General features: G+C 72.7%; 53 protein-coding genes (1 of these 53 only partly in view). 13 read left to right on the top strand and 40 right to left on the bottom strand.

What is annotated here, in order from left to right; all coding sequences use genetic code 11:
- Positions 1-601, top strand: the 3' portion of a protein-coding gene (locus tag ACIA5A_RS11640; protein ID WP_181570927.1) for an AIM24 family protein. Its footprint begins 122 nt before the window's first position; only the last 601 of its 723 coding nucleotides appear in the window; its start codon lies off the left edge, out of view; the stop codon is at positions 599-601.
- Positions 602-644: 43 nt separating this feature from the next.
- Here ACIA5A_RS11640 and pheA read toward each other — a convergent pair whose 3' ends face one another.
- From pheA to ACIA5A_RS11620, 4 genes are all read right to left on the bottom strand, one after another.
- Complete coding sequence (gene pheA, locus ACIA5A_RS11635; RefSeq protein ID WP_396759765.1) at positions 645-1,601, bottom strand: prephenate dehydratase; 957 nt, start codon at positions 1,599-1,601, stop codon at positions 645-647.
- 10 nt (positions 1,602-1,611) lie between these two features.
- Positions 1,612-2,130, bottom strand: coding sequence for a hypothetical protein (locus tag ACIA5A_RS11630; RefSeq protein ID WP_396759762.1), 519 nt, complete (start codon positions 2,128-2,130; stop codon positions 1,612-1,614).
- Positions 2,131-2,240: 110 nt separating this feature from the next.
- Positions 2,241-2,696 carry a hypothetical protein gene (locus ACIA5A_RS11625; protein ID WP_396759759.1) on the bottom strand — a complete coding sequence of 152 codons (456 nt, stop codon included), beginning with the start codon at positions 2,694-2,696 and terminating at the stop codon, positions 2,241-2,243.
- Between the two features lie 233 nt (positions 2,697-2,929).
- Positions 2,930-3,667, bottom strand: coding sequence for a hypothetical protein (locus tag ACIA5A_RS11620; protein ID WP_396759756.1), 738 nt, complete (start codon positions 3,665-3,667; stop codon positions 2,930-2,932).
- Positions 3,668-3,829: 162 nt separating this feature from the next.
- Here ACIA5A_RS11620 and ACIA5A_RS11615 point away from each other — a divergent pair, with 162 nt between their 5' ends.
- On the top strand, positions 3,830-5,044 hold the full coding sequence (locus ACIA5A_RS11615; protein WP_396759753.1) for an arginine deiminase: 1,215 nt from the start codon (positions 3,830-3,832) through the stop codon (positions 5,042-5,044).
- A 71-nt stretch (positions 5,045-5,115) separates the two neighbouring features.
- Here the strand turns inward: ACIA5A_RS11615 and ACIA5A_RS11610 are convergent, their stop codons facing one another.
- The 13 genes from ACIA5A_RS11610 to ACIA5A_RS11550 all read right to left on the bottom strand — a co-directional run bounded on the left by ACIA5A_RS11610 (position 5,116) and on the right by ACIA5A_RS11550 (position 18,219).
- Positions 5,116-5,997 carry a DUF5926 family protein gene (locus ACIA5A_RS11610; RefSeq protein WP_396759750.1) on the bottom strand — a complete coding sequence of 294 codons (882 nt, stop codon included), beginning with the start codon at positions 5,995-5,997 and terminating at the stop codon, positions 5,116-5,118.
- 61 nt (positions 5,998-6,058) lie between these two features.
- Positions 6,059-6,475: an ATP-binding protein gene (locus ACIA5A_RS11605; RefSeq protein ID WP_396760154.1), complete on the bottom strand. Its 417-nt coding sequence runs from the start codon at positions 6,473-6,475 to the stop codon at positions 6,059-6,061.
- Positions 6,476-6,538: 63 nt separating this feature from the next.
- On the bottom strand, positions 6,539-7,993 hold the full coding sequence (locus ACIA5A_RS11600) for an ATP-binding protein (protein ID WP_396759747.1): 1,455 nt from the start codon (positions 7,991-7,993) through the stop codon (positions 6,539-6,541).
- A gap of 76 nt (positions 7,994-8,069) precedes the next feature.
- Complete coding sequence (locus ACIA5A_RS11595; RefSeq protein ID WP_396759744.1) at positions 8,070-8,849, bottom strand: glycerophosphodiester phosphodiesterase; 780 nt, start codon at positions 8,847-8,849, stop codon at positions 8,070-8,072.
- A gap of 14 nt (positions 8,850-8,863) precedes the next feature.
- The gene (locus ACIA5A_RS11590; RefSeq protein ID WP_396759742.1) at positions 8,864-9,199 is read right to left on the bottom strand and encodes a rhodanese-like domain-containing protein; all 336 of its coding nucleotides are present in this window, start codon (positions 9,197-9,199) and stop codon (positions 8,864-8,866) included.
- Between the two features lie 26 nt (positions 9,200-9,225).
- Entirely contained in the window at positions 9,226-10,161 is a 936-nt protein-coding gene (locus ACIA5A_RS11585) for an LCP family protein (RefSeq protein ID WP_396760151.1), read from the bottom strand.
- A gap of 166 nt (positions 10,162-10,327) precedes the next feature.
- Entirely contained in the window at positions 10,328-11,545 is a 1,218-nt protein-coding gene (locus ACIA5A_RS11580) for an LCP family protein (RefSeq protein ID WP_396759739.1), read from the bottom strand.
- A 163-nt stretch (positions 11,546-11,708) separates the two neighbouring features.
- On the bottom strand, positions 11,709-12,950 hold the full coding sequence (locus ACIA5A_RS11575) for an LCP family protein (RefSeq protein ID WP_396759736.1): 1,242 nt from the start codon (positions 12,948-12,950) through the stop codon (positions 11,709-11,711).
- 74 nt (positions 12,951-13,024) lie between these two features.
- On the bottom strand, positions 13,025-14,005 hold the full coding sequence (locus ACIA5A_RS11570; protein ID WP_396759734.1) for an NAD-dependent epimerase/dehydratase family protein: 981 nt from the start codon (positions 14,003-14,005) through the stop codon (positions 13,025-13,027).
- Positions 14,006-14,074: 69 nt separating this feature from the next.
- Positions 14,075-15,748: a cation acetate symporter gene (locus ACIA5A_RS11565; RefSeq protein WP_396759731.1), complete on the bottom strand. Its 1,674-nt coding sequence runs from the start codon at positions 15,746-15,748 to the stop codon at positions 14,075-14,077.
- Positions 15,726-16,094, bottom strand: a complete 369-nt coding sequence (locus ACIA5A_RS11560) for a DUF485 domain-containing protein (protein ID WP_396759729.1) — start codon at positions 16,092-16,094, stop codon at positions 15,726-15,728. Before ACIA5A_RS11560 ends, ACIA5A_RS11565 begins: the two co-directional genes overlap by 23 nt.
- Before the next feature lie 203 nt (positions 16,095-16,297).
- Positions 16,298-17,413 carry an FAD-dependent monooxygenase gene (locus ACIA5A_RS11555; RefSeq protein WP_396759727.1) on the bottom strand — a complete coding sequence of 372 codons (1,116 nt, stop codon included), beginning with the start codon at positions 17,411-17,413 and terminating at the stop codon, positions 16,298-16,300.
- A 62-nt stretch (positions 17,414-17,475) separates the two neighbouring features.
- Complete coding sequence (locus tag ACIA5A_RS11550; protein ID WP_396759724.1) at positions 17,476-18,219, bottom strand: flavin reductase family protein; 744 nt, start codon at positions 18,217-18,219, stop codon at positions 17,476-17,478.
- Positions 18,220-18,497: 278 nt separating this feature from the next.
- On the opposite strand from ACIA5A_RS11550, the gene ACIA5A_RS11545 reads away from it, so the two are divergent.
- The 4 genes from ACIA5A_RS11545 to ACIA5A_RS11530 all read left to right on the top strand — a co-directional run bounded on the left by ACIA5A_RS11545 (position 18,498) and on the right by ACIA5A_RS11530 (position 20,369).
- A complete protein-coding gene (locus tag ACIA5A_RS11545) occupies positions 18,498-19,283 on the top strand; it encodes a Scr1 family TA system antitoxin-like transcriptional regulator (protein WP_396759721.1) in 786 nt (261 codons plus the stop codon).
- Positions 19,280-19,468 carry a DUF397 domain-containing protein gene (locus tag ACIA5A_RS11540; RefSeq protein WP_396759718.1) on the top strand — a complete coding sequence of 63 codons (189 nt, stop codon included), beginning with the start codon at positions 19,280-19,282 and terminating at the stop codon, positions 19,466-19,468. The genes ACIA5A_RS11545 and ACIA5A_RS11540 overlap by 4 nt, the downstream gene beginning before the upstream one ends.
- A gap of 19 nt (positions 19,469-19,487) precedes the next feature.
- Positions 19,488-19,745 carry a hypothetical protein gene (locus ACIA5A_RS11535; RefSeq protein WP_396759715.1) on the top strand — a complete coding sequence of 86 codons (258 nt, stop codon included), beginning with the start codon at positions 19,488-19,490 and terminating at the stop codon, positions 19,743-19,745.
- 141 nt (positions 19,746-19,886) lie between these two features.
- Positions 19,887-20,369 carry a GNAT family N-acetyltransferase gene (locus tag ACIA5A_RS11530; RefSeq protein WP_396759712.1) on the top strand — a complete coding sequence of 161 codons (483 nt, stop codon included), beginning with the start codon at positions 19,887-19,889 and terminating at the stop codon, positions 20,367-20,369.
- Here ACIA5A_RS11530 and ACIA5A_RS11525 read toward each other — a convergent pair.
- The 5 genes from ACIA5A_RS11525 to ACIA5A_RS11505 form a co-directional block, all read right to left on the bottom strand.
- Complete coding sequence (locus ACIA5A_RS11525; protein WP_396759709.1) at positions 20,366-20,854, bottom strand: SRPBCC family protein; 489 nt, start codon at positions 20,852-20,854, stop codon at positions 20,366-20,368. The genes ACIA5A_RS11530 and ACIA5A_RS11525 overlap by 4 nt on opposite strands.
- Complete coding sequence (locus ACIA5A_RS11520) at positions 20,854-22,548, bottom strand: ABC transporter permease (RefSeq protein ID WP_396759706.1); 1,695 nt, start codon at positions 22,546-22,548, stop codon at positions 20,854-20,856. The genes ACIA5A_RS11525 and ACIA5A_RS11520 overlap by 1 nt, the downstream gene beginning before the upstream one ends.
- Complete coding sequence (locus ACIA5A_RS11515; protein WP_396759703.1) at positions 22,533-23,297, bottom strand: ABC transporter ATP-binding protein; 765 nt, start codon at positions 23,295-23,297, stop codon at positions 22,533-22,535. The genes ACIA5A_RS11520 and ACIA5A_RS11515 overlap by 16 nt, the downstream gene beginning before the upstream one ends.
- An 80-nt stretch (positions 23,298-23,377) precedes the next feature.
- Positions 23,378-25,018, bottom strand: coding sequence for a cation acetate symporter (locus ACIA5A_RS11510; protein WP_396759700.1), 1,641 nt, complete (start codon positions 25,016-25,018; stop codon positions 23,378-23,380).
- Positions 25,018-25,452: a hypothetical protein gene (locus ACIA5A_RS11505; RefSeq protein ID WP_396759697.1), complete on the bottom strand. Its 435-nt coding sequence runs from the start codon at positions 25,450-25,452 to the stop codon at positions 25,018-25,020. Before ACIA5A_RS11505 ends, ACIA5A_RS11510 begins: the two co-directional genes overlap by 1 nt.
- Positions 25,453-25,621: 169 nt before the next feature.
- On the opposite strand from ACIA5A_RS11505, the gene ACIA5A_RS11500 reads away from it, so the two are divergent.
- Positions 25,622-26,173, top strand: coding sequence for a Uma2 family endonuclease (locus ACIA5A_RS11500; protein ID WP_396759694.1), 552 nt, complete (start codon positions 25,622-25,624; stop codon positions 26,171-26,173).
- A gap of 80 nt (positions 26,174-26,253) precedes the next feature.
- Here the strand turns inward: ACIA5A_RS11500 and ACIA5A_RS11495 are convergent, their stop codons facing one another.
- The 5 genes from ACIA5A_RS11495 to ACIA5A_RS11475 all read right to left on the bottom strand — a co-directional run bounded on the left by ACIA5A_RS11495 (position 26,254) and on the right by ACIA5A_RS11475 (position 33,128).
- Positions 26,254-28,335 carry a carboxypeptidase regulatory-like domain-containing protein gene (locus tag ACIA5A_RS11495; RefSeq protein ID WP_396759691.1) on the bottom strand — a complete coding sequence of 694 codons (2,082 nt, stop codon included), beginning with the start codon at positions 28,333-28,335 and terminating at the stop codon, positions 26,254-26,256.
- Positions 28,336-28,482: 147 nt separating this feature from the next.
- Positions 28,483-29,250 (bottom strand): LytR/AlgR family response regulator transcription factor, encoded by a 768-nt coding sequence (locus tag ACIA5A_RS11490; protein WP_396759688.1) that lies wholly within the window; start codon positions 29,248-29,250, stop codon positions 28,483-28,485.
- On the bottom strand, positions 29,247-30,470 hold the full coding sequence (locus ACIA5A_RS11485) for a sensor histidine kinase (RefSeq protein WP_396759685.1): 1,224 nt from the start codon (positions 30,468-30,470) through the stop codon (positions 29,247-29,249). Before ACIA5A_RS11485 ends, ACIA5A_RS11490 begins: the two co-directional genes overlap by 4 nt.
- Positions 30,471-30,480: 10 nt before the next feature.
- Complete coding sequence (locus tag ACIA5A_RS11480; RefSeq protein ID WP_396759682.1) at positions 30,481-31,986, bottom strand: sugar transferase; 1,506 nt, start codon at positions 31,984-31,986, stop codon at positions 30,481-30,483.
- Between the two features lie 281 nt (positions 31,987-32,267).
- Positions 32,268-33,128, bottom strand: coding sequence for an Fpg/Nei family DNA glycosylase (locus ACIA5A_RS11475; RefSeq protein ID WP_396759679.1), 861 nt, complete (start codon positions 33,126-33,128; stop codon positions 32,268-32,270).
- 24 nt (positions 33,129-33,152) lie between these two features.
- Here ACIA5A_RS11475 and ACIA5A_RS11470 point away from each other — a divergent pair, with 24 nt between their 5' ends.
- Entirely contained in the window at positions 33,153-34,427 is a 1,275-nt protein-coding gene (locus ACIA5A_RS11470; RefSeq protein WP_396759676.1) for a glycosyltransferase family 4 protein, read from the top strand.
- Positions 34,428-34,930: 503 nt separating this feature from the next.
- On the opposite strand, the gene ACIA5A_RS11465 is transcribed toward ACIA5A_RS11470, so the two are convergent.
- From ACIA5A_RS11465 to ACIA5A_RS11450, 4 genes are all read right to left on the bottom strand, one after another.
- Positions 34,931-35,653 carry a CDP-alcohol phosphatidyltransferase family protein gene (locus ACIA5A_RS11465; protein ID WP_396759673.1) on the bottom strand — a complete coding sequence of 241 codons (723 nt, stop codon included), beginning with the start codon at positions 35,651-35,653 and terminating at the stop codon, positions 34,931-34,933.
- Positions 35,628-36,695 carry an iron-containing alcohol dehydrogenase family protein gene (locus ACIA5A_RS11460; protein WP_396759670.1) on the bottom strand — a complete coding sequence of 356 codons (1,068 nt, stop codon included), beginning with the start codon at positions 36,693-36,695 and terminating at the stop codon, positions 35,628-35,630. The genes ACIA5A_RS11465 and ACIA5A_RS11460 overlap by 26 nt, the downstream gene beginning before the upstream one ends.
- Positions 36,683-37,414: a sugar phosphate nucleotidyltransferase gene (locus ACIA5A_RS11455; protein ID WP_396759667.1), complete on the bottom strand. Its 732-nt coding sequence runs from the start codon at positions 37,412-37,414 to the stop codon at positions 36,683-36,685. The genes ACIA5A_RS11460 and ACIA5A_RS11455 overlap by 13 nt, the downstream gene beginning before the upstream one ends.
- Before the next feature lie 85 nt (positions 37,415-37,499).
- The gene (locus tag ACIA5A_RS11450) at positions 37,500-37,949 is read right to left on the bottom strand and encodes an NUDIX domain-containing protein (RefSeq protein WP_396759664.1); all 450 of its coding nucleotides are present in this window, start codon (positions 37,947-37,949) and stop codon (positions 37,500-37,502) included.
- A gap of 112 nt (positions 37,950-38,061) precedes the next feature.
- Between ACIA5A_RS11450 and ACIA5A_RS11445 the strand changes: the two genes are divergently transcribed.
- Entirely contained in the window at positions 38,062-38,454 is a 393-nt protein-coding gene (locus ACIA5A_RS11445) for a cyclic nucleotide-binding/CBS domain-containing protein (RefSeq protein WP_269694617.1), read from the top strand.
- Between the two features lie 68 nt (positions 38,455-38,522).
- On the opposite strand, the gene ACIA5A_RS11440 is transcribed toward ACIA5A_RS11445, so the two are convergent.
- The 9 genes from ACIA5A_RS11440 to ACIA5A_RS11400 all read right to left on the bottom strand — a co-directional run bounded on the left by ACIA5A_RS11440 (position 38,523) and on the right by ACIA5A_RS11400 (position 51,946).
- The gene (locus ACIA5A_RS11440; protein WP_396759661.1) at positions 38,523-41,609 is read right to left on the bottom strand and encodes a malectin domain-containing carbohydrate-binding protein; all 3,087 of its coding nucleotides are present in this window, start codon (positions 41,607-41,609) and stop codon (positions 38,523-38,525) included.
- Between the two features lie 187 nt (positions 41,610-41,796).
- Entirely contained in the window at positions 41,797-42,843 is a 1,047-nt protein-coding gene (locus ACIA5A_RS11435) for a glycoside hydrolase family 26 protein (protein ID WP_396759658.1), read from the bottom strand.
- 146 nt (positions 42,844-42,989) lie between these two features.
- Positions 42,990-43,922, bottom strand: coding sequence for a sulfotransferase family protein (locus ACIA5A_RS11430; RefSeq protein ID WP_396759655.1), 933 nt, complete (start codon positions 43,920-43,922; stop codon positions 42,990-42,992).
- A 28-nt stretch (positions 43,923-43,950) separates the two neighbouring features.
- Positions 43,951-45,543, bottom strand: a complete 1,593-nt coding sequence (locus ACIA5A_RS11425; RefSeq protein WP_396759652.1) for a polysaccharide biosynthesis C-terminal domain-containing protein — start codon at positions 45,541-45,543, stop codon at positions 43,951-43,953.
- A complete protein-coding gene (locus ACIA5A_RS11420; RefSeq protein ID WP_396759649.1) occupies positions 45,531-46,394 on the bottom strand; it encodes a sulfotransferase domain-containing protein in 864 nt (287 codons plus the stop codon). Before ACIA5A_RS11420 ends, ACIA5A_RS11425 begins: the two co-directional genes overlap by 13 nt.
- 17 nt (positions 46,395-46,411) lie before the next feature.
- A complete protein-coding gene (locus tag ACIA5A_RS11415) occupies positions 46,412-47,617 on the bottom strand; it encodes a hypothetical protein (RefSeq protein WP_396759647.1) in 1,206 nt (401 codons plus the stop codon).
- Positions 47,617-49,107 (bottom strand): O-antigen ligase family protein, encoded by a 1,491-nt coding sequence (locus ACIA5A_RS11410; protein ID WP_396759644.1) that lies wholly within the window; start codon positions 49,105-49,107, stop codon positions 47,617-47,619. The genes ACIA5A_RS11415 and ACIA5A_RS11410 overlap by 1 nt, the downstream gene beginning before the upstream one ends.
- Positions 49,104-50,111 carry a DUF3048 domain-containing protein gene (locus ACIA5A_RS11405; protein WP_396759641.1) on the bottom strand — a complete coding sequence of 336 codons (1,008 nt, stop codon included), beginning with the start codon at positions 50,109-50,111 and terminating at the stop codon, positions 49,104-49,106. Before ACIA5A_RS11405 ends, ACIA5A_RS11410 begins: the two co-directional genes overlap by 4 nt.
- Entirely contained in the window at positions 50,108-51,946 is a 1,839-nt protein-coding gene (locus tag ACIA5A_RS11400) for a Wzz/FepE/Etk N-terminal domain-containing protein (protein WP_396759638.1), read from the bottom strand. The genes ACIA5A_RS11405 and ACIA5A_RS11400 overlap by 4 nt, the downstream gene beginning before the upstream one ends.
- Positions 51,947-52,447: 501 nt before the next feature.
- On the opposite strand from ACIA5A_RS11400, the gene ACIA5A_RS11395 reads away from it, so the two are divergent.
- The 4 genes from ACIA5A_RS11395 to ACIA5A_RS11380 are packed head-to-tail and all read left to right on the top strand — an operon-like array spanning position 52,448 to position 55,405.
- A complete protein-coding gene (locus ACIA5A_RS11395; protein ID WP_181570879.1) occupies positions 52,448-52,924 on the top strand; it encodes a UDP-N-acetylglucosamine--LPS N-acetylglucosamine transferase in 477 nt (158 codons plus the stop codon).
- A complete protein-coding gene (locus ACIA5A_RS11390; protein ID WP_396759634.1) occupies positions 52,924-53,502 on the top strand; it encodes a glycosyltransferase in 579 nt (192 codons plus the stop codon). Before ACIA5A_RS11395 ends, ACIA5A_RS11390 begins: the two co-directional genes overlap by 1 nt.
- Positions 53,499-54,494 (top strand): sulfotransferase family protein, encoded by a 996-nt coding sequence (locus tag ACIA5A_RS11385; RefSeq protein ID WP_396759631.1) that lies wholly within the window; start codon positions 53,499-53,501, stop codon positions 54,492-54,494. The genes ACIA5A_RS11390 and ACIA5A_RS11385 overlap by 4 nt, the downstream gene beginning before the upstream one ends.
- Positions 54,491-55,405, top strand: coding sequence for a glycosyltransferase family 2 protein (locus tag ACIA5A_RS11380; RefSeq protein WP_091061636.1), 915 nt, complete (start codon positions 54,491-54,493; stop codon positions 55,403-55,405). Before ACIA5A_RS11385 ends, ACIA5A_RS11380 begins: the two co-directional genes overlap by 4 nt.
- Positions 55,406-55,520: the final 115 nt, after the last annotated feature.

Raw genomic sequence — 55,520 nt, 5'->3', positions numbered from 1 at the left:
GTCGATGGTCGCCTACCAGGGCCAGGTGCAGTTCCAGGCCCTCGGCTCGGGTGGCATCGGCAAGTTCATCAAGCAGCGGCTCACCGGCGAGGGCGTCCCGCTGATGAAGCTCTCCGGGCGCGGGGACGTCTTCCTCGCCGAGGCCGCCAAGGACGTGCACGTCATCGACCTGGAGCCCGGCGACGCCCTGTCCATCAACGGCTCCAGCGTGCTGGCGTTCGACGCCAGCCTCCAGTACGACATCAAGATGGTCAGCGGCATGGGCATGGCGTCCTCCGCCGGCCTGTTCAACTGCGTCTTCACCGGGCACGGCCGGATCGCGGTCACCACCAAGGGCACCCCGGTGGTGCTGAACGTGGACGCGCCGACCTACGTCGACCCGCAGGCGGCGGTCTGCTGGTCGGCCAACCTGCAGACCGGCTACCACCGGGCCGAACAGCTCGGCCTCGGCACGCTGCTCGGGCGCAGCACCGGTGAGGCGTTCACGATGAGCTTCGCCGGCCAGGGCTTCGTCGTGGTCCAGCCCTCCGAGGAGCCGCCGGTGGCCGGCAGCGGCGCCCAGCAGCAGCAGGGCGGCCTGCTCGGCGGTCTGCTCCAGTGACCGCCCGGGTCGGGTGCGCCGCTGGGGGGTGCACCCGACCCGGTCAGCTCAGCTCGCCGGCGCGCAGCCGGGCCAGCCAGGCCGCCGCGTCGGCCCAGTCGGCGTCGGAGAGGCCGGCCGGCGCGGGCGTCGGCCGGTCACCCGCCGCCGTGCTCCAGCGGTGCCGGGGGTACGACCCGAGGAAGCGCACGTCGGCGCAGACCCGGCGCAGCCCGCGCAGCGCCTCGCCGAGGCGTACGTCGGCGACGTGCCCGGTGCAGTCCAGGAAGAACACGTAGCGCCCGAGCGCCTCGCCGGTCGGGCGGGACTCGATCCGGGTCAGGTTCACCCCGCGCACGGCCAACTCCATGAGCACCGACAGCAGTGCGCCCACCCGGTCGTGCGCGATGTAGACCGCGAGCGAGGTGAGGTCGTCGCCGGTCGACGGCGGGGGCGGCCCGGGGCGGGACACCAGCGCGAACCGGGTCACCGCGTCGGGATGGTCGGCGATCTTGTCCGCGAAGACGGTCAGCCGGTGCCGGGTGGCACCTATCGGGGCGCAGACGGCGGCGTCGTACTCACCGTTGGCCGCGCCGGCCGCGGCGGCGCCGTTGGAGAGCACGTCGACCACTGTGGCGTCGGGCAGGTGGTCGCGGAGCCAGCCGCGGCACTGGGTGGACGCCTGCGGGTGGGCGGCCACGCTGCGCACCGAGCCCAACGTGACGCCGGCGCGGCCGGCGAGCACGAACTCCACCGGCAGGACCACCTCCCGCGTGATCACCAGCGGGTCGCCCTCGGCCAGCTCGTCCAGGGTCACCCCGACCGCGCCGCCGATCGAGTTCTCCAGCGGCACCAGCGCGGCGTCGGCGTCCCCGGCCCGTACCGCGTCGAGCGCCTCGCCCACGCTGCGGGCCGGTGTGCGGTCACCCCGTTCGGCGGCGGGCACGGTGCGCAGCGCCTGTTCGGCGAAGGTGCCCTCGGGGCCGAGGTAGACGAAGCGGGTGGGCGGTGTTCCCGGCATGGCGACCAGCCTACGCACCCGGGACACCGTCGCAGGCCAGGGTGCGGATGCCCGCCGGCGCGGTGGCGCGCACCTCGACGCCGCAGACGTCCGTACCGGCGGTCACCAGGGTGAGCTTGTCGCGGCCCCGGGTGACCGCCTGGAGTTCCTCGTGCCCGGCGACCGCGAGCACGGTGTAGTGCCAGCCCTCGGCGCAGAGCGGCCCGGTCCGCACGGTGACCCGTACGGTGCGCGGGAGTACGCCGGCGGAGCCCCGCAGCAGCGCGACGATCCGGGTCCCGGACGGTGCGCCGCGGCAGGGGGTGGCGGCCGGGTCGGGCGCCGGGGCGGTCGGCGCGGGCGGCACGGCGGGCGCGCTCGGGGTGGCGGTGGCCGGCGCGGTCGGGGTCGCGTTCGAGGGCGTGGCCGACGCCGAGGCGCGCGGGGCGCCGGTGGTGGCGGGCGGTTCGCGCAGCTCGGGCGGCCGGCCGCAGGCGGTGAGCGCGAGCAGCGCGAACAGCGTCGCCGTCAGGGGCGTGGTGCGGGGCACGATGCAGTCCTCGACATCGACGGGCGTCGTCACGGCCCGGGGGCCGAGCCCATCGTAGGAGGCTCACCCGCCGGGGTGAAGCCGGGTGCGCGGACCGTTGCTCCGCCGGGTCAGAGCACGGAGAAGAACGTGAGCGAGCCGGCCACCGCGGCGCCGCTGAGCACCGGGGTGGAAATCGCGTCCACGGTGGTCCCGGCATCGGCGCCGGGGCCCTGGACCCGCAGCAGCCCGCGGGCGAGCCGGCCGGAGAGGAGCGCCAGCAGCGGGGGGATCTTGTCGGTCTCCTGCTCGGTCAGCTCGCTCGGGCTGGCGGTGAAGTCGACCAGGCGCAGGCCGCCCTCCAGCAGCGGCAGGCCGATCACGTCGTCCGGAGCGCCGAGGCAGAGCAGGTCGCAGCCGGATGAGGAGATGGCCACCACCGTGGTGTCGGCGTCGATCAACAGGCACGGCTCGGCGGCCCGGGAGACCGTCCCGGACCACTGCGCGAAGTTGTCGGACTCCTGCTCGGTGGGGGTCGCCGTCGAGGACGGGAACACTTCCGAGAGTGAGAGCTCGACGTGGGCCACCGCGCCTCCTATGTACACCGACGGTCCGTCCACGCTAGCCGGTCGGCACGGCGACCTTCCGGCCGCGCTGCGCTTCCCGGTCTCCGTCGCCGCCCGAGGGGCCGAGCGGCTCGGTGACCGGGGGACATGCGTCGGTGCGGCGGTAGCCCCGGGGGGTCGGGCGGCCGGCGACGACGCGGACCGACGAACCGGTCGGGGGCGGTGCCGCGGACCGCGTGGCGTCGTCGGAGACGTTACCGCCGGGCGGCCCGCTTGTCAGCGGCCGTTCGGCCCTCGTCATACCACCGGTAGTCGGCAGATGGACGGTACGTGCCGTTCAGCCACGTCGACGGCGCCTGGGCGACCCGGGACAGCTTCTCGGCGGTGGCCGGGGTGATCCGGTTGCCGGCGGCCACCAGCAGGCGGTCCAGCTCCCGGTGGGTGGCCATGAGGCAGTCCTTGGGCAGGCCGTAGACGCTGATGACGCCGGAGCCGACGAAGGTCAGCACCGGCGTCACCGGGATCGGCAGCCCGACCGCGTCGGAGAGCGCCTTGCTGGCCCGCTTGGCGTCGCGGCGCGCCTCGGCCACATAGGGCGGACGCTTGCCGTTGATCTGCACGACGTCGCCCGCGACGAGCACCCGGGCCCGGCCGTGGTCGGCGATGGTGACCGCGAAGAGACCGCTCGGCCCGATCGCGAGGAACCCGGCCCGGTCCTCGTCGCCGTGGTCGAACAGCGCGTCGGCCGGGTCCGTCCGGGGCCACTCGATGACGTGCCAGGCGGGACCGAGGTGGTCGAGTTGCCCCAGGGCGCGGGCCCCGGCGGCCTCCAGCCGGCGGGCACCCCGCTCGGCTCGACGTCGGCGGGCCCACTCCAGTGGAGTCGGCCGGGCCGGTTCGAGCACCGACGTGGCCTCGACCCGTGGCGGCGGCACCGCGCGGGGCGGCAGTGCCCGGCTCGGTACGGCTCGACGAGCGGGAAAGACAGTCATCGCGACCTCCGGCAAAAGGTCTCTCGAAGTTATGTCTCCACTACCCTACGTTGCACACCCGGGGTCTAAGCAAGTTGGACCGCCGGAATGAGTGTGGATGAATGCCATATTCATTCACACTTCTTTTCCGGATGGTGCGGAAGCCTGCCCTAGGCTGCGGGGGTGACGCACTACGTGGACAGCGAAGTCGCCCGACTCGGCACGGTGCTGCTGCACCGCCCGGGGCCGGAACTCGCCCGCCTCACCCCACGCAACAACGACTCCCTCCTCTTCGACGCTATCCCATGGGTGGGACGGGCGCAGGAGGAGCACGACGCGTTCGCGGCCGCGCTGCGCTCGCGCGGCGTGGAGGTGCTCTACCTGGCCGACCTGCTGGCCGAGACGCTCGCCGTGCCGGACGCCCGCGGCGAGCTGACCGAACAGGTGCTGCGCTCGCCCCGCCTCGGCGACACGCTGCGCGCCCGGGTCGCCGACCACCTGGCGTACCTCGATCCGGCCGCCCTGGCCGACGTGTTCATGGCCGGGCTCGCGCACGAGGAGCTGCGGATCGGCGCGGAGCGGCCGGGCGGCCTGGTCTGGACGTTGATGGACCGACACGACTTCGTCATCGACCCGCTACCCAATCTTCTCTTCACCCGCGACTCGTCGGTGTGGATCGGCGACCGGGTCGGCGTGACCAGCCTCGCCATGCCGGCCCGGCGGCGGGAGACCACGCTCACCGACGCGATCTACCGCTACCACCCGCGCTTCGTCGGCACCGAGTTCGTCTACCACCCCGGGCTGGAGCACCTCGAGGGCGGCGACGTGCTGCTGCTCGCGCCGGGCGTGCTCGCCGTCGGCGTCGGGGAGCGCACCACCCCGGCCGGCGCCGAGCGGCTGGCCCGGCAGGTCTTCGCCGCCGGGCTGGCGCACACCATCCTGGTGGTGCCGATCGCCCAGGAACGCGCCACCATGCACCTGGACACGGTCTGCACCATGGTCGACGTGGACGCCGTGCTGATGTATCCGAACATCGCCAGTGAGCTGTCCGCGTACACCGTCGTGGCCGGCCCCGACGGCGAGCCGAGGGTCGACGGGCCGGCCCCCTTCCTGCGGGCCGCCGCCGACGCGATGGACCTCGACCAGCTCAGGGTGATCGACACCGGCCTGGACCCGGTCACCGCCGAACGCGAGCAGTGGGACGACGGCAACAACACGCTCGCCCTCGCGCCGCGCCTCTGCGTGGGCTACGAACGCAACGTGGAGACCAACGCGCAGTTGGAGCGGGCCGGCATCGAGGTGATCGCCATCGCCGGCTCCGAGCTGGGCTCCGGCCGGGGCGGCCCCCGCTGCATGTCCTGCCCCCTGGTCCGGGAGAAAGGCGGGGCCCCCTCTTAACGCCTCCGGTAGAGAAGGGGCCCCCTCTCACGCCAAGGCGTTAACAGGGGGCCCCGCCTTACACCCGGGGCTCAGCGCAGGGTGAGCTGGCGGCCGAGCAGGCCCTGGCGGGCACGCCGGCCGGCCGCGTCCAGCGGCTCCCGCTCGCCCAGCGCCTCGGCGTAGCGCTTGGCGAACTCGGCCACCGGGCCCTCCCACTCGGCGGCCGGCGTGTCCTCCGGCAGGTCCCAGACCGGCGTCAGGCGGCCGTGCGCCCGGAACATGCCGGCGAACTTCGTGCCGTCGCCCAGGGTCAGCTCCCCGGCCGCGCCCAGCCGGGACAGGGCGTCCAGCGCGGCGTCCTCGTCGTCCGGCAGCACCCACCGCACGTGGGCCTTCTCCGGCACCTGGCACCAGTACGCCGCCCGCGCCGCGTCCAGCTTCACCGTCGGGTAGATCGCCGCGTTGGCGCGCTCCAGCGACGCCTGCACGGTCGGGTCGTCGCCGGCGCCCGGGTCGAGCCAGAACTCGAACCCGTCGTGCATGCTGATCTCCAGCGGGCCGTCCACCAGGATGTCCTGGAGGCGGGGGCCGGGGCCGGGCAGCGGCGGCACGCTCACCTGCCTGCCCGGCTCGGTACGCAGCGCGCAGAGCAGCGCGTCGGCCAGGTCCCGGGAGACGTCGCCGGACTGCTGGTGCCGTTGCAGGCCGATCAGGACCCGCCCGTCCGGCTTGGCGACCGCCGGAGCGGCCATCGGCAGCACGGTGGCCAGGACGACCGGTCGGTCGCCGTACTCCTCGACCAGCTCCGGGGTCAACCGCAGCGGCGCGGACGCGGCCGGCACCAGCTCGCGCAGGGCGATCCACTCCGGCTCGTCGGCCAGGCCCTCGAACGGTCGGGGCACGAAGACGTCGCGCACCTTCTCCCGCTTCGGGGTGGCTTCGGCCCGCTGGTTCTTTCGACGCTTGCTCACGGCGAGACAGCCTAGAGGCCCGGCGGGGCCGCCGGGGGCAGGACCCGCCTGCCCACCCGGCTCAGCCGGCGGCGACCAGGTCCGGCCGGTGCGACGGGGCGGGGTCGAACTCCGCCCAGACGCTCTGGCCGAGGCCGTCCCGCTCGACGCCCCACCGGGTCGAGAGCCCGGCGACGATGTGCAGCCCGCGCCCGTCGACCGCGTCCGGTGAGGCGACCCGCATCCGCGGGCCGGCGCCGGCGCCACCGTCGGTGACCCGGAGTTGGACGGTCGGCCCACGGTCGCCGGCGCGGAGCCGCCAGGCCACCCGGACCACGCCGCCGGGCAGCGCCTCGGCGTGCCGGACCGCGTTGCCGACCAGCTCGGCGAGGACCGCCACCAGGTCGGCGAGCAGGGCCGGGGTCACGACGCCGGTCAGCTCGTCGGCGAGCCGGTGCCGCGCCACGCGCGCGCCGGTCGCGTGGTGGGGCACCACCACGCACCACGAACGTTCGGCCGGTCGCGTCGACACGTCGTCCCTCCACCCCCGTGGACACCCGGGTCAGCCCCGGGGCAGCCGCACCTCCGCGACCGTACCCCCGCCGGTCCTCGGTCGCAGGGATACCCATCCATTCTGCTGTTCAACGATCTGCCGGACGAGATAGAGACCCAACCCGGCGCCGGGATAGCGCCGACGGTCGCCGGACTCGCCCTGCCAGAACCGGTCGAAGGCCCGTTCCACGTGCTCCGGCCGGATGCCGATGCCCCGGTCGGCGACCCGGAACGAGACGGTGCGCTCGTTCGCGTCGGCGCCGATCTCGATGGGCGTGTCCGGCAGCGAGTACTTCCCGGCGTTGGTGCCCAGCTCGGTCAGCACGGTGGCCAGGCTGTGCCGGTCGCCGAGCGCCTTGGGCAGGTCGGTCGGCAGGTCGAGCACGATCCGGTGCCGGAGGTCGGCCGGCAGGTCGAGCACGGCCGCGCGCAGCGCGTCGACCAGGTCGAACGGGGCGGCCGGCTCCCCGCCGGGCCGGCTCTCGGTGGCGGCGGTGAGCAGCCTGTCGACCAACCGGGCCAGCTCGTTGGCGCGCTGCCCGATGATCCGGGCGGCCTGCCGGCGGTCGCCGTCGCTGAGCGACTCCCAGTGGTCGGTGAGGGTGTCCGCGTACCCCTTGATGACGGTGACCGGCGTGCGCAGCTCGTGGCTGGTCACTGCGACGAAGAGATCCCGGTCGTGGTCGCGGCGCTGCTGGTCGGTGATGTCGCGGAAGGTCACCACCCGCAGCGCGGTCGGGCCGGGCAGTTCGCCCGAGGTGATCCGCAGCCAGCGTCCGTCCGGCAGCCGGTGATCCAGCACCTGCCCGGACGGGGGCAGCGGGAACGGCAGCGGCCGGCTCAGCGCCTCATCGGTCGTCCGGCCGGTCACCTGGGCGGCGGCCGGGTTCCACAGCCGGACCCGGTGGTCGCGGTCCACCACGGCCAGGCCGTCGGCGAGCGCCGCCACGACCGGGCCGTCGCCGTGCACCGGCAGGCCGGTCTGGTCGCCGTACATGTGGGCGATGCAGGCGGCCACGTAGCCGACGACGGCGCGCTGCGAGGCGTCCAGCGGATCACCGGCCGGGTAGAGGGCGTGCAGGCTGCCGACGGTGAGCCCGGCGATCTCGGCGCGCGCCACGATCATCCGGCGCAGCCCTCGGCCGGCGACCTCGTCGGCGAGCGCGCCGGGGATCGCGTCGACCCGGACCTCCCGCACCGGCGGGCCGGCCAGCAGGCAGACGGTGGCCGGGTCGGTGGCCGGCAGCGGCCGGCCGGTCACGAACTCGGCGCTGCCGGTCGCCGCGATCACCCGCCCGCCGGCCGGGGTGAACTCGACGAAGACCAGGCCGGCCGCGCCGACCGCCGGCTCGACCTCGCGGAGCAGGCGGTTGAGCACGGAGAGGCCGGACTCCCCGGAGTTGATCATCTTGATCACGCTGGTGTGGCCGGCGATGAGGGAGGGGTAGTCGGTTCGCTCCGGCATGTCCCGAGTGTGCCGCGCCGTCCGCCCCGGTGACACCCCCGGCCGGTCGACCGTCCACCCGACGGATCGACGGGACTCACCGGCCCAACCGGCTCAACATGCGGGCGGGCCGGTCCGTGATGACCCCGTCCACCCCCGCGGCCAGCACGAGTTCCATGTCCTCGGGTTCGTTCACCGTCCAGACGTAGACCGCGTGGCCGGCGGCCCGCAGCGCGGGCACCAGCCGCGGGCGGGCCCGGACCAGGTCCACTCCCGGGCCGGCGATCCGGCAGCCGAACGGCAGCCGGCCCAGCTTCAGCCAGCGCGGCAGCACCTCCAGCAGCAGCACCGTGGGCAGCGCCGGCGCGAGTTCGTGGATCCGGCGTACGGCCAGCGGCGAGAAGGACATCACGGTCACCCGGACCGGGTCGTCCGGGCCGGGCTCCGCGAGGCCGTACCGGCGCAGCAGGTCCACCAGTCGGCGCTCGACGTCGCCCCGGTAACGCGACGGGTGCTTCGTCTCGATCAGCAGCCGGACCGGCCGCCCGGCGGCACGTACCGCGTCGAGCAGCCGTTCCAGCGTGAGCAGCCGGGTGTGCGACTCGTCGAGCCGGGACGCGCCGGCGACCGGGTGCCAGGAGCCGAAGTCGAGCGTCTCCAACTCGGCGAGCGTCCGCGCGCTGACCAGGCCGTGACCGTTGCTGGTGCGGTCCAGCCGACGGTCGTGCACGCACACCAGGTGCCCGTCGCGGGTCAGCCGGACGTCGCACTCCAGCCCGTCCGCGCCCTCGTCCAGGGCGCGCAGGTAGGCGGCGAGGGTGTGCTCCGGCAGGTCGTGGGACGAGCCGCGGTGGGCGAAGACCAGCGGATCGGTCATGGCCGGCGCGTGCCTCAGACGACCCGACCCGGTTGCCCGTCGTCGGTCACCACGGGCCGGCCGGCGGCGGCCCAGTCGCCCATCCCGCCCTCGACGTTGCGGACCTGGTCCCACCCGTTGCGCAGCAGGTAGCCGACCACCTGGCCGGAGCGCCCGCCGGAGCGGCAGATCACCGCGACCTCCCGGTCGTCGGGGATCTCGGCGAGCCGCGCCGGCAGCTCGGTCATCGGCAGGTGGTGGGCGGCCGGCGCGTGGCCGGCGGCCCACTCGTCGTCCTCCCGGACGTCGAGCAGGTAGACGTCGTCGGACACGGCCGACGCGGGCACGCTGGGAAGGTGGGCTCCGAACACGGGGAAAGCCTAGTCGCCCGTCCGGCTCAGAGCCGGTTGACCCAGCGGGGATTGGCGTCGGCCCACTCCGGCACCCGGGCGTCGCGCACGGCGGTGAAGAGGTCGTCGCCGCCGGTGTCCAGCACCACGTAGGAGACCTGGTCGATGGTCTGCGGGTAGGAGGGCAGCCGCACGCCGCGCAGGGCGTCCGCCGGCAGCGCGCGCAGCGCGAAGACCAGTTCGTCCAGGGGTACGCCATTGGTGTCGACGGTCAACGCCCCGCCGGCCGCGCGCAGCACCCGGTCCAACTTCACCGGGTCGCCGCGCAGGTGGGTCTCCCCGGCCCGGTCCAGCACCGCCCGCAGCATCTGCTGCTGGTGCCGCTGCCGGTCGTAGTCGCCGTTCGGCAGGTCGTAGCGCTGCCGCACGTAGTCGAGCGTGCGGGCCCCGTCCATCTGCTGGCAGCCGGCGTCGAACTGGGTCTTCGTGTGGATCGAGCGGACCGGCGTGTCCACGCACATCCGGATGCCGCCGAGCTGGTCGATCACCTGGGTGAAGCCGGAGAAGTCGACGAGCGCGGCCCCGTCGAAGCGGACCCCGGTGAGCCGGGTGAGCGTGGCGCTGAGCAGCCGGGTGCCGCCCGATCCGCCGCCGCCGTGCTCGTACGCGGCGTTGACCTTGTCCTGACCGCCCGGGAAGCCGGGCGCCGCCGGGATGGCCACCAGCAGGTCACGCGGTACGGAGATCAGGTACGCCTGCCGCATCCCGGCCGGCACGTGCACGATGAGGATGGTGTCCGAGCGCTGGTCGTCGGGGTTCGCGCCGGGTCGGTGGTCGGAGCCGATCAGCAGGTAGTTGAGCGGCTGATCCAGGTTCGTCCGCTTCGTCCGGGCGGTCGGGTCGAGCAGTTGCTCCTTGGTCACCGTGCGGTCGTACCGGTGGGTGAGCCAGTGCAACCCGGCGACGCCGAGCGTGGCGAGCAGGACCAGGGCGAGCCCGGCGCCGAGCAGGAACCGGGGCCAGCGGGCAGGTCGACCCCGCCCGCGTCGGTTCCGTGCTGGCCTGGACGTGACGATCCCCCCGTGGCGTCGACATGAGACCCGCTCACGTCAGGCTACGGGGGGACCGGCCGGCCGGTGCCGGCTTCCGCTATTTCCGGGTGGAGAGGACGCTCGGGTTGTTGACGACGAACTCGGCGAGCTTGTCGTCCTTGACCGCCTGGAACATCTCCATGCTGAGCTGGTTGAGTGCCTCGCGGTTGTTCCCGTTGCCGTTGAAGGTGCCGCCGTTGGTGCGCAGCGCGACGAGGTCGTTGCCGGTCACGCCCTTCATGGTGAAGATGAAGTCCTCGATCGACGTGCCGCCGGTGTCCAGGACGAAGGCCTTGCCGGCCGCCTTGATCAGCGCGTTCAGCTTGAGCGGGTTGCTCAGCGTCCCGTTCTGGGACGCCTTCTTCGCCATCGCCTTGATGAGCTGCTGCTGGTTCTGCTGCCGGTCGTAGTCACCGTTGCGGAGGGTCTTGCGCTGCCGGGAGTAGTCCAGCGCCTGCCAGCCCTCCATCTCCTGGCAGCCCTTCTTGTAGGTCACGGGCTTCATGGCCTTGCCGGTCTTCTTCGCGTCCGCGTTCCACATCGGCTTGCCGTCGACCATCGACATGTGCAGCGAGGAGACCTCTTCGGTCACGCAGATGCGCACCGTGCCGATCGCGTCGATGACGTTCTTGAAGCCGCCGAAGTTGATGATCGCGGCGCCGTCGAAGCTGATGCCGGTCATCCCCTTGATGGTCTTGGCCATCATCTGGGCGCCGCCCTCCCAGCCGCCGCCGTTGCGGGCGCCGACCTGGAAGGCTGCGTTGATCTTGTCCGTGCCGCCCTTCCAGCCGGCCTTCTCGGACGGCGGGATGTGCGCCTCGGTGTCCCGGGGGATCGAGATCAGGTAAGCCTGGTCGTGGCTGGCCGGAATGTGCAGGATGATGATCGTGTCCGACCGGACGTCGTCGGCGGCCCAGCGGGCCCGCGCGTCCACGCCGAGCAGCAGCATGTCGATCGGGCCCTCGAGGCTGGCGCCACCCTCGGCGTCCGTCTTGCCCGCGTCGCCGAGCAGGTTCCGCTGGGCGATGTTGCTCGTGGCCTGACCGATCACGGCCTTGCTGCCGACGATCGCCACGCCGCTGGTCACCATCAGGATGGCGCCGAACGCCAGCGTGAGCTTCGCCCAGAGCGGGTCCTTGCGCTTGGTGCGCTTCTTCTTCCCACCGCCCCCGGGGCCACGGCCACCGGGACCGGGCTGTGTGGGGATGACCGGGGGGACCCGCCCGGAGGAACCGGGTGCCGGTGAGTGCGGGCGACGACTGGTCTGGACCGACATTCGTGCTCCAGCTCGGTGATCGGGGGCGGGACCACTTTACGTACCTGTTCCCGTTCTCGCGACCTCCTGAAGCGGGTAATCCCGTCAATCCCGGCCGATGTTCCCGAGATGTGTCCGAACGGGCGATGGAGGGGCCGCCGCTCGGCGGCAGCCCCCGGTGCCGTCAGCCGCCGGCGTTGTCGCCCGAACCCTTCTGGTTGGCCTTGACCCAGTCGGCCATCTTGTCCCCGACGATCGCCTGGTACATCGCCAGCGCCTTCTCCCGGTCGGAGACCACCACCGACTGGCCGTCGACGGTCTGGCCGCCCAGGTTCGGGCTGGTGACGAACGTCAGGTTCTCGCCGCGCAGGCTGCGGAACTGCACTGCCATGTCGGTCAACGAGAATCCCTGGTCGACCGTGACGGCGGCGGTCACCGACTTGAGGAAGTCGTTCAGCTTCTTGGGGTTGGTCAGCGTCCCGGTGCTCGCCGCCTTGTCCATCAACGCCTTCAGGAAGTCCTGCTGGTGGCGCATCCGGGCGAAGTCGCCGTCGGGGAACTGCTTGCGCTGGCGGACCCAGTCCAGCGCCTCGGCGCCGTTCATGTGGTTCACGCCCTTGGTGAACGTCCGGTAGGGCTTGTGGATCGAGGTGACGGTCCGCTCCACCTTGAGGTCGACCCCGCCCAGCGCGTCGGTGACGTCCTTGAAACCGGCGAAGTCAATGGCCATGACGTGGTCGATGCGTACGTCGGTGAAGCACTCCACGGTCTTGACCGCCAGCGGCAGCCCGCCGAACGCGAACGCCGCGTTGATCTTGTTACGGGAGCCGGAGTCGCAGGACGCGCCGGCGCTCTCCGGGATCGGCACGTACAGGTCACGCGGCACGGAGACCAGGTAGGCGCTCTTGTGGTCGGCCGGGATGTGCATGACGATCAGCGTGTCCGCCCGCCACTTGCCGGCGCCGTCGACGGGCGCGTCCGGGTCGCGCGAGTCGCTGCCGACGAGCAGGATGTTGAACGCGCCGTCGACCTGCTTGGCCGGCCGACCCCCGGTGATCTCCGAGAACGGGTCGGTGCGCGCCAGGTCGTCGTTGAGATTGCGGGCGTAGAACCATGCGCCGACGCCGCCGAGCAACGCCAGCACCAGCACCGCCACGCCGGCCACCAGGCCGATCCGACCCCAGCGGGGACGGGGGCGTCGCCCCTGCCCCCCGGAGCCGCCCCCCGGCCCACCGGGACCGCCCGGTCCGCCCGGCCCGCCGGGGCCGCCCGAGCGGGGCGCCTCGTCGTACGACGGGTACCAGCGGGTTTCGGTGGCCCGGGCGCGCGCGGTGCCGTCCCGGCCGGAGCCGGGAACCTGGGCGCGGCCCGCGCCCCGGTTCAGGGGGCGGGAGAGGGGGACGCCGGCAGACGAGGTCGCTGACATGTAACCGAGGGTAGGTCGGTCGGTCCACCGCCGCCCTCAGGCGCGCGCGGCTTCCAGCCGGCTGACAGCCGGGCTCAGTACCCTAGCCGCTCGCGGAAGTACGCGATCGTGCGTCCGAGGCCGTCTTCGGGCGTCACCGTCGGCTCGTATCCGAGCAGTTCACGGGCGAGCGTCAGGTCGGGGCGGCGCATCTCCGGGTCGTCCGAGGCGCGGGTGATGTAGCTCACCTCGGAGCTGCTTCCGGTGAGTGACACGATCGTCTCGGCCAGTTGCCGCATCGACATCTCGTGCTCGGTGCCGCAGTTGATCGGGCCGGTCTGCGTCGAGTCGAGCAGCAGCAGGATGCCCCGCACCAGATCGTCGACGTAGCAGATGGACCGGGTCTGGTTGCCGGTGCCGTGCACGGTGATCGGCTCGCCGCGCAGCGCCTGGGAGATGAAGGTCGGGATGGCGCGGCCGTCGTCCGGGCGCATCCGCGGGCCGTACGTGTTGAAGATCCGCACGATCGCGGTGTCCGTGCCCCGGCTGCGGTGGTAGGCCATGGTGGCCGCTTCGGAGAAGCGCTTCGCCTCGTCGTAGACGCTCCGGATGCCGATCGGGTTGACGTTGCCCCAGTACGTCTCCCGCTGCGGGTGCTCCTTCGGGTCCCCGTACGCCTCGGAGGTGGAGGCCATCAGGAACCGCGCGCCGTCGGCGGTGGCCCGCTCCAGCAGGGCCAGCGTGGCCACCGAGCCGACCCGGAGGATCTCCACCGGGAGCTTCTCGAAGTCGGTCGGGCTGGCCGGGGACGCCATGTGCAGGATCGCGTCGAACCGCTCGGCCATCGCCGGGTGGTCGGTGGGCAGGCCGTCGGAGATGTCCGCCTCGACGAGCGTGAAGGTCGGCTTCTCCAGCAGGTGGGCCACGTTGTCCTTGGACCCGGTGACGAAGTTGTCCAGCACCACCACGGTGCAGCCGCGCTCGACGAGCCGGTCGACCAGGTGGGACGGGACGAAGCCGGCGCCGCCGGTGACGAGGATGCGGTGACCGGCGCCGAACCGGGGAGCGACCTTCATGCCCGCCACCCTATACAGGTGAGGCGGGGCCCCCGCCTGTGGCAGGGCCCCGCCTCCCGACCGTGTCGGTCAGTGCGCGCCCGCGCCGGTGAGCGAGCGCACCTCCAGCTCCGCGTACTTGTCGTCGTCACGCTCCTTGGACAGGATCGTGCCGAGCCAGCCGCACAGGAAGCCGAACGGGATCGAGATGATGCCCGGGTTGGACAGCGGGAACCAGTGCCAGTCGTGGTCCGGGAACATCGCCGTCGGCGCGCCGGAGACGACAGGCGAGAAGAACACCAGCAGCACCGCGGCGAGCAGGCCGCCGTAGATCGACCAGACCGCGCCCGAGGTGTTGAACCGCTTCCAGAACAGGCTGTAGAGGATCGCCGGCAGGTTGCCGGAGGCGGCGACCGCGAAGGCCAACGCGACCAGGAACGCCACGTTGAGGTTCTGCGCGAAGATCGACAGTACGATCGAGACCGCGCCGATCACCAGCGCGGAGATCCGGGCGACGTTCACCTCCTGCCGCTCCGACGTCTCCCCCCGCTTGATGACGTTGGCGTAGAAGTCGTGCGCCAGGCTCGACGACGACGCCAACGTCAACCCGGCGACCACCGCGAGGATCGTGGCGAACGCGACCGCCGCGATGATCGCCAACAGTGTCGCGCCGCCCAGGTTGCCGCCGAAGAAGTCCACGCCGAGCGCCTCGGCGAGCTGCGGCGCGGCCGTGTTGCCCGCCTTGTCCTGGGCGGTGATCGCCTGCCCGCCGACGATCGCCGCCGCGCCGAAGCCCAGGGCCAGGGTGAGCAGGTAGAACGCACCGATGATGCCGATCGCCCAGAGCACGCTCTTGCGGGCCGCGCGCGCGGTCGGCACGGTGTAGAAGCGGATCAGGATGTGCGGCAGGCCGGCCGTGCCGAGCACCAGCGCGATGCCGAGCGAGAGCAGGTCCATCTTGCTGTAGAACGTCTTCAGCGCGTCGCCGGGTGTCTCCACGCCGTAGCGCAGCCCGGGTTCGAGGAAGGCCGCTCCCTTGCCCGAGGCGTCGGCCGCGTCACCGAGCAGCGAGGACAGGTTGAACTTGTACTTCGCGAGCACCAGCAGCGTCATCACCAGCGCGCCGCTCATCAGAAGGAACGCCTTGACGATCTGGACGTACGTGGTGCCCTTCATGCCGCCGACCGTCACGTAGATGATCATCAGGGCGCCGACCAGGATGATGGTGGCGATCTTGGCGGTGTCGGCGTCCATGCCCAGGAACGTGGTGCCCGGCTTGATGCCGAGCAGCAGCGCCACCAGCGCGCCGGCGCCGACCATCTGGGCCAGCAGGTAGAAGATCGACACGGTGATGGTGGAGACCGCAGCCGCGGTCCGGACCGGCCGCTGCCGCATCCGGAACGCCAGGACGTCCGCCATCGTGTACCGGCCGGAGTTGCGCAGCAGTTCGGCGACGAGCAGCAGCGCTACCAGCCAGGCGACCAGGAACCCGATCGAGTAGAGGAAGCCGTCGTACCCGTAGAGGGCGATGATGCCGGCGATGCCCAGGAAGGACGCGGCGGACATGTAGTCGCCGCCGATCGCCATGCCGTTCTGGAAGCCGGAGAACGAGCGCCCACCGGCGTAGAAGTCGGTGGCGGTCTTGGTCTGCCGGCTGGCCCACACGGTGATCGCCAGGGTGATCGCCACGAAGATCAGGAACAGCGTGATGGTGAGGTTCCGGGCGGTGGTGCTGCCCGCCTCAGCCGCGAGGACCGTGTTCATGGGTCACCTCCCCCATCTCGGCGCGGATTCGGTCGGCGACCGGGTCGATCCGCCGGTTGGCGAACCGCGAGTAGAGCCAAGCGATGACGAACGTGGAGACGAACTGGAGCAGGCCGAAGACCAGGGCGACGTTGATGTTGCCGACCAGCTTCGTGCCCATGAATCCCCGCGCGTACGCGGAGAGGATGACGTAGAGCGCGTACCACAGGAAGAACGCGACGGTCATCGGGAAGACGAAGCCGCGCAGCGCGCGCCGCAACCCGGCGAACTCGTCCGACCGCTGGACGGCTAGGTACCGGTCCGCCGTCGACTCGGAGGGTGCGGACGCGGGTGTGTCCGTGGACATCTGTGGATCACCACCTTCGCAGGCGTGGGGAATTTCCGCGCACGCTAGAGAGCGCGCTTCCCACCGCGAAAGGCTCAGCCGGGCACCGGCTGCCCCCTGCGCCCAACGGCGTCCTCACTGCGCCGAGTGACCCACGTCACTCCGCTAACCGGTCGCGCTCTCGGTGGTGCCCATCGGACGGCGGGCACCGACTGCCCGGTTCGTCATGGACGGGCGAACAGCGACGTCAGTCGCAAACCCGTGTTCCGCACCCGGAGACCGAGGTCCGTGGCGGGAACCAGGAAGTGGGAGATGAGTCCGGCTCGACGGTGGAAGGACCGCAGCCGACGGCGATGGGTCGCTTCGTAGGCGGCGAATGCGGCGCCGTGCTGCCCGGGATGCTCGGCGAGCGCGTCGGCAAGGGCCTTCGCGGCGACGATGGCGTTGCTGGAGCCCTCCCCCAGCAGGGAGATGCAGTCGGCCGCGTCCCCGAGCAGGACGACCCGGCCCCGCGCCCAGGACGGCATGACGATCCGGGTGACCGCGTCGAAGTAGACGTCGTCGGCCACGAGCCAGTCGGCGACCGCCTGGTCGGTCACCCATCCTTTGCCCGCGTAGGCGGCCCGCACCAGGCGCTTTGCCGCCTCCCGGTCGTGGTGGTCGTACGGCTCCCCGCTTCGAAAGATGAACGCGGCGAGTGGACTGCCGCCGGCCGGATGGATCGACAGCGAGATCCCGGGCCGGTTGAACAGCAGCACTTCGTGCGGGTCGCCGCCACTGATGCTGGTGCGCATCGTCCCGACGTACATCCCGAACGGGTTGGCGAAGCGTTGTTCCGGCCCGAAGGCCAGGCGCCGCACCGCCGAGTGCAGACCGTCCGCACCGAGGACCAGGTCAAACCGTCGAGGGCTCCCCTGCTCGAAGCGGACATCGACGCCATCGGCGTCCTGGGTGAGCGCGGCGATCGAGTCGCCAACGATGACCTCGGCCTGGTCGCGCGCGGCGTCGAGGAGGGTCCCCGCGAGAACGGACCGGGCGACCTCGACCTCCGACCCGGCGTCAGCCGTCTGCCGGGTGCCGACCACGGCCCGTCGGTGGCCGCCGGCATCCAGGACCACCAACCGGCTCACCCCGGTCGCGGCCTCCTGGAGTCGGGGCCAGAGCTGCATCTGCCGGACCACCGATGCCGCCTCGCCGCGTACGTCGACCGGGTTGCCACTCGATCGGACCCCGGCGGCCTTCTCGACCACGGTGACCTGCCAGCCGGTGCGGGCGAGCCAGTACGCCGCGGTCGCACCGGCGATCCCGGCGCCGGAGAGCAGAACCCTCTTCTGCGTCATGGAGAGATGGTTGCACCGCGCTGCACGGGGCGTACCTGTCGAATCGGCCACCCCGTGCCGGTCTAGTCGGCCAGCTCGCGATAGCGGCCTCGGTGGTGCAGCAGGGGCGGGGCGTCCTCGCGCAGGTCGACCGTTTCGACGGTGGCCTCGACCAGCAGGCCCCAGCCGTACTCCCGGGCCGCGTCGAGCCGGCACCCCGCCCAACCGCCAGCGTCCGTCGGGACCGGCCCGTAGGGCGTCTCGGTCCACGCGTCCTGCGCGAACAGGCCGCCGGGTGACGGGAACAGGCCGGCGAAACGGTCGGCGAGCTGCCGGTGGCGCGGGCCCAGCGGAGCGACCGCGAACCGCCCGGCGTCCTCGACCGCCGCCCACAGCTCCGACTCGGGATCGACCAGGCCGAGCAGCCGGTCCGGCTCCCCTTCCGCCACCAGCGTGGACGAGACCGTCAGCCCGGCCGGGCCGGGCGCGGTCCAGAGCGTCACCGGGGCGGCCAGCCGGCCACGCAGCCGGCGTACCGGCGAGCGCTGCCCGGTCGGCACCGCGAACGGATCGGTGTGATGGATCTCGGCACCCGGCTGCTCATGATTCACGTGAAACATTGTGCCGCCCGGGGCTCGGGCCCACCCGAGGAAGCGCTCGTGCAGATTGGCGGCACCGCTGAGCTGCGTGTATGCCTCGGCCAGCAGCGAGCCGAGATGGAACAGCAATGCGCTTCGGTCGCCCCGGAACTCGCGCAGCAGCCCGAGTCGGGCCGGCTGACACGGCCACGGCGCCCCGCACGCCCGGCACCGCCACGCCGGCCGCATCGGCAGGTGTGCCCGCCCCGTGCCGATCTTGGAAGATCCAGGCCCCTCCAGGGGCACTTTCCTTCCAAGATCTCCCCGTCCTCTTCGCATTCGCGCCTCCCTGGAAGAGGGTTCGCCCCGGCGGGAACGGTCGGGGCGAACCGTCGCAGGACCGGCCGCCGGGTCATCGCCTCCACCAGCCGGGCCGCGTGCCTCCACCCTGGACTCGGTCGGATCAGCGGGGGAGGATGCCAGGGGCTACTACGGAGCGCGGTCGCGTACTTACCGGCGAGGTGAGGATGGACATCGAGGTGTGGATCCGGGCGTTGAAGGCCGCTCGCGCGGGGGCGGACGTCTCGCAGGAGGCGCTGGCGGCGACCATCCGGTGGAGCCCGTCAACGGTCGCCGCCATCGAGACCGGCCGCCGCCGGCCCACGATGGAGTTCGCGGCCGCCGCCGACCAGGCCCTCGGCACCGGCGGCCTCCTCGCCAGCCTGCTGAAGGAGCACGACAGCGACCGCTCGCCGTCGTGGTTCCTGCCGTGGCAGGGATACGAAGACCAGGCGGTACTGCTGCGCAACGTCGAGCCGTGCGCCATCCCCGGCCTGCTGCAGACCGAGGAGTACGCCCGAGCCATCTTCGAGGCAGGCCGCCTCTACTCGAAGGACCGAGTAGAGGAGTTGCTGGCGCTACGCATGGCGCGGCAGAAGGTGCTGGAGAAGGGCGATCCACCGGAGTGCGTCTTCATCGTGGACGAGAGTGCATTGCAGCGGTCCATCGGCGGGCCGGGGGTCATGAACGGTCAGCTCGCCCGGCTGCTCGACGCGGCGGAGCATCCCCGGGTGCGCCTGCACGTCCTGCCCCTCGACATCGGCGCGCACCTCTCGCTGGGTGGCGGATTCGCCATTGCCGAGTTGTCGGACGGCGAGCACATGCTCTGCCTCGACAATCCGGCTCGCGGGCAGATCGCCGACCACCCCGAGTGGATCCGGGTGATGTTGCGCAAGTGGGAGATCCTGCTCGGGGAGGCGCTGCCGGAGCGCGCCTCGCTCGATCTCATCCACAAGTTGAAGGTGACGCCGTGAAGCAGCCGCAGTGGTACAAGTCGTCGCGTTCCGACAATGCCGGCAACTGTGTCGAGGTGGCCGGGAACCTGCCCGGGGTGGTGCTGGTCCGGGACAGCAAGGACCCGTCTGGCCCCGCCCTCGCCTTCACCCCCGACGCCTGGCGCTCCCTGGTCGCGCACCTCCACCGGGCGCCGCTCGACTGACGCGCCTACCCTGCGGGGCATGGCTCTCGTACCCCCGCAGAAGCTCGCCCAGGAGCGCGTCATCACCGCGGACGCCATCCTCGGCGGCCAGGTCGACCTGCGCGCCTACCCGCACCGGCATTTGATGATCATCGCGCGCCACAAGTGGGGCAGCAGCGGCTTCCCGCCGCTGATGGAGGCCGTCGAGCACCTGTCGAACTACGGCTGGGAGCTGGTGAACGTGCTCAGCGTGGGCGAGGGACACCACGTCTACGCCGCGATGCGCCGCAGCGCGTAGCCGCCCCGTCCGGCGTCGAAAAAGGGACCACTTCTCGGCGGTATGACTGGAAGTCATAATTATGACTCCCAGTCATACCGCCCAAAAGTAGAGCCTCGTCGAGCGCTGACTTCCGGCCACTCAGTCGGCCACACTTGCGGCGTGACGACCATCGTGCGCGTAGTCCCGGACCACCCGGCGTTCGACCAGGTAGCCAGCCTGTTCGACGCCTACCGGGTGCACTACGGTCAGCCGTCGTCCCCGGCGGGCACCGCCTCCTGGCTCCGCGACCAGCTCGGACAGCACCGGCTCGCCGTCGCCGCAGCCATCCGGGCCGATCAGGTCTGCGGCTTCATCACCATGGCGACCATGCCGGCGTCGCTCAGGCTGGGCACCGCATGGTCGATCCGCGACCTCTACGTGGCCGCGCACCATCGCCGCACCGGCGTCGCGAGCGCCCTCCTTCACCACGCCATTCACGGCGCGCGTGTCGCCGGCGCTCTCCGCGTGTCACTTCAGACCGAGTCGGACAACAGCCCGGCCCTGAAGCTCTACACCGCCATCGGCTTCGAGCCCGTCGCCGGTCTGGAGCTCCTCAATCTCACCGTCGATCCACTCCCCCGGGACCTACCCGACACGCTCTAGCCGGGCAGGGAGCGGCGGGCGGCCGCCAGCACCTCCGGGTCGGCGCAGCCGGCCGCGTACCCGGCGATGCGGCGGCGGATGTCCCGGCCCAGCAGCCAGACGCCGACCCGCTCGGCCACCGGCCGCAGGAAGGCCGGGCGGCACCGGAAGTTGTAGCGCCAGGTGGCCACCGTGGTGCCCGGCTGCGGGCCGGGCGCGAAGCGCCACCCGCCGCCGAACCGTTCGAAGAACCACGGCCCGCGGACCATCTTCATGCCCACGTTCGTCGGCGGCGCCCAGGAGACGTATTCGCTGACCATGGTCAGGCCGTGCCGGGAACGGGTGAAGGTGCGCACGCCCCGACCCGGCCGGGTCGCGCCGTCCTCGAAGTGCTGCTCCCGGACGAACGGGTCCCACCGGTAGCGCACCGGGGCGACGGTCTGGGAGACGGCGAACGCCAGCTCCGGCGGGACCGGCACGGTGACGACCGCCTCGACGACAGGCATCAGCGTCTCGGCGTGACCGCGGCCAGCAGCTCCGGCTGCCGGCGGTCCAGCGCGTCCCCGGCCAGGTACGCGCCGAGCAGCGCCGCGCCCAGGCCGTACGCCAGGCCGACCGGCAGCGCCAGCCACAGCCAGACGTCGCCGAGCAGGCCGGCGGCCACCACGAACGGCACCGCCGCCACCGTCGAGGAGAGCATGGACAGCAGCGTGAACATGCTCTTCGCGATCCCCGCGCCGGTGTTCATGGCGAACGGGTTGCTCGTCTCGGGCAGCGAATAGGCGCCCAGCACCGAGATGAAGCTGTTGATCGCCAGCCCGCAGCCGTACGCGGCGAACAGCGCGCCGGCCATCACCCCGAGCCACTCCGGTCGCCCCAGCACGGTGCCCAGCACCACCGCGACCACAAGCAGGATCGGCACCACGTAGAGCGAGAACGCCGCCATCCGGGCGCGCAGCTCCACCCGCCCGGGCACGCCGGCGACCAGGTTCGCGGCGTACGCGCTGCCGTCGAAACCGAACTGGTTGGCAAGCGTCACCGAGGCGAGCACCCCGACGAAGACCATGGAGATGCTGACCAGCACCGGGGACGGGTCGGCGGCGGACTCGCCGAACGACGTGCCGGCTTCGGTGCTGAACGAGGCGCCACCCAGGTTGACCATCACCGGCACGAACACGCCGACCACCGCGACGGTGATCAGGTTGGCCCGCCGTCGGGCGTCCCGCCACCAGTAGCGGCACTCGCGAGCCACCAGCGCGCCGAACCGGTCCCGCCGCGCCCAGCCGACCGCGCGTGGGAAGAGCTGCGCGACCGCGCCGCCGACCGCGCCACGCGGGGCCTTCGCCGGCCCGGCGCTCACCGCGCCGACCATCGCCGACTCCAGCGACCGCGACCACCAGAGCAGGAGTACGCCGAGCGTGGCCACGCCGATCAGCAGCTTCACCACCGCCGCGCCGGCCCGGCCCTCGGCCACGTCCACGCCTACCGTCCAGGGCGCGCCGAACGGCGTCCAGCCCACCACCCGGGCCACCCCGGCCAGCCGGTCCCAGTCGGCGTTCCGCACCGCGGCGAGCACGAGCAGTTGCAGCGGACCGAGCAGGGCGGCCAGCACCGCGAGCAGGACGGCGGCCAGGTCGCGTACCCGACGGGACCGCAGCATGGTGGCGAACGCGCTGGTCACCGCGCGGGCCCCGGCCACGCAGACCAGCACCCCGACGACCACCCCGGCCGCGCCGAGCAGCGCGGCCACCCACCCGCCCAGCGCGCCGGCGGTGACCACCAGCCCGGCCACGGTCAGCACCGTGGCCACCGCGGGGACGCTGATCAGGGCGGCGGCCAGCAGCCCGGTGACCAGGGTGCGGCGGGAGAGCGGCAGCAGCGCGAACCGGGCCGGGTCCAGCGTCTCGTCCACACCGAAGAAGACAAGCGGCAGCAGCAGCCAACCGAGCGTCAGCACGCCGCCGCCGAACGCGGCGGTCATCAGCGCGTACCGGGGCTCGCCGGCCAGGCCGGGCGCGGCCAACAGGAGGAAACCGCCCGCGGCGAACCAGAGCCCGACCAGCACACCCACCACGAACAACGCGATCCGCCACGCCTGGCCGCGGAAGTTGTTGCCGAGCACCCGCAGCTTCAGCCGGACGAAGTGGCGGGGCGGGACGGTCCCGAGCGGCCGCTCGGTGGCGGTCACCGGGACAGCCACGACAGCTCCTCGCCGGTAGCGGTCCGGCCGCCGACGACCTCGACGAACACGTCCTCCAGCGAGCGGTCGCCGCGCACCTCGGCCAGCGTGCCGACCCGCTTGATGGTGCCGTCGGCCAGGATCGCCACGTGCGAGCAGAGCCGCTCGACCACCTCCATCACGTGACTGGAGAAGACCACCGTGCCGCCGCCGGTCACGTAGCGGTGCAGGATGTCCCGGATCAGCGCGGCCGAGACCGGGTCGACCGCCTCGAACGGCTCGTCGAGCACCAGCAGGCGCGGGCCGTGCAGCAGCGCGCAGGCCAGGCCGATCTTCTTCTTCATGCCGGCCGAGTAGTCGACCACGAGCGTGCGGCCCGCGTCGGTGAGCGCCAGCACGTCGAGCAGCTCCGCCGCCCGCTGGTCGACCACCGCCGGGTCCATGCCGCGCAACAGACCGTGGTACGCCAGCAGCTCCGCCCCGCTCAGCCGGTCGAAGAGGCGTACGCCGTCCGGCATCACGCCGAGCAGGCTCTTCGCGCGCACCGGGTCGGCCCAGACGTCGTACCCGAGGACCCGGGCCTCGCCGGCGTCGGGCCGCAGCAGGCCGACGGCCATGGAGAGGGTCGTGGTCTTGCCGGCCCCGTTCGGGCCGAGCAGGCCGTAGAACGAGCCGGTCGGCACGGCCAGGTCGACACCGGCCACCGCGACCTTGGTGTCGAAGCGCTTGGCCAGGCCACGGAGGTGCAGGGCCGGGTGCTGATCGGTCATGCACTCGACGGTAGCCCGCCCCGGCCAGCCCGCACTCCGGCCGCAGGACGATCTTCCCGTCATACCTGAGGGGTACGCGCTCACAGGCGCAGCGACTCCGGGGTGTGCAGCCGGAGCATGGTGGTGCCGACGTCGCGGGGCAGGCGACGGCGGCTGGCCATCGAGACCAGCACCATCACGGTGAACGCCAGCGGCACCGTCCACGCGGCCGGCTGGGTGGTGAGCGTCGCCGGCCACCCGCTCAGCGGCGGCCCGAGCACGGTGAGCAGCACCGCGCCGATCGCCGCCCCGCCGCCGACCAGCACCCCGGCGGCGGCACCCAGGTCGGTCAGCCCGCGCCACCAGATGCCCAGCACCAGCAGCGGGCAGAAGCTCGACGCGGCGACAGCGAAGGCCAGCCCCACCACCTGCGAGACGTCCAGCCCGGAGACGTTCAACGCGAGCACCGCCGGCACCGCGCCGGCGATCACCGTGGCGAGCCGGAAGCCGCGTACCGAGCCGCGGCCCAGCACATCCGTGGAGATCACCCCGGCCACGCTGGTGAGCAGGCCGGACGAGGTGGAGAGGAAGGCCGCGAACGCTCCGGCGGCGACCAGCGCGGCGAGCAGCCGGCCGGTCGCGCCGTCGCCGAGCGCCGCGCCGGGCAGCAGCACCACCACGGCGTCGGTCTGGCCGGTGACCAGCAGTTGCGGGGTGTAGATGCGGCCCAGCACGCCGTAGATCGTGGGCAGCAGGTAGAAGACGCCGACCAGCGCCAGCACGACGAGCGTGGTGCGCCGGGCGGCGGCGCCGTCGGGGTTGGTGTAGAAGCGCACCAGCACGTGCGGCAACCCCATGGTGCCCAGGAACGTGGCCAGGATCAGCGAGTAGGTCGCGAACAGGCTGCGGTCGTCGTCCCCGGCGGTGTCCGGCAGCAGCCAGTCGGTGGCGGCGATGGCCGCGCCGGACACCTCCGGCACCGGGTCGCCGGCGGCGAAGTCGAGGCGGTCGCCGGGGCGTACCTCCCGGACGTCGCCGTCGGGCAGGGTGAGCGTGGCGCGGTGCTCGACGACCACGGTGGTCGCGGTCCGGAACGCCGGCCCGTCGGGCGGCGTCACCGCCGGGCGGGCGTCGGCCTGCCACTGCAACGCCAGGAAGATCGCGGGTACGGCGAGCGCGGTCAGCTTCAACCAGTATTGGAACGCCTGCACGAAGGTGATCGCCCGCATGCCGCCCAGCGCCACGTTGGCGGTCACCACCACGGCCACCAGCAGCGCACCGACCGGGTAGGGCGAGCCGGTCAGCGTGGCCAGGGTCAGCCCGGCGCCCTGCAACTGCGGCACCAGGTAGAGCCAGCCGATGAAGATCACGAAGACGGTGGCGAGCGTGCGCAGCCGGCGCGAGTCGAGCCGCACCTCGCAGAAGTCCGGCAGGGTGAACGCTCCGGAGCGGCGCAGCGGCGCGGCCACGAACAGCAGCAGCGCCAGGTAGCCGGCGGCGAAGCCGACCGGGTACCAGAGCACGTCCACGCCGTACTTGAGGATCAGCCCGGCCACGCCGAGGAAGCTCGCCGCGGACAGGTATTCCCCGCCGATCGCGGCCGCGTTCCAGGTCGGGCTGACCGCCCGGGACGCGACAAGGAAGTCGGAGGTGGTGCGGGCCAGCCGCAGCCCGTAGAAGCCGATGCCGACGGTGACCAGGGTGACCGCGACGATCGCCGGGACCACGTAGCCGTTGCCCATCAGCGCTCCGGCCGCTGGACCAGGTCGACGAAGTCCTGCTCGTTGCGTTCCGCCAGCCGCACGTACGCCCAGCCGACGACGATCAGGAACGGGAAGGCGGCCACCCCGAGCAGCAGCCACGGCAGGTTGACCCCGAGCACGGTGACCCGGCCGACGGTGGGCGCGATGGCGAACAGCCACGGCAGCCCGCCCAGCCCGATCAGCACCAGCAGGCTCAGCCGGAGGGCGAGCGAGAGCTGGGCGCGCATCAGGCCCTGCACCAGCGTCTCGCCGACCCGGGTCTGCTGGGCCAGCTCGGAGCGGGTGCGGTCGGCCCGGTTGCCGGTGCGGGACACCTCGGCCAGCACGATCCGGGTCCGCTGCGGGGGCGTGCGAGGGCTGGGGACCGCCTCCACCGGCCGGCCCGCCGCCTGCGACTCCTCGGCTGCGGTCATCCCCGGCAGTCTCGCCTGCCCGGCGCGAATGTCAAGCGCAGCACGGACGCCCTGTGCACAACCTGTGGATAACCCGCCGCTCCTGTGGACAACCCGGTGGATGAGCGTGGAGTCGTTGTGGACGACCGGACCGGATGTCAGGGTGAGCCGGTAGAGAGGAGGTGTGACAGTGACCAGCCCGGCACGGCCCGGCAGCGGTGACGCCTGGACGGTCGACGACCTCCAGGACCTCCCCGAGGACGGCCAGGACTACGAGATCTTCGACGGGAGCCTGCTCGTGTCCCCACACGCGGACGTCCGCCACGGGGCGATCGCCAACCGCCTCCGCCGGCTCTTGGACCGGCAGGCCCCAGGTGGCCTGTTCGTCGGGCAGGACGTCGGGGTCAGCGCGAAGCGCTCCTCCTACTTCGTGCCCGACCTCTTCGTCGCCCACGAGGACGCCCTGGAACGGGGCGGCCCGGCGCTCGCCCCGGCCGACGTGCTGCTCGTGGTCGAGGTCGTCTCACCCGGCAACGCCGGCCGAGACCTGGTGCTCAAGCGCCACGAATACGGCGTGGCCGGCATCCCGCGCTACTGGCTCGTGGAGCCGCGCAAGCAGACCGTCACCGTGTTGGAGCACGTCGGGGCCGGTTACCGCGAGTCGGCAGTCCTCTCCGCGGCGGACACCTACCGCACCGAGCACCCGTTCCCGATCGTCCTGCCGGTCGCCGACATCTTCTGACGTCATCCGGAAGCTCGGGGCCACGGCACGACCCCACGTACGGGGCCGGCCCGACCGGGCCGGCCCCACACGTGCCCGGATCAGTTGGTCGGGACCGTCAGGTTCGCGGTGAGCGCGCCGGCGGCCGGCACGACGAACACTCCGAGCTTGCGGGTGCCGTCCGGGTTGGTCACCAGGTAGCGGCCGGAGTAGTCCTGCCCGGCGTAGCTGACGTTGTAGGTGAAGTAGACGCGCTGCCTACCGGTCACCTGGAACGTGAACCGGCCGTCGGACATCCAGCCGGACCCGGCGACGTCGCCGGTGTCGGCGCTCCGCGCGATCACATAGCCGCCTGTGAACGGCGCGCCGTCCGGGTTGGTGAACGTGCCGGTCACCGTGCTGCCGGCGCGCATGGCGGTGTCGTGTGTCGCGGTTCCCCCGGCGGTCACCGTCACCGGAGTGGCGGTGTAGCGGCTGACCGCGTCACCGGACCAGTGGGCGGCGTACGGGTGGGCGCTGAACACCACCGGCCAGTCGTACGGGCCCAGCCGGTCGAGCGTGTAGCGGCCCTGGTCGTCGGTGGTCGCGTCGTTGACGCCCACGCCGGGGTGGCCGGTCAGCACCGAGACGTCGACCGACTTCGCGGGCTTGCCCGTGGCCGCGTCGGTGACCGTGCCGGTGATCCGGCCGGCCGGGTCGAGCCGGACCTGCGGCCCGGAGGTCACCGTGCCGACGGTCGCGGTGACGGTCGCAGCCTGCCGCTCGTCACCGGTGCCGCCCTCGGCGCCCACCCACTGCCGACCGTAGGGGGCGTCGCCCGGGTCGGCGAAGAGCCGGTAGGAGCCGGCGACCAGCGGACCGACCTTGATCCGGCCGCCCTGGTCGCTGCAGTTGCCGTGCCCGTCCACCAATCCGGCCTGTTTGGGCAGGAAGGCGTCGAGGCAGACGTCGGCCACCGGCCGTCCGGTGGCCCGGTCGACGATCGTGGTGCTGACGAGCGCGCCAGGGCGCAGCTGCGGAGCGACCTCGGTCGTCTCGCCGGCCACTACCCGCACCGTGATGCGGCGGGCGAAGTGCAGGCGGTCCGGCGTGTAGACGTAGATCTCGTGCCGGCCCTGCGGCAGGCCGGTGAGGGTGACGGCCCCGGTGCCCCGGCTGCACGTCTCCTCCGACTCGACGCAGAAGTCGGCCACCGGCGCCCCGCTCACCGAGTCGACGGCACGAACCCGCACGGAGCCGGTGCCGAGCAGCGCGTCGGCGATCCGGGTCCGCTGGCCGCCCCGCACGACCACGAGGTTGGCGTCGGCGTAGTCGAGCTTGCCGCGGTAGTACTGCGTCCGCTCGCCGGACTCGAAGCGCACCTTGTAGGAGCCGGCCAGCAGCGCCGGGACGGTGAAGGTGCCGTCGGCCCCGGTCACGGCGTCGACCCCGCCGTACATGTTGGCGGTGTTGACCGCGACCTGGGCGGAGGCGAGCGGCGCGCCGGCCGTGGTGGTGAAGCGGCCGGTCAGGCTGCCGGTGGGCAGCACAGTCTCCTCGACCACGGTCTCCTCGTCGGCGGTCACCCGGTAGCGGCCGGCGTCGACCTCGTCGAGCTTTCCGGGGGCGTACTGGGTCTGGTAGGAACCCTCGATCGGCCGGAAGGACAGGGTGTAGGAGCCGGGTGTCGCCGCGATCCGGAAGCGGCCGTCCTCGTCGGTCGACCCGTAGGCGTGCGCGGAGTTGTCGGGCTGGTCGGCGAAGACGCTGAGCCAGGCGACGGGCGCGCCGCCGGCGTCGGTGATCCGCCCGGTGAGCAGCCCGGTGGCGCGGAGTTGGTCGTCGGCCGTGGCGGTCTCGCCGCTGCCGACGGTCACCGGGTCGGCGTCCCAGATCTGGGTCTGTTGCCGGTAGTACTGGTCCGGTTGGCCGACCGGGTGGAAGCCGACGATGTAGCGCCCGGCTTCCAGTCCGCCGACCGACCACCGGCCGTCGCCGTCGGTGGTGGTCCAGCCGGCGGTGGCATAGCTGTCGGCGTCGAAGACCTCGACCTGGGCGTCGGCGGCGCCGGCACCGGCGCTGGTGGTCAGCCGTCCGCTGACCGTGCTGGTCTCCGCGGCCTGCGCCGGGGCTGACCCGGGCAGGACGAGGAAACCGGCGACGACGGCCGCGGTGGCGGCACGACGTGCGAGGGAAAAACGCATCTGCGTCCCAACGTGAGCGTGGTGGGGCGACCCCGCGCAGGCTCCGCCCACACCGCCCCCCGCGCCCCGTTCGGGATCGGCTCGGCAAGGATAGGTACGAGGTGTGACACGCGTCGATCAGCCGTAACGGCGAATTCGACTGTGGATTCAGCGACCCCAGTCCTGCTTGGCGGCGCGCACCAGTTTGTCCTTCAGCTCCCGGGTGTGCCGGCGACTCACCGGCAGTTCGGTCCCGTCGATCACCACCACGTAGCCGGAGTTGACCAGCCGCAGCTCGGCGATGAGTCGCAACTGCACCAGATAGGAGCGGTGGACCCGGACGAAACCCGCGTCCGCCCACCGCTCGGCGAGCGTGGCCAGGGAGACCCGGACCAGGTGCGAGCCCTCCGCGGTGTGCAGCCGGGCGTAGTCGCCCTGCGCCTCCACCCACCGCACCGCCGAGCGGGGCAGCATCCGGGTGGTGCCGGCCAACTCGACCGGGATGGTGGGATCCTCCTCCGCCCTCGCCAGCGCGGCCGGATGCGACGGCACCACCCGGGATCCCATCACCCGGCGCAGCGACTCGGCCAGCCGCTCGGCGCGTACCGGCTTGCGCACGTAGTCCGTGGCGCCCAGGTCGAACGCGTCCACCGCGCCGTCGTCGTACGCGGTGACGAAGACGATCGCCGGGGGGCGGGCGAACCGGCGCAGCACCCGGGCCAGCTCCATGCCGTCCAGCCCGGGCATCCGGATGTCGAGGAAGACCACGTCCACGTCGTCGTCGCGGAGCACCCGCAGCGCCTCGGTCGCGTCGCCGGCCGTGTGCAGCCGGGCCACCCGGGGATCGGCGCGCAGATGGTAGGCCAGCTCGTCCAGGGCCGGTGGCTCGTCGTCCACCGCCAGCACCCGAAGGAAACCGGTGCCGGTAACCGTCATGAGGAGACCCGGACGCCGGGATGGAACTTCGGCACCCGCATGCTGACCTTCGTACCCGAACCCAGGCCGGTCTCGACGACCAGGCCGAAGCGGTCCCCGAACGCCGACCGCAGCCGCTCGTCGACGTTGGAGAGGCCGACGTGCTGCCCCGGGTCGTCGGTCGGGTCGCTGCCGACGCCGGACACCTCCGCGATGCCCGCGGTCAGCGTGGTCGGATCCATCCCCACTCCGTCGTCCTCCACCGTGATGTGACACTCGGCGCCCGCGTCCCGGGCCTCGATGCTCACCATGCCGGTGCCCGGCTTGCGGGACAACCCGTGCCGGACCGCGTTCTCCACCAACGGCTGGAGGCAGAGGAACGGCAGCGTCACCGGCAGCACCTCCGGGGCGATCTGCAGGCGCACCTGGAGCCGCTCGCCGAACCGGGCGCGTTCGATGGTCAGGTAGCGGTCGATCGACCGCAACTCCTCGGCCAACGTGGTGAACTCGCCGTGCGCCCGGAACGAGTAGCGGGTGAACTCGGCGAACTCCAGGATGAGCTCGCGGGCCCGCTCCGGGTCGGTGCGCACGAACGAGCCGATCGCGGTGAGCGCGTTGTAGATGAAGTGCGGGCTGATCTGCGCGCGCAGCGCGCGCACCTCGGCCCGGGCCAGCCGCTCCCGCGACGAGTCCAGCTCGGCCAGGGCGAGCTGGTCACCCGCCCAGTGCGCGGTCTCCAGCGTCGCCTGCACCAGGCCCGGCGCCGGCCGCTCGTCGGCCACCGCGACCAGCGCGCCGACCACCCGGCCCTCCGCGCTCAGCGGCGCCACCACCGCGCCGCGTACCGGGCAGTCGACCAGGTCGCAGTGCAGCTCCGACTCCTGGAGCACCGTCGAGCGCCCGCCCTCGACCACCCGCCGGGCCGCCGCGGTCAGTTGGTCGCCGTGGTGCGCGCCGCTGCCGTCGACGGCCAGCAGCACGTCCCGGTCCGTCAGCGCCAACCCGGCCGCGCCCACCAGGGCCCGCAGGTGGCGTACGGCCTTCGCCGCGCCCGCCGCGCTCAGGCCGGCCCGCAGCGGCTCGGCGGCCAGGCCGGCGGTGTGCAGCACCTCGTAGGTGGCCCGCTGGGTCGCGGTGGCGATGCCCCGGCGGGCACGCAGCCGCAGCACCGCCCAGAGCGCCGCGGCCAGCGCCGTGACCAGCGAGACGACCGCGAAGACCGCCGAGAGGTTGGCACCCACCCCGGGAAGGCTAGTACGCGCCCTTGCGGGCGAGCACCACCCCGACGGTCCGCCACAGGATGCTCAGGTCGTACGCCAGCGACCAGTTGTCGACGTAGTAGAGGTCGAGCCGGACCGCCTCGTCCCAGGAGAGGTCGGAGCGGCCGGAGACCTGCCACAGCCCGGTCATGCCCGGCCGCACCAGCAGCCGGCGCCGGACGTCGCCCAGGAAGTCGCCGTCGTCGGCGGGCAGCGGGCGCGGGCCGACGAGCGACATCTCGCCCCAGAGCACGTTGATCAACTGGGGCAGCTCGTCGAGCGACGACGCCCGCAGGAAGCGGCCCACCGGGAAGACCCGGGGATCCTGCTTCATCTTGAACATCATGCCGTCGGTCTCGTTCTGGTCGACCAGACCGGCCAGGCGCTCCTCGGCGTCCACGTACATGGTGCGGAACTTCCAGACCCGGAAGGTGCGCCCCTCGTGCCCCACCCGGGACTGGCGGAAGAACACCGGGCCGGGGTCGGAGATCCGGATGGCGAGCGCGACGGCCAGGAAGAGTGGGGAGAGCAGCAGCAGACCCAGCCCGGACGCGACCCGGTCCATCAGGCTCTTGAGCAGCAGCGCCGGGCCGGAGAGCGTCGGCTCCTCGACGTGCAGCAGCGGCAGGCCCTCGATCGGGCGGATGTGCACCCGGGGGCCGGCGATGTCGGTGAGCTGTGGCGCGACCACCAGGTCGACGCCGGAGCCCTCCAACTGCCAGGCCAGCCGACGCAGCTCACCCGGCTCGGCGCTGGCCGAGCCGCAGACCGCGATGGTGTCCCCGCCGACCTCGCGGACCAGGGCCAGCACGTCACGACCGGCGTAGACCGGGACCGGGGTCTCCAGGCCGCGGGCGGCCGCGTACCCGTCGGTCAGGTGGATGGCCACCGGCACCAGACCGACACCCGGGTTGCGGGTGACCGTGGTGAAGACCTCCAGGCACTCCGGCAGCGTGCCGACCAGGACCATCCGGTGCCCGGCCTGCCCGATCCGGCGGCGCAGCGCGTGCAGGCTGCCCCGCGCGATCATCCGGCCGAGGAGGATCAGCATCAGGGCGCCGAGCAGCGCGAAGCCGACCGTCCACCGGGACAGCGACGTCACCGTGGCGAACGCCAGGAACGACACGGTGGCGGCGACCGCCACGCCGGAGCGGATCACCCGCTTGTACTCGTCCGGGCCGAGACCCAGGTAGCGCCGGTCGTACGCCCGGTTGCCCCAGAGGATGAGCACCCAGCCGAGCGGCAGCAGCAGGAACGCCACCGTGTAGAACCACACCTGCGGTGAGTTCTTGAAGCCGGAGTCCGCCTGCTCGAAGATCTGCACGGCCAGGAAGCTGGCCAGGGCCGCCGCTCCGAAGTCGAGCAGCAGCAGGATCGCGATGTAGGGGCGGTGCCAGCGGGAGACCCGACGCCGGGCGCGAGCCCACCCCGACCGGGGTACGCCGTTGTGGGACGGCGGTGTCGGCGGCTGGATCTCAAAGCTGTCGACGTGCCGCACGCTCTTGCTCCGGCCTGTGTCGGTTACCGGGCGCTGGAGGCTTGTCGTCACCTCAACCCATGTCCTCCCGCATGACCCGTTCCCTCACTCGCCGTGAGGACCCGGGTCGCTCACCGTTCCAGTCTCCCACGCGTTCGGGTGGGATCTGGCCGGCTCCCAGTCAGTTGTGAAGCCGGGGACCGAGCCACTATACCGATGGATGACGGCTCGGGTAGAGCCGCCGAGTGGGACCTTCCGCGATCCCCGGCTGATTCCGCTCAGTAATCGGCCGGTGCGATTACTCACCGTACGAGGCGGGACAACCTTCGGTCAGCCAACGGCTTGCCGCCGGTCTGGCAGGTGGGGCAGTACTGGAGGCTGGAGTCGGCGAACGACACCTCCCGCACGGTGTCACCACAGACCGGACACGGCAGGCCCTTCCGGGCGTGCACCTTGAGGCCCGAGCGCTTCTCGCCCTTCAACTCCGCGGCCCGCTGCCCCGCCGACCGTCGCACCGCGTCGCCGAGCACCGCCCGGGTCGCCGCGTGCAATCCAGCGAGCTGCTCGTCGGTCAGTCGATCGGTGATCGCGAACGGCGAGAGCCGCGCCGCGTGCAGGATCTCGTCCGAGTACGCGTTGCCCACGCCGGACAGCACCGACTGGTCGGTCAGCACGCCCTTGACCTGCCCCCGGCGGCTGCGCAGCCGCTCGACGAACGTGGGCAGGTCGGCAGCCAGCGCGTCCGGGCCCAGCTTCGCCACGCCCGGCACCAGGGCCGGGTCGGTGACCAGATAGGCGGCCAGCTTCTTCTGCGTGCCGGCCTCGGTCAGGTCGAACCCGGAGCCGTCGTCGAGGCGTAGCCGCACCGCGATCGGGCCCTTGCCGGGCCGCAGCGGTGTCGCCGACGGGAAGGCTTCCCGGTAGTGCAGCCAGCCCGCCCGGGCCAGGTGGACCACCAGGTGCAGGTCGTCGCCGAAACGGACATCCAGGAACTTGCCGTGCCGGCCCGCGCCGGTGACCGTGCGGCCGGCCACCGCGCTCGGCGGCGGGTCGTACGTCTTGAGCGCATTGATCGAGGCCACCTCGAACCGCTCGACACGCCGGCCGACCGCCCGCTCGCGCAGGTAACCGGCGAGCGCTTCCACCTCCGGTAGTTCAGGCACGGGACAACGGTAGCCTTTTCTCCCGTGAGAATCGTGGTGGCGCACAACCGGTACCGGGAAGCCCAGCCGTCCGGTGAGAACACCATCGTCGACGCGGAGATCGCCCAGCTCACCGCGGCGCGCGTGGAGGTGCTGCCGTTCCTGCGCAGCTCCGACGAGATCCCGTCGATGTCGAAGCCGGCCAAGGCGCTGCTGCCGATCTCGCCGATCTGGGCGCCGAAGGCCCAGCACGACCTCGACCGCCTGCTGGTCGAGCACCGGCCGGACGTGCTGCACCTGCACAACCCGTACCCGCTGCTCTCGCCCTGGGTGGTGCGGACCGCGCACAAGCGCGGCGTGCCTGTGGTGCAGACGGTGCACAACTACCGGCAGGTCTGCTCCTCCGGCCTCTACTTCCGCGACGGCGTGATCTGCCAGGACTGCCGCGGCCGGTCGCTGGGGGTGCCGGCGATCGTGCACCGCTGCTACCGCGACTCCCGCGCGCAGAGCGCGCTGATGGCCACCACGCTCGCCGTGCACCGCCCCACCTGGAAGTCGGTGGACCGCTACATCGCGCTCACCACGGCCGTCGCCGACCATCTGCGCGACTACGGCATCCCGGACGAGCGGATCGTGGTCAAGCCGAACGCGGTGCCGGACCCGGGGACCCCGGTGCCGCCCGGGAACGGCTTCCTGTTCATGGGCCGGCTCAGCCCGGAGAAGGGGCTGGAGCTGCTGCTCTCGGCGTGGCGGCGGCACCCGGTGGGCGCGCTCGGCCCGCTGCGGATCGCCGGTGACGGCGAGCTGCGACCGCTGGCCGAGGCGGCCGCCGCCGAGCGGCCCGACGTGCTCTATCTGGGCCAGCTCGACCGCCCGGGGGTACGCGCCGTGCTCGCCGACAGCGCGGTGGTGCTGGCCACGTCCACCTGGCACGACGTGCTGCCCACCGTGATCATCGAGGCGCTGGCCGCCGGCCGCCCGGTGCTCGGCACCGCGCTCGGTGGCATCCCGTACCTGGTCGGCGCGGACTCCCCACGAGAGCCCGCCGGCACCGGCCCGGCCGAGGTGGCGACCGCCGCGCCCGGCGACGGCCGAGTGTCGTTGCCGACCGGGGTGCAGCGCGGCGAGGCCGGCTGGGTGGTGGCGCCGGAGGTCGACGCGCTGGCCTCCGCGTTGCCGCTGGCCTCTGCCGAGGCGCCCCTGTCGGCCGGGGCGGCGAGGAGCCGCTACGAGCGCACGTTCCACCCCGACGTGATCACCAAGCGCCTGATCGACGTCTACGCCTCCCTCGCCTCCCCAGGGGGCCGGGCAACGCGTTGAACAGACGCCTATCCCATCACTCTGCGTGTTTCCCGGGGTGTACCGGTCACTGATTACTCCGCGTTGCGGATCGGTGGGGCGTTGCTCCGGCCCCGAATCTTCGTATCTGCCGTGAGCTGGGTGAACGTCGTCGCGGGTGAAGAGACGAACAGCCCGCCTGGTTGCCTTTGCTCTGCAGCCAATGACGCATCAGATAACGCAACGTCACCGATGCGTCGGCGGCTGCAGAGCAAGGCACCACGAACGATGCGTTTCGCACCCCGTCGGGCGCTACGAAGAGTGATGCGCAATGCCAGCAGCCGCCCGACCCTCCCCAGCTTCACCAGCAGCGACTCGCGCTGCCCGCCGGCCCGGCTCGACGGCAACCACGTGCGGGGCAACGGGTGGGCCGAAACGGGCCCCACCCGTGTGTGACATCCCGCGCCGACCGGCCACGGGCAGGCGGCGTTAACAAGGGGCCCCGCCTATGCAGAAGGCGTTAAGAAGGGGCCCTTCCTTACACCTCAGCGCAGCGAGGCGCGGGCGGAGAACGCGATGCTGGCGAGCAGGAAGCCGCCGTTCACCACCGTGAACGCCACCATCAGCCAGAACGCCAGCGCCGGAGCGAACACCAGCACCAGCCCGGCCACGAAGATCACCGCACCGTAGTCGCGGACCAGCTTCACCAGGCGGACCGGCAGCGACGTCGAGGTGACCATGCTCGCCGCGTTCGGGCCGGCCTGCATCACCGACGTCACCAGGTTGACCATCCAGGTGCCGGCGAAGACCGCCACCAGCCAGACCGGCGTGGCCGGGCGCTGCGCCACCGCCACCGCGCCGATCGCGGTCACCAGCGCGATCTGGGCGGCCACGTCGCAGAGCACGTCGATGCGGGCGCCCGCCGCGCTGCCCTGACCTGTCACCCGGGCGAGCTGCCCGTCGGCGCAGTCCAACGCGTACGCGATCTGCCAGCCGACCAGCGCGACCAGCCCGACCACCCAGGCCGGGACGTCGCCGGCGGCCACCTCGTCGGCGAACGCGACCACGGTCACCGAGGCGGCCAGCCCCAGCACCAGGTTGGTCAGGGTCAGCGCGGTCGGGCGCAGCCCCAGCCGCTGGGCGGCAAGCGCGAACGCCGCCCCGATCCACTGGCTGATCGACTCGCTGAACAGGCCACCACCCCGGTTGACCCGGTGGAAGTCGGCGACGGTGGGACGGGGCTCAGCCAAGGTGGTCGCGGAGGGCACCGGCGTAGTCTGCCAGCCGCTCCCGGGTCTCGGAAGCGGACATCGCCAGGTGTTCGAGGATGGTGTAGCGGTCCGGCCGGGTGGCCGGCGCGAACTGCACCGCCTCGACGAACTGGTGGTCGGTCAGCTCCACCTCGGCGGGCAGCCGGGGCAGCCCGTGCCGGGCCAGGCAGGCGGACATCTCGGCGAACCGGCGCTCGTCGCCACGCAGGAACGTGCAGAACAGCGCGCCGAGCCCGGCCAGCTCGCCGTGCGAGGCGGTGCCGGGGAAGAGCGCGTCGACCGCGTGCATGATCTCGTGGCAGCCGCCACTGGACGGCCGGCTGGTGCCGCAGACCGCCATCGCCAGGCCGCTGGAGATCAACGCCTCGGCCAGCACCGTGACGAACGCGTCGTCGGTCATGTCGCCCGGGTGGTTCAGCACCGCCTCGGCGCCGGCCCGGGCCAGCGAGGCGGCGAGCCCGTCCACCGGCTCGCCGCGCACCTCGCGGGCCAGCTCCCAGTCGGCCAGCGCGCTGATGTTGCTCACCACGTCACCGATCCCGGCGCGGTTGTGGCGCTCCGGCCCGGCCTCCACGAAGTCCAGGTCGACGATCACCGCGATCGGGATGTGCACCCCGTAGGAGCCCTTCAGCCCCTCGGTGATCAGGCTGGCCACCGGGGACGCGATCCCGTCGTTGGCCAGCGCCGTCGCCACCGTCACCATCGGCAGGCCGCGCCGGGTGGCCGCGTACTTCGCCACGTCGATGGTCTTGCCGCCGCCGATGCCGACCACCGCGTCGTACGACCGGGCGCGCAGCTTGCCGCCCAACTCGTCGGCGGCGTCCAGGGTGCCCCCGGCAACGGTGAACACGTCCGCCGATCGCAGCGACGGCCGGATCAGCTCGGCGATCTTCTCACCCTGCCCCGGCCCGACCACCACGGCGACGTCGCCGCCGGCGGAGATCCGGCCGTCGGAGAGGATCGCCGCCAGGTCGGCCACCGCGCCCCGCCGCACGTCGATGTGCAGCGGGGTGAGGACGCTGCGGGCTAGTAGCGGCACGCGATCTCCCGCGCCCGGGCCAGATCCTCGTGGTTGTCGACCTCGACCCAGGAGACGTCACCGATCGGCGCCGCCCGCACCTCGCCGCCGCGGTCGGCGAACTCCTGGTAGCCGTCCTCGTAGTAGAGGTTCGGGTCGCGCCGCCAGGTCGCCTCCAGCGCGTCGGCGAGCGCGTCGGCCACCTGCGGCTCGATGAGCGTCGCGCCGATGTACTCGCCGTACGCCTCGCCCGGGTCCATCAGCTTGGTGATCCGGGTGAGCTGGCCGGCGGCGTCGAAGGTGGTCTTCATCTCCTCCTCGGCCAGCGGCTTGAGCGTGTCGACGGCCAGCAGGATGCCCGGGCCGCGCTCGGCCAGCAGCGTCTTCTCGACGCTCACCGGGTGCACGGTGTCGCCGTTGACCAGCAGCACGCCCCGGGAGAAGTGCTCCCGCGCCAGCCAGAGCGAGTAGGCGTTGTTCCACTCCTCGGCCTTGTCGTTGTCGACAAGGGTGATGGTGACGCCGTACTTCTCCGCCAGCTCGGCCTGCCGCTGCCGGACCGCGTCGGCGGCGTAGCCGACCACGATCACCACCTCGGTCAGCCCCACCTCGGCGAGGTTGCGCAGCGCGATGTCGAGGATGGTGGTCTCCCCGTCGACCGGCACCAGGGCCTTGGGCAGGGTGTCCGTGTACGGCCGCAGCCGGCGCCCCGCACCCGCGGCGAGCACCATCCCGATCATGCCGACACGCTCCTCTTCTCGACCGATTCCACGAGGCGAGGATATCGTCGGCGGCCCGGCGGCCGTGGTGCAGCCCGTGATCGCCCTAGAGCCCGATCGACCGCAGCGCGGCGAAGCCGTCCGCCACGATCCGCCTGATCAGCCCGTCGTTGACGTCCCGGTGCTCGTCCAGCACGGCGATGTCCCGTTCGGCCAGCCAGCGGAACTCGGTGTGCTCGGTGGGCTCGAGCCGGGGCCGGCTCAGGTCGCCGTCCACCCGGACCAGGAAGTCGGTCTCCACCCGTTCCAGCCCGTCGTCGCCGGTGTAGCGGTATTCGCCGACCAGGCCGAGCACGTGCGACACCGCCCAGCCGGTCTCCTCGGTGACCTCTCGGCGCAGCGCGTCGTCGATCTCCTCGCCGGGCTCGACGTGGCCGCCGGCGATGTCCCAGCAGTTGGGGAAGAGACGTCGCTCGGCGGAGCGGCGCTGGACGAAGATGCGACAGTCGTCGTCGACGATCAGCGCGCCGGCGCAGCGGAGGGGCTCGGTGGACACCCTCCGACAGTAGCGAGCCGCGCCGATTCCGGCGATGCCCGTTCTTGTCCCGGTACGCATCGATGGCCCACCATGTCCGTACCCAGTCGCCGTCCCACAGGAGTGATGTGTGATGCAGGTTCGGGAAGCGATGTCCAGCGAGGTACTCGTGGTCGGCCCGGAGCACACGCTCCGCCAGGCGGCCCGGATGATGTCGGCCCGCGGTGTCGGGTCGGCGGTCGTGATCGACCCGGACTCCGAAGGGGTCGGGATCATGACCGAACGCGACGTGCTGAAGGCGATCGGCGCCGGGCTCGACCCGGACGTCGAGCGCACCGGAGCCCACCTGACCTGGGACGTCGTCTACGCCGGCCCGGACTGGACGGTGGAGGAGGCGGCCGCGGCGATGGCCCGCGGCGGGTTCCGCCACCTGGTGGTGCTCGACGGCCGGGAGGTGGCCGGGGTGATCTCGGTACGGGACCTGATGCGGGTCTGGGCGCGGGAGCACGCCCCGACCCGGGCCTGAGACGGGCGATGGCCCGGCCGTTGCCGGCCGGGCCATCGTCGTGCGGTTTCTCGGTCGTGCCGCCCCGGTCAGGGGCCGACGAAGACCGCGGTGCCGCGCCAGTCCACGTCGTCGACGCCGGGGCCGCTGCGCACCGTGGCCGAGCCGGTCGGCGCGCCGTCCGACCAGTCCATCGTGGACAGGTTGCCGGTGCTCCGGGAGACGACGTAGAGCTTGTCGCCGTCCAGGAACAGGCCGGCCGCGTCGGCGAACGCGGTCGTTCCGGTGATCGTGGTCCGCTCCGCGCCGACCGTGCCGGTGTCCGGCGCGAACTGCCGCGAGAACAGCGTGCTCTGGCCGGCGAGCGCGTAGTAGACGCGGCCGCTCTTGTAGAACATCGCGGTCACGTTGGGCAGCTCGGCGGCGAAGTTGACAGTCATGCCCGCGTACGTCGAGCCCTCCGGCGCGGAGCCGGTGACGACCTGGTCCCACTTGGCGTCGTGGTAGGGGTCGAGCTTCTTCGGGGTGCCGAACTCGGTGCCGTCGAACGAGCGCTTGTAGAGGTCGCCGCCGACGCCGTAGAACAGGTCACCGCCGACCCAGAACGCGCCCTTGACGCCCGACCAGCGGGTGTCGTCCGGGTTGGGCACCGACATCGCGTTGCCGACGCCGGTCGCGCCGTCGTACGACCGCTTGGTGATGCTGTCGACAGTCGTGGCCGGCGGCACCGGCGGCAGCTTGACGATCTCGATGCCCTGCACCAGCGGGTTCTCCAGGACCCGACCGAAGTCGATGTCGATGTTGCCGTCGCTGGTCACCGCGAAGGCCCGCATGGTGCCCTTGTTGGTGGCGCCGATCGAGGCCACCGGGTCGAAGCTGCTCAGCTTCTGCACGCCGTCGATGCTGACGTTGAACTTGCGCTTGCCGGCGGTGGCGGTGCCGGCGTAGCGGTTCGCCAGGTAGAGCCGCACCTGCACCGGGGTGCCGGCCGCGACCGGGAAGTCCCACTGCATGTCGGGGGCGGGCGACTCGTCCCACCGCTCGCTGTTGAACAGCGTCGCCGGCGTGCCGGCCGGGACGGTGGCGTCGAGCGCCGCGTCCGTCGGGTACGTGGTGACCGTGTTGCCCGCGTTGTGGTAGGAGATCGGCGCGGTGAGGGTGTCGGCGGCCCAGGCCGGGCCGCTCGGCGCCGCGAGCTGCTCGCCGCCGGCGTTGACCCGGTAGAGCACGTCCGAGGCGTCCGGCGTGGGGGCGGTCTTGACGATCTCGATGCCCTGGATCAGCGGATTCTCCACGACCCGGCCGAAGTCGATGTCGACCACGCCGTCGCTGACTACGGAGAAGGACTGCATGGTGCCGCGGTCGGTGCCCCCGGCGGCCACGACCGGGTCGAAGTCGTTCAGCTTGAGCACGCCGTCGATGCTGACGTCGAGCTTGCGCTTGCCCGCGGTGGCGGTGCCGGCATAGCGGTTGGCCAGGTAGAGCCGGACGTTCACCCGGGTGCCGGCCGCGACCGGGATGTCCCACTGCATGTCGGGCGCGGTCGCCTGGTCCCACCGCTCGGTGTTGAACAGCGTGGCCGGGGTGCTGGTCGGCACCGTGGCGTCGAACGTCGCGTTGGTCGGGTAGGCCTTCGCGCTGTTGCCGCCGTTGTGGTACGGGCTGGGCGCGGCGTCGGTGTCGGCCGCCCAGTCCGGGCCGCCGTCGGTCGCCGGGATGGCCGGGCCACCCGCGTTGACCCGGTAGAGGACCTCGGTCTGCGCCGCGCGGCCGGCCTGGTAGACGTCGCCCGGCAGGCCCTTGGTGGTGGTCGAGTGCGGGGTGCTGCCGCCGTCCAGCGGGAAGAAGGCGATCTTCTTCCGCTGGTACTCGAAGTTGCCGATGTAGTCCTGGTCGCTGCCGAGCCAGAGGCCCTGCGGGGTGACCAGCATCTCGGTGACGCCGTAGCCGCGCGGGTGGCGACCCGGGTTCCAGGCCAGCGGTAGGCCGCTGGCCGGGTCGAGGGCGGCGATGCTGGCGCGCGGCACCGCGCCCGGTCCGGCCTTGTCCCGGGCGAGCGGGTTGTTGGACCAGCGGAAGTGGCCGCCGACGTAGATGGCCTTCTCGCTGATGCCGACGGAGAGGAACGTGTCGCCGCCGCTGAAGTTGGTCCAGGTCGGCTTCTGGCCGGCGCCGGTGGCGTCGGTCTCCCAGCGGGCCGCCGAGTCGCAGAGCGTGCCCGGGTAGGACGCGCCGGTGGTGACCACCACGAAGTACTTGCCGTCGGGGGAGAACTGGGCGTCGCGCACCCACGAGTCGAACGCGCTGTACTTGCAGGCGCCGGAGTAGCCGTCGGTGTTCCAGTCGGCGACGGTCGCCGAGTCGGCGCCCAGGTTGATCCGCACGATCTGGTCGTGGACGGCGCCGTCGGCCTTCTTGAAGTTGCCGATCACCACGAGGTGCTTGCCGTCCGGCGAGACGGTCAGCTTCTCGACGCCGACGCCGGCCGAGGCGCCACCGTTGGTCGCCGTCCAGTTGTGGTGCTCGGTCAGCGACACGGTCAGGTAGTCGTCGACCGCGCCGGTGGTCGGGTTCAGCGAGGCGAGCCCGGCGCGGTTGGTGGTCGCGGTGACCGTGCTGAAGATGCCGCCGACCAGCAGGTGGCCGTCGATCAGCGCGATGTCGTTGACCGTGCCGTTGAACGCCGGGCCCTTGAAGCCGTCGACCGGGGTGCCGTCGGCGACGTTCAGCAGCGCGAGCTTGCGGAAGTTCTTGTCGCCGACCTTGTTGAACGTGCCGGCGACGTAGACCGTGCCCGCGGTCGGGCCGGCGATGATCGCGGTGACGTCACCGTCGAGCACCGGGGCGAACGCGTTGTCGATCTTGCCGGTTGCCTTGTCGAAGGCGAGCAGGCCCCGGCGGTCGACCGGGGTGGGCGAGGAGCCGCGGTTCTGCGCCTCGGTGAACGAACCACCCACGATCACCTTGGTGCCGGCGTCGTGGATGGCCACGACGTTGCCGTCGTTGATGTTCGGCGTCTTGTCCGAGGGCACCTCGCCGACCAGCGTGCTGTGGTCGGGCGCGACGGTGGCCGCCGGCGCGGCGAGTGCCGGCACGGGGGTGAACAGGGTGGCGATGCCGAGCACGGCAGCGCCGAAGGCGGACACCGATCGGTGTCTCAGGATCGAGGAAGGCACAGGCTGCTCCGGGGGGAACGTCGGAGGCGCTGCGATCGTGGCCGGTGTCGACGCGAGGTGTGGCGTCGCACGGCCGACCGCAGACGTGAGAGCAATACCTTCTCGCATTCGCCTGCCGCCCGTCCACCCGGGACCGGCCTTTTTGACACAACAAGCGGCCCGAGCCGAACGAAAAGACGAGTGAAGATCACTCAGTGCGTGCGGGAGATGGCGCAGCGGAGGCGCTGAGATCCGGCATCGGCGGATTGAAGTACGGATCGGTGGCCAACTCGCGGAACACCGCCGCGCTCTCCGGGTCGCTGCCGAACGTGCTGTCGTACAGCGGCTTCTCGGTCTGCTTGGCCGCGAAATAGATCACGGCCTTGATCTGCGGGTGCTTCTTCAGGTACGGGCCGACCTCGCGCATCCACTCGGCCCGCTGGCCCGGCCGGCCGTCCTGGGTCAGCCCGAACTCGCCGATCACCACCGGCCGCGGATGCTTCTTGGCGAACGCCATGAAGTGGTCCATCCGGTTGCTGAAGCTGTTCCACTCCGGGCTCGGATAGACGTCGGTGCAGAGCCAGTCGACCTGGTCGTCACCCGGGTAGTAGTCGGCGGCCCGGCGTTCCGGCTCGGCGAACCCGTCCGCGTGCGGGCACCACGTCCACGCCGCGTTCGTGACGCCGACCTCGGTGAAGATGGCGCGCACGTGCTTCCAGGCGGCGACGTAGTCCTCCGGGGAGTGCATGCTGGCGGCCAGGTTCGGCCGGTCCATCTCCCACCGGTAGCGCAGCAGCACCGGCACGCCGAACGCCTTGACGTCCTGCGCCCGCTGCCGGATCAGGTTGTCGTAGACGCCGCTGACCGTCGACCGGGTGTCGGTGCCCTGCCAGGAGATCATCTGAAGCTTGCCCTGCGCCTGGAACGCCCGCTCGGTGCCGCCCGGGAACGGCTCGTTCCACTCGTGGAACATGTGCGCGATGGCGAGCTGGCCGCCGGCCGCCCGGTTGAAGTCGTCCCACGCCGCCGCCCGGCCGGTGGCGTTGTGGAACTCCGGCTTCACCCAGGCGCCCACCCATGCGCCCTTCTCCGGCAGCTCCGGCCCGCGCCCGGTGGTCTGCACCGCGCCCGACCGGGGCGTCACCGTGGGCGGCGGCGGCACCGCCGACGCGGTCTCCCCGGCCCGGTCACCCGACCCGGAGTCGCACGCCGCGACCGCCGGTGCCAGGAGGGCCAACGCGAACACGGCCGCCATCGTCCGTCGTAACCGTCGTACCACCGCAACCTCTCCCCAGGATGGTCGCCGGCCCACTGTCCGTTCTGCTGGCGGGGCCCCGCGTCAGCGGGACGGCACGCCGGGCCGGGCGGGCGACCTCTGGCACTCTACCCGTGCCAGCGTCCTCACGGGTGGTAGCCGAGCTCCGTCAACAGTGGGCCGGCCTGGACCAGCACGTCCGTCAGATCCTCTTCGGTCAGTCGCTTCCGCCAGCGCCCCACCGAGCCGGGCCGGGCCTGGGCGAACCGGGCGTGCAGCGCCTGCCGGCCGGCCGCGTCACCGACCTGCAGGAAGTCGCCGACCACCTCGGCCGCCTCGGCCGGCCGGGTGACCACGTCCTCGTAGCGCAGGTGTCGGACCCGGTCCGCCGGCAGCGTGGCGAGCTGGGCCAACGCGCTGCTGGTGAAGCGCCGCCACATCCAGGCGGACCGGCCCAGGTCGGAGACGCGGGTGAACTCCTCGCGTCGCTCCGGCTCCACCCAGAACCGCGGCGCGGCGCCCCACGGCGTACCGCCGCGCCCGCTGCGCCCGGTGCCGGTGGAAGCGGCGTTCAGCCAGGGCTGCTCCGCGTGCGACACCGCCACGTCCCGGCCGTCGCGGTAGACGTGCAGGAAGACCGCGTCCGGGAAGACCTCGGCCAGGAACGGCACGATGAAGCAGTTCTCCGGGTCCTTCTCGGCGAACCGCAGCCCACCGTGACCGGCGGCGGCGAGCAGCGCCCCGTAGTAGCCGCGGAAGTAGCGCGCCGCGCGCTGCCGGGTCCAGCTTCCCTCGTAGACGCACCGGGCGACCGCCTTGGTCAGCCGCGGTTCGTAGTGGTAGGACACGTCCGGCAGCGCACCCACGCAGCTACCCAGGAACGTGGTGCCGGAGCGCGGGGCGCCGAGGATGAAGATCGGTCGCTCCACCTTCAGCGTGAGCTTCCGCTTGCCGGCCTCCACCGGCCGCTCCAGGTCCCGGCGTTCCTTGCGGTCCGCCAGCAGGCCGACCGCGGCGAGCTTCGCGGCCTTCACCGTGGACAGCCCGGAGTGCGGGGCGAGGGGGGAGTCGCTGGTCATCGAAGATCCCATCGGTGAGCAGGAACGGTCAGGACCGGGTCGCCGGGTCCGCCCCGGCGCGCTTGCCGCCCCGGCGCATCGACCGGAGCGCGTCGAGGTGCAGCGTGCGCCGCCACCGCCAGGCCCCCGCCAGGTACGCCGCCGTGCCGGCCAGCGTCACCAGCGCGAGCACCGGCAGCGACACGCCGAGCAGGGTGGCCGCCCCGAGCGGCAGGCCCAGCGCGACGACGGCCAGCGCCATCGCGGCCCGGGTGCCGGCGCCGAACGGGTGCAGCCGCATCGACCACCAGAGCTGGGTCAGCGGCACCAGATTGGTGACCAGGATGGAGAGGGTCCAGGCCAGGGCGGCGCCGAGGATGCCGTAGCGCGGGATGAGGAGCAGGTTGGCGACCACGTTGAGCACCGTGCCGCCCATCGCGTTGTAGAACGTCCACGCGGTGCGACCGGCCATGTTGAGCACCATGTCGACCATGCCGCACCCGGTCGCCACCAGCATGATCAGCGCGAGCAGCACGACCACCCGGCGGCCGTCGCCGTAGCCGGTGCCGAAGAGCGACAGCATGGGCGCCGCGAACGCCGCGAAGATGAGGTAGGCCGGCCAGGACAGCAGCACCAGCCAGCCGGTCGCGGCCTGGTAGAGCTGCCGGGCGTCGGCCCGGTCGTCACGGGCGAAGGCGGCGGCGAGCCGGTGCTGCACCGAGCTGGAGAGCGCGACGCTGGAGAGCTGACCCAGCGCCAGGAACCGGGTCGCCGCCGTGTAGACCGCCGCGTCCGCCGGCCCGCGCAGCGCGCTGAGCAGCACGATGTCCATGCGCTGCACCACGATCGCGGCGACGCTGCTGATCGCGCGGGGGCCGGTGAACCGCCAGAACGGCCCGACCATCTCGCCGACCGGGACCGGTCGGGCCACCTGCCGGCCGGCCCGACCGACCAGCCGGCCCAGCCAGATCAACGCGACCACGGCGGCGAGCAGGTAGGGCACCACCCAGGCCAGCGGCAACGCGACGGTGGCGGAGAGCCCGAGCCAGGCGGCCACCGCCACGGCCAGGAACTGCACAAGCGTGCGACCGAGCCGCTCCACGGTCAGCAGCGGACGCATCTGACCGAAGCCGCGGCAGGCGGCCAGCGCGTAGTCGTTGAGCGCGGCCAGCGGCACGAACGCCAGCAGGACGCGCAGCGCGGTCACCGCGCCCGGACCCGCCTCCGGCATGGTCACCCGGGCCAGCGCCGGGGCGGCCAGCCAGCCGGCCAGGCCGAGCAGCGTGCCGACCACCAGCACCGGCAGCAGGCCGGCGAGGATCGTGCCGCGGATCTGGTCCCGCCGGTCCAGCGTGCGCTGCCGGCTGACGAAGTAGACCGTGCCCACGTCGGTGCCGAGTCGGGCCGCCGATGCGGCGATCATGAAGGCGCTGGTGGCGGCGAAGAACATGCCGGCCTCACGGACCGACCAGCCCCGGGCGATGACGATGTTGAGGCCGAAACCGGCCACCGCGGCCAGCCCCACCCCGACCAGGTTGGCGAAGCCCTGCCGGGCCGCGCCGCCCAGGCCCGCGCCCGCGCCCGACCCGACCGCCGGGAGGACGACCGTGGCGTCGGCGTCCGCCCGTGTCACCGCCGCCACGACGGCACGCGTCCCCACCACGTGGCCAGCCGCTCGTCGTACGGGGCGAAGTGGTCCTCCAGCCGGGCCCGCAGCTCGGCCGACATCGGCGAGCGGGAGCGCGAGTTGTGCTTGCCGAACGCGATGTCCGCCCAGCGCGGCAGCTCCAGGAAGTCGCAGACCGCGTCGAAGGACGGCCGTGGGTCGGCGAAGAAGTCGTCGCTGTCGATCACGTGCAGCCGGTCCCGGCCGACCAGCGCCTCCAGCCGCTCCACCTGCTCGATGTAGCGGCCCCGGGCCAGGTAGGAGTTGTGCTGGAAGTGCTCGCTGGCGTACGTCGGGTCGGCGGTCATCCGCTCCCGCTCGCCGGCGGTCCGCTGCTCCTCCAGCGCCAGCGCCCGCTCGAAGTCCGCCTCGGTCTCGTAGCCGCGGGCCAGCTCGTGGGAGTGCGCCGAGTAGGCCCGCTCCACCGGGTCACGCAGCAGCACCAGCAGCTTCACCGACGGCAGGTCCTTGGCGATCCGCTGCCCGGCCAACGGGTGGAACATGTAGTAGGGGCTCGACTCGCCGGTGATCCCGCGCACGCCGAGCTGCGCCTTCACCGCGTCCGCCTTGCCGTTGGTGGGGAAGTGGCCGAGATACCAGCTCATCCCCCGGTGGTAGTCGACGTCGAAGTAGTGCACGCCCTTGTGGTAGGCGGGCGGCAGCACCCCGGGGTGCTGCGACAGCGTCTTGAACAGCGAGGTGGTGCCGCAGCGCTGCGCCCCCACGATCAGGAATCCCGGCACCATCCGGGAGCCCGCGGTCAACCGACCGACCGTCCGACTCACCGACTTCACCGCGCGGAGCGCCTGCTCCCTGGCCACCGTCACGTCCCCACTCCTCACTCTCACCCGGCCCGCCGGGCCAGGTGCTCCTCGACGGCGGGCAGCAGCCAGGCGTCGACGTGCCCCAGCCGCGCACCCGCCTCGGCCTGCCGGTCCCGCAGATAGCGTGTCGCCAGCTCCACCAGGTAGAGCACGGCGACGAGGTCGGCGCCCCCACCGACCTGCTCGAACGGCGCGAGCGTCCGATCCGCGCCGGCGATCAGCGCGCGGGCGGCCTCGATCGGCTCCACCCCGTCGTGGCTCATCGCGCCCTGCACCGCGAGGTGCAGCGCGTCGTAGCCGGCCGGCACGTCGGCCTCGAACCGCTCCCAGTCCCACACCAGCACCCGACCGTCGGCGAGCACCGCGCTGTTGCCGCCGTTCCAGTCCCCGTGCCAGGCGCCGAACGCCACCACCGGGTCGGCGTCCGCGACCGACGCGAGCACCGCGCGCAGCCGCCCGGCCTCCGGCCGGTCACCGAGCGCGTCCACCGCGTCGGCGAGCCGGGCCGCGTGCGTGCTGCCCGCCCACGACCCCCGGCGTACGCCGAGGCAGCCGGCGACCGCGACCATGGCGGCCCGCTCGGCCGCCGCCGCCGCGGCCGGGGCGGCCCGGGGCAACCGCACCGGCAGGGCCTCCTGCACCAGCAGCGCGTGCCCGTGCCAGTCGCCGTGGTGCCGGACCCCGGCCAGGACGACCGGGCCGAGCGGCACCCCGGCGAGGCGGCGCAGCGCGACGGCCTCGGCGTCGACCAGGGCGCGGGTCAGCGGGTCGACGCCGAGCTTGGCGTAGCCCAGCGCGCCGCCGTCCGGCGCGAGCAGTTGCAGCACCGGCTTGCGGTTGGCCCGCGCCGGCCCGATGTGCAGGCTGACCAGCGCCGGTTCGCCCAGCACCTCGGTCAGGTAGGCGTCCAGCCCGCCGCCGTCGACGACCAGCCGGTCGCGGAACACCACCGGACCCAGCCCGAGCCGGAACGCGGTGGCCAGCCCCTGCCGGACCAGCTTGGCCTTGCGGCCGACCGCCTCGGTGGAGTGTCGGACGGCGCCGGCGGCGGCCCGGCCGGAGCCGGTGGGCACCAGCAGCCGGGGGCGGGCCGCCGAGGGCACCACCACCCAGCCGGGGCCGCCCCGGCGCAGGGCCGGCGCCGCCGGTTCGGGCCAGATCAGGCCGGCCAGCTCACCGAGGTAGGCGGAGCGGCCGTCGCCGTCCGGGGGTAGGCGGAGCACCATCAACGGTCACCGGCTGCTTCCAGTCGGGCCCGTAGCCCGGCGATCGTGCCCTTGGGGGGCGCCGGCGCGAGCGCCCGGCGCAGCCGGTCGTTGCGGGCCAGCAGAGCGACCGAGATCAGGGCGTAGGCGAGGGTGGCTTCCAGCGCGCCGTAGGTGAACTGGAAGAAGAGCATCAGGATGATGACGAGCGTGCCGGCGATCCCGATCGCGCTGTGGTCGCGCCGGTAGCGCCAGAGGGAGTAGAGGAAGAAGCCGTTGTAGGCCAGCGCGCCGACCCAGCCCTGGCCGACGAGCAGCGCCCAGAGCTGGCCGTTGCTGCCCAGCTCTCGGTTGCCGCACTGCTTGCAGTCGTCGGACTTGCCGATGGCGATGGACCGGTTGCTGCCGATCAACGCGCGGTTGCCGCCGTAGCCGAGGATCGGCGAGTGGTTGGCCGCCGCGACCGCGCCCTCGGACAGCGTGGTGCGGATGTCGTCGCTGTGCCCGTTCTGCAGTCGTTCGTCGAAGGTGCGGCCGAGCGGGGTGGCGACGATCAGCACGCCGATCAGCCCGACCGCCAGGGCGAGCCCGCCGAGCACCACCATCCGGCCGCGCAACGCGAGCCGGATCGCCACGTAGAGCGCGGCGATGCCGAGACCGATCCAGAGCCCACGGTTGAGCGAGTAGATGATCGGGAAGATCGCGGCCAGCGCGATGGCCACGCCCGCGGTGCGGCGCAGCGGCTTGCCCAGCACCACCCAGCCGACGATCAGCCAGACCAGCAGGATCGCGGTGTTCTCGCCCCACGAGTTGGTGTACGTGAACGGCGCGGACGGTCGCGGTGAACTGGCCTCCCCCTCGATCACCTGCTGGACCTGGGCGAACTTGACGTCCATCAGCGAGGCGACGAAGGGGTGGGTGGCGATGGAGTGCGGCAGGACGAAGCGCAGCGGCGCGACGAACCCCGCGGTAGGGAAGAGCGAGCCGAGCCAACCGCCGACGACCACCACCACGCCCATGAACCCGAACAGCCGGATCATCCGGCGCCGGGACAGTTCCCGTTCGGTGAGGTTGTAGACGTAGAGCATGGTCACGGTCATCGCGACGAAGTTGGCCAGCCGGATGCCCCAGCCGAGGTAGCGGCCGCCGCCACCGCCGGGCGGCAGCGTGTTCGGGGCGGTCAGCCCGAGCGTCGACGCGGACAGGAACAGCCAGAGCAGCAGGATCAGCCAGATGCCGAAGCCGGGCGGCACCCGGACCGGACCGCGCCGGGCCATCTGCACCACCATCGGCACCGCGAAGATGATGAAGACGAAGCTGGACACGCCGAGCGCCCACCACACCGGCCAGAGCAGGAAGAGCGCGATCAGCGGCCACGCGGTCGGCAGCCGCCAGGACCAGCCCTTCGGTCGTGCCCGGACCGGCGCGAGCCGGTTGCCGCCGGACGCCGCCACCACCGCGCCCACCGGGACCGACCCGCGCGCCGGGCGGGGTGGGGTGACGGTGCTCATTTCACGGTGACCTTGGCGGTGGTCGGCGCGTAGATCACCCAGGCGTTGCCGGGCTGCGGGTGCAGGAGGTCGCCCCCGGTGTCGGCGAGCGTGCAGACCATGCCCAGGCCGGGCTTGCGCCAGCGGCCCTTCGTGCTGGTCGGGCCGGAGACCGCGACCACCGCGCCCTCGCCGAAGACGTTCGCCGACGGCAGCGAGCGGAACGACGGCTTGCGCACCTCCAGCGTGCGGTATTCCATGGTCAGCACGATCACCGAGGCGGCGGTCACCGTGGTGGTGCCGACCTTGCCGGCCCAGCGTGCCTTCTGCTTGTCGTACCGCCAGACCATCGGCGGGCCGCCGGAGACGGTGATCGACAGCTCGGTGGCGGGGGCCAGGTCGCGTGCGGCCAGCGCGTCGCCGTCGGTGGCGTGGTCGAGCGCCGGCGTGGGCGGCTGGCCCCCCTTCGGGGCGGCCTTGAGCAGCGCGGCCGTCGAGGTGTAGTCGCCGCTGAAGACCTTGCCGTCGTCGTCCGGGGTGACACCGTCGAGGTCGGAGCTCTCGAACTGGGTGAGGAAACCGGTCGGGCCGCCGGCGTATCCGACGAACGGGCGCAGCACCGAGACCGAGCGGATGTCGACCGGCCGGATCTCGGTCACCGGCCCGATCTTGGTGGCGTCCCGGGAGTGGAACACTGCGGTCAGGTGCAACGTGTCCGACTCGGCGAACTCGGCGTAGACCAGGTCGGCGGCATCCAGACCGGCCGGGGTGGTGGCGGGGCTCACCCGCATCGGTACCGCGACCGCCTGGCGGGTGGCCGCCGCCGGGGTGCCGACCGGCGCTCCGGTCAGCGGGGCCGTGGGCAGGCTCGAGGTCGGGCTTGCCGACGGTGGCGTCGCGGCGACGCTGCCCGGGTCGGCGACGTCGACGCTGCCCGGCTCGGGCTGCGGCTCGCTGCACCCCGTGCCGACGCCGAGGACGACGGCCGGTGCGAGGGCGGCGCGGAGCATCTGCCGGCGGTTCACCCCAGGTCCTCGCCGGAGTCGATGGCGTAGCTGCGACCGTCGCCGCCGTCACCGCCGCCCCCGCGGGAACGGTAGGTGCCGCCGGCGCCGTTGACCGGCATCGGCTTGCCCGGACCGGCCGGCGGCTTCACCGACGCGGCACCCTTGCCCGGGGCCGCCGGCTTCGCCGGCCCGGCGGTCGGGCCGGAACGGGACGACTGCATGCGCGGCAGCACCATGGTGGACTCGGCGGACGGGCCGGGACTCGGCCGCGGCTTGGGCCGGTTGGCGGCCGGCGGCGCCGGAGTGGTCGAGCCGGACGGCGCGGCCGGGCGGGTGGCCCCGCCGGTCGGCGCGGGCAGGCGCGGGGCCAGCACCGCACCGATGACCGGCGCATTGACCTGCTCGAACTGCTGGAGGGCGGCGGTGATCTCGCCGCTGCGGGTCTTGCCGGACTCGGCCACCACGATCACCGCGTCCACGTAGCGGCCCAGCGCCTGCGCCTCCACGGCGTGGGTCGGCTGGCCGGTCTCGATCAGCACGTGGTCGAAGCGCGCGGTCAGCTCCTGCAGGATCTCCAGCAGGCCGGCGACCGGCAGTTCGACCTCCGCGTCCAGCTCACCCGGGACGAGCACCCGGAGCTGGCCGAGCCCGGGCACCGGGGCCAGCGCCTTGAGCGCCGGCACGTCGCGACGGAGGACCGAGGCGAGACTGTGCCGACCCTCGGCGACCCCGGTGATGCTGCTCAGCGTCGAGTCGGGCTTGGTGGTGACCAGCGCGACCTGCGCGCCGGTGCGGGCGTACGCGGCGGCCAGGTTGGCGGCGACGAACCCGGCGGCGGTGCCGGTCGAGCCGTCGCAGAGCAGGAGTTGGCGGCCGCGGCCAGCCTGGGTCGACTCGGGGACGGCGGAGAGCAGCACGTTGCGCAGCCGGCCCAGCTCGCGCGAGATCCGGTGGGTGGCGGGCAGGACGGAGAGCGACGGCGGGCGGGTCGTCAGCTCCAGCAGCAGCGGCAGGCCGACCCGGTCGGAGATGTCGCGCCCGCGCCGGATCCGGGTGTCGAGCCGGTCCAGCACCAGCGCCAGCACGATGCCGAGCAGCAGGCCCGCGCCCATGCCGCTGGCCAGGTTGAGCGTGCGGTTCGGCGAGCTGGGTCGCTCGGGCAGCCGGGCGTCGGAGATGATCTCGCCGGGGTCGGAGTCGGCCGAGACCAGCGGGCTGAGCCGGTTGTTCAACCCGTTGAGCTGGTTGGTCAGCACACTGCGGTCGGCCTCGGCGCGCTCCCGCTCGGGGGAGTTGGCCGGGGCTGCCGCGATCCGCCCGGCGACGGCGCTGAGCTGCTTGTTGTAGTCGGCGATCTGCTGCTTGAGCGCGGTGGTCTCGTTCTCCAGCGCCTTCTGCGCGGTTGCCTTGCGCAGGTCGAGGTAGGCCTGCGCGAAGGCGTGCGAACCCGCCTGCGCCTGCGCCGGCGTGCCCGCCTCGTAGGCCACCTGGAGGATCTGGCTGTTCGGCGGGACGCTGACGGTCACGGACTTGACCAGCTCGTCACCGCCGGTGGTGACCTTCATCAGGCCCTTGGCCCGCTCCGCCACCACGAGCGACCGGACCACCTGCGCCTCGGTGTCGAGGTTGACCTTGGCGTTCGGGTTGCTCTCCGCGCCGGAGCCGAGCGGACGGACCAGCAGCGACGTGGTCGAGGTGTAGCGCGCGTCCTGGATCTGCGTGATCGCCAGGCCGCCGGCCAGGCCGAGGACCGCGGCGAGGAGCAGGATCCACCAGCGGCGGCGCAACCAGCCCAGATAGGCCATCAGGGCAAGACCGTCGGCGTCGTTCTCGGCCAAATGGGGTGAGGGCATGAGTGTCTGTCGCTCCCTTTCGACCGAGCCGGGCAGTCCCACGGCACAGCTGGAACTGACCGTGACTTCGAGTGTCCCCGATCCGAACGTTGAGGGAAAGTCTGCTCACGTTCCGGTAAGCCTGCCCAGGTGTGGGCAGCCCGCGTAGAGATGGCCGATCGGTGCTGGCCATTCGGCGGGTTCCCGGCAGCGGGCCCGACCTGCCCCCGGGAGCCGACGTCGCCGCCGGCTCGCGTGCGGAGCGGTGACGGAATCCTGACACACCCGCCCCGGGGTCGGTGGTCCCGGCCCACCGTCCGGCTGTCACCGTGGCTGACCTGCCGGCTCCCACCGCGGCTCGGATCCCGGCGGCGGGAATCCCGAGGTGACCCGACCGGCGGGCCGGGATCCGTCCAACGGCCCCTTCAGTTGTCCAGGGGCGCGCCAGTAGGTTGTCAGGGCGCGTCCGAGGGTCATTCACGTAAATCCGGACGCGGTCACACGTGTACGGGAGGAAACGTTGTGGTGAGCGGGTCAACCGACGGCGCGGGGCAGGTCCTGCTGGTCGGCTCCAGCGGCGGCCACCTGGCCCAGTTGCTGGCACTGGAACCCTGGTACCGGGAACGCCGCCGGGCCTGGGTCACCTTCGACACACCGGACGCCCGCTCGCTGCTCGACGGCGAGGACGTGGTCTGGGCCCACCATCCCACCACCCGCAACGTCAAGAACCTGGTCCGCAACGCGTTCCTCGCGCTGAAGGTGATCCGCCGGCGCCGGGTCGACGCGGTGGTCACCACCGGGGCCGGGGTCGCCCTGCCGTTCGTGGTGGCGGCCCGGCTGCGCCGGATCCCCACGGTCTACATCGAGGTGTACGACCGGATCGACAGCGCGACCCTGACCGCCCGGCTCTGCCGGCCCTTCCTCTCCGCGATGCTCGTGCAGTGGGAGGAGCAGCGCCGGATGTACCCGGAGGCGACGGTCGTGGGGAACCTCCTCTGATGGCGCACATTCCGCAGCAGCGGGACCGACGTTCGGTGCCGTTCGTGCTGGTCGTGGTCGGCACCGACGTGCACCGCTTCGACCGTCTGGTCGGCTGGCTGGAGCACTGGCACGCGGCCCGGCCCGAGGTGCGGCTGGTCCTCCAGTACGGCCACAGCCGCCCGCCGGCGCTGCCCGAGGCCACCCCGTTCCTCGGCCACGAGGAGCTGCAGCGCGCGATGGCCGAGGCCACGCTCGTGGTCAGCCACGGCGGCCCGGCCACCATCACCGAGGCCCGGCGCACCGGCCACCTGCCGATCGTGGTGCCCCGCGACCCGACCCACGACGAGCACGTCGACAACCACCAGCAGCTCTTCTCCCGGCGGCTGGGCGCGGCCGGGATGGTCCGGCTCTGCGAGTCCGAGCCCGAGCTGCTCGCCGCCCTCGACGAGGGGCTGGCCGAGCCGGGCCGCTTCGTGCTGGCCGCCGACCCGGGGCGACCGGACCCGCGCGCCGAGGCGGTCGCCCGGGTCGGCGCGGTGATCGACGACCTGGTGGCCCGCCGGGTGCGCCAGCGGGCCGGCGGGCGGCGCGGATGAGCGCGCCGGAGCCGCCGCAGCCGCGCGTCCTCTTCGTCGGCGGTCTCGGCCGCAGCGGCTCCACGCTGCTGGAACTGCTGTTGGCGCAGAGTCCCGACGTGTGCGCGGTCGGTGAGGTGGTGCATCTCTGGGAGCGGGCGCTCGGCGCCGACGAGCGTTGCGGCTGCGGCGAGCGCTTCACCGCGTGCCCGTTCTGGCGGCAGGTCGGCGAGCAGGCGTTCGGCGGCTGGTCCGCGGTCGACCGGGACGACGTGCTGGCGCTCAAGGACCGGGTCGACCGGACCCGGCACATCCCCCGGCTGGCGAAGGGCTCGCTCGCCCCGGAGCAGCTCGCCGACGTCCGCCGCTACGCCGACCTCTACACCCGGATCTACCGCGCCGCCCTCGCGGTGACAGGTGCGCGGGTGGTGGTCGACTCCAGCAAGCACGCCTCGCTCGCCTTCGCGCTGAGCTGGGCAGACGACCTCGACCTGCGGGTGCTGCACCTGGTGCGGGACAGCCGGGCGGTCGCGTACTCCTGGGGCAAGCAGGTGCGCCGGCCCGAGGTGGTGGACGGCGAGGACTTCATGCCGACGTTCTCGCCGTTCGAGGTGAGCAAGCTGTGGACCGCGCAGAACGCGGCGTTCCACCTGCTCGCCTCCCGGGCGAAGGTGCTCCGGCTGCGCTACGAGGACTTCACCGCCGACCCGGCCGGCACCGTGCGCCGGCTGCGCGACTTCAGCGGCCTGCCGGACGACCCGGCGGCGCTGCGCATCCTGGCCGGTGAACCGGACCCGGCGGCCGCGCCGGCCGCGCCGTTCCGCGCGCACAGCGTCGCCGGCAACCCGCTGCGGTTCAGCGGCGGCCCGCTGACGGTACGGCGGGACGAGGCGTGGCGCGACCGCCTGCCGCGCCGTAGTCGGGCCGTGGTCAGCCTGGCCACGCTGCCCCTCCGAGTCCGCTACGGCTACCTGGGCCAGCGGGGATCCGACGAGTCCGTGGAGAGAGCATGAGTGGCCCGAGCATCTCGGTCGTCGTACCGACGAGGGACCGTCCGGAGCTGCTGCGCGCGGCGCTCGACGCGATTTTGAGCCAGGCGCACCCCGGCCTGGTCGAGGCGATCGTGGTCTACGACCAGTCCGAGCCGGACCGGTCGTTGGAGTCGGACCGGGGTGACCGGCGGGTCCGGGTCATCACGAACACCCGCACCGCCGGGCTGGCCGGGGCGCGCAACACCGGCATCGAGGCGGCCACCGGCGACTGGGTGGCGTTCTGCGACGACGACGACGAGTGGCTGCCCGGCAAGCTGGCCGCCCAGTTCGGTGCGCTCGACGCGCACCCGGACGGCGCGTTGGTGAGCTGCGGCATCCGGGTCAGCTACGACGACCGCACGGTGGACCGCTCGCTGGACCGGGCCCGGATCTCGCTGGAGGCGCTGCTCCGCGACCGGCTCACCGAGCTGCACCCGTCCACGTTCCTGATCCGGCGGGCCGCGCTGCTCGACGCGATCGGCCTGGTCGACGAGCAGATCCCGGGCAGCTACGCGGAGGACTACGAGTTCCTGCTCCGGGCCGCCCGGTACGCCCCGCTGGTCAACGTGGAGAGCCCGTACGTGCTGGTCCGCTGGCACAAGCGGTCCTACTTCGCGCAGCGTTGGGAGACCATCTCGACCGCGTTGCAGTGGCTGCTGCGCCGCTATCCCGAGTTCGCCACCGTGCCGCACGGCGAGGCGCGGGTGGCCGGCCAGATCGCCTTCGCGCAGGCGGCGATGGGCAACCGGCGGGACGCGGTCCGCTGGGCCCGGCGCACGCTGGCCCGCAACCCGAAGGAGCCGCGCGCCTACCTGGCGCTGGCCGTGGCGAGCCGGGCGGTGCAGGCCGACCGGGTGCTGCGCACGCTGCACAAGCGCGGCCGGGGCATCTGAGACGGCGGCGGGGGGGGGGGGGGGGGCGGGGGCCCCCCCCCCCCCCCCACCCCACACCCCCCCCCCCCCCACCCAAACAAAACAACCCAAAAGGTCTTGAGGAGGGGGGACGGGG

Source organism: Micromonospora sp. NPDC051300, from assembly GCF_044455315.1.
Lineage (GTDB): Bacteria > Actinomycetota > Actinomycetes > Mycobacteriales > Micromonosporaceae > Micromonospora > Micromonospora robiginosa.
The sequence above is the reverse complement of the archived record's forward strand: the minus strand, read 5'-3'. Positions and strand labels throughout refer to the sequence as shown.

What these genes read in the sequence shown, in the direction of transcription:
- pheA (WP_396759765.1), bottom strand. Translation starts at nt 1,601, where the DNA reads ATGCCGGGAACACCGCCCACCCGCTTCGTCTACCTCGGCCCCGAGGGC.
- ACIA5A_RS11620 (WP_396759756.1), bottom strand. Translation starts at nt 3,667, where the DNA reads ATGACTGTCTTTCCCGCTCGTCGAGCCGTACCGAGCCGGGCACTGCCG.
- ACIA5A_RS11600 (WP_396759747.1), bottom strand. Translation starts at nt 7,993, where the DNA reads ATGCCGGAGCGAACCGACTACCCCTCCCTCATCGCCGGCCACACCAGC.
- ACIA5A_RS11595 (WP_396759744.1), bottom strand. Translation starts at nt 8,849, where the DNA reads ATGACCGATCCGCTGGTCTTCGCCCACCGCGGCTCGTCCCACGACCTG.
- ACIA5A_RS11580 (WP_396759739.1), bottom strand. Translation starts at nt 11,545, where the DNA reads ATGTCGGTCCAGACCAGTCGTCGCCCGCACTCACCGGCACCCGGTTCC.
- ACIA5A_RS11575 (WP_396759736.1), bottom strand. Translation starts at nt 12,950, where the DNA reads ATGTCAGCGACCTCGTCTGCCGGCGTCCCCCTCTCCCGCCCCCTGAAC.
- ACIA5A_RS11570 (WP_396759734.1), bottom strand. Translation starts at nt 14,005, where the DNA reads ATGAAGGTCGCTCCCCGGTTCGGCGCCGGTCACCGCATCCTCGTCACC.
- ACIA5A_RS11565 (WP_396759731.1), bottom strand. Translation starts at nt 15,748, where the DNA reads ATGAACACGGTCCTCGCGGCTGAGGCGGGCAGCACCACCGCCCGGAAC.
- ACIA5A_RS11560 (WP_396759729.1), bottom strand. Translation starts at nt 16,094, where the DNA reads ATGTCCACGGACACACCCGCGTCCGCACCCTCCGAGTCGACGGCGGAC.
- ACIA5A_RS11555 (WP_396759727.1), bottom strand. Translation starts at nt 17,413, where the DNA reads ATGACGCAGAAGAGGGTTCTGCTCTCCGGCGCCGGGATCGCCGGTGCG.
- ACIA5A_RS11550 (WP_396759724.1), bottom strand. Translation starts at nt 18,219, where the DNA reads ATGCGGCCGGCGTGGCGGTGCCGGGCGTGCGGGGCGCCGTGGCCGTGT.
- ACIA5A_RS11545 (WP_396759721.1), top strand. Translation starts at nt 18,498, where the DNA reads ATGGACATCGAGGTGTGGATCCGGGCGTTGAAGGCCGCTCGCGCGGGG.
- ACIA5A_RS11535 (WP_396759715.1), top strand. Translation starts at nt 19,488, where the DNA reads ATGGCTCTCGTACCCCCGCAGAAGCTCGCCCAGGAGCGCGTCATCACC.
- ACIA5A_RS11525 (WP_396759709.1), bottom strand. Translation starts at nt 20,854, where the DNA reads ATGCCTGTCGTCGAGGCGGTCGTCACCGTGCCGGTCCCGCCGGAGCTG.
- ACIA5A_RS11515 (WP_396759703.1), bottom strand. Translation starts at nt 23,297, where the DNA reads ATGACCGATCAGCACCCGGCCCTGCACCTCCGTGGCCTGGCCAAGCGC.
- ACIA5A_RS11510 (WP_396759700.1), bottom strand. Translation starts at nt 25,018, where the DNA reads ATGGGCAACGGCTACGTGGTCCCGGCGATCGTCGCGGTCACCCTGGTC.
- ACIA5A_RS11505 (WP_396759697.1), bottom strand. Translation starts at nt 25,452, where the DNA reads ATGACCGCAGCCGAGGAGTCGCAGGCGGCGGGCCGGCCGGTGGAGGCG.
- ACIA5A_RS11495 (WP_396759691.1), bottom strand. Translation starts at nt 28,335, where the DNA reads ATGCGTTTTTCCCTCGCACGTCGTGCCGCCACCGCGGCCGTCGTCGCC.
- ACIA5A_RS11490 (WP_396759688.1), bottom strand. Translation starts at nt 29,250, where the DNA reads ATGACGGTTACCGGCACCGGTTTCCTTCGGGTGCTGGCGGTGGACGAC.
- ACIA5A_RS11455 (WP_396759667.1), bottom strand. Translation starts at nt 37,414, where the DNA reads ATGATCGGGATGGTGCTCGCCGCGGGTGCGGGGCGCCGGCTGCGGCCG.
- ACIA5A_RS11445 (WP_269694617.1), top strand. Translation starts at nt 38,062, where the DNA reads ATGCAGGTTCGGGAAGCGATGTCCAGCGAGGTACTCGTGGTCGGCCCG.
- ACIA5A_RS11435 (WP_396759658.1), bottom strand. Translation starts at nt 42,843, where the DNA reads ATGGCGGCCGTGTTCGCGTTGGCCCTCCTGGCACCGGCGGTCGCGGCG.
- ACIA5A_RS11430 (WP_396759655.1), bottom strand. Translation starts at nt 43,922, where the DNA reads ATGACCAGCGACTCCCCCCTCGCCCCGCACTCCGGGCTGTCCACGGTG.
- ACIA5A_RS11415 (WP_396759647.1), bottom strand. Translation starts at nt 47,617, where the DNA reads ATGGTGCTCCGCCTACCCCCGGACGGCGACGGCCGCTCCGCCTACCTC.
- ACIA5A_RS11410 (WP_396759644.1), bottom strand. Translation starts at nt 49,107, where the DNA reads ATGAGCACCGTCACCCCACCCCGCCCGGCGCGCGGGTCGGTCCCGGTG.
- ACIA5A_RS11400 (WP_396759638.1), bottom strand. Translation starts at nt 51,946, where the DNA reads ATGCCCTCACCCCATTTGGCCGAGAACGACGCCGACGGTCTTGCCCTG.
- ACIA5A_RS11390 (WP_396759634.1), top strand. Translation starts at nt 52,924, where the DNA reads ATGGCGCACATTCCGCAGCAGCGGGACCGACGTTCGGTGCCGTTCGTG.
- ACIA5A_RS11385 (WP_396759631.1), top strand. Translation starts at nt 53,499, where the DNA reads ATGAGCGCGCCGGAGCCGCCGCAGCCGCGCGTCCTCTTCGTCGGCGGT.
- ACIA5A_RS11380 (WP_091061636.1), top strand. Translation starts at nt 54,491, where the DNA reads ATGAGTGGCCCGAGCATCTCGGTCGTCGTACCGACGAGGGACCGTCCG.